This is a genomic window from Thalassotalea coralli (assembly GCF_055786205.1).
In genome coordinates this window covers 519,045-576,715 of sequence record NZ_JBVVBK010000003.1, presented here as the reverse complement: position 1 = coordinate 576,715, position 57,671 = coordinate 519,045, and the positions used below count along the sequence as shown (strand labels likewise).

The window sequence follows — 57,671 nt, the reverse complement described above, 5'->3', positions numbered from 1 at the left end:
TGCCAGGGCAACAACAACCGACGGATAGCGTAATGAAAAGAACATTTCAACCTAGCGTATTAAAGCGTAAGCGTAACCACGGATTCCGTGCTCGCATGGCAACAAAAAATGGTCGTGCAGTATTAGCACGCCGTCGTGCTAAAGGCCGTGCACGCCTAAGCGCTTAATCTCTTTTTACCTGTTAATTAGAGATTGGTAACCAACATGGTTACTTACGAATTTTCACGGGAGTCGAGGCTCTTGACTCCCGGACAATTCAAATCAGTATTTACTGACCCTCAACGTTTTAGTTCCTCACATTTCACCATACTCGTATCCATAAATCCTGAACGTGAAAACCGTCTTGGATTAGCGATTGCTAAAAAAAGAGTAAAACTCGCTGTGCAACGAAATCGAATCAAACGACTAGTTCGAGAAAGTTTTCGTTTAAATCGTCATAAACTTCCCCATATAGATATGGTAGTGTTAGTGCGATCAGGTATTGATGAGCTTGAAAATAAACAAATTAATAAGCAACTTGAAAAGTTATGGCGCAAAATAGATCGACGCCTAAGCAATTAGTTATATTGCCTATAAAAGCTTATCAACGTTGGCTTAGCCCGTTATTAGGGAACAATTGTCGTTTCTCTCCTACTTGTTCAAACTATGCCATTGAAGCAATAAATCGCTTCGGTGTAATAAAAGGTTGTTGGTTAGCGACTAAACGTATATTAAAATGCCACCCATTAAATGCGGGAGGTGAAGATCCCGTGCCACCAAAAAATAAAGAGAAATAGTTTACTATGGAATCACAACGCAGTTTTTTGCTTATTGCGCTATTGGTTGTTAGTTATTTTATGTATGTACAATGGCAAGAAGATTATGCCCCTGTACAACCTGCAGTAACTACACAACAAAACGCCAATAACAATGTTCCTTCATCGGCTAACACCGACGGCGAAGACTTTGTACCAGCTCCTTCAGCGAGTTCTGCTCCTAAAGCAACAACAGCTACTAAAGCAGACGCAAAGTTAATTTCAGTAAAAACAGACGTACTTGACGTAAAAATATCTTCTCAAGGTGGTGATATCGTCGAAGTTACTTTACTTGATTACGAAACCGAGCAAGGCAGTGGTATACCTTTTACCATTATGCAAAATGGTAATTTCCGCTATATAGCACAAAGTGGATTAATTGGTGCACAAGGCATTGATAAGTCTTCGGGTAGAGCAATTTTTTCAACGAGCGCATCAAACTACCAGTTAACTGATGGTCAACCATTAACAGTAGACCTACTGTACACTTCAGAGGCAGGTATTAGCTATACCAAGCGTTTCACCTTCCAACCTAGTAGCTACAAAGTTGACGTTGAATATATCATTAATAACGCAACATCTAGCGCTATCTCTGCGCAGTTGTATGCACAATTGAGACAATCTTCATTAGTAGACAAATCTAGTGCTCTCATCCCAACTTACCGAGGCGCGGCTTATTCAACCTCAGAAGAGCCTTATGAAAAGTACGACTTCGAAGACATCGCTGATGCCAGCCTAAACGAGACCACACAAGGTGGTTGGGTTGCCATGCTACAACATTACTTTGTATCTGCATGGGTGCCGAAAGCGGATGAAGCCAATAACCTTTACACAAACTTTTCGACTGGCAAGCAAGAAGCGATTATCGGCTTTAAAGCTCCTGCACTTGAAATTGCGCCTAATGCGACAGCAACCACTTCAGCAACGTTTTATGTTGGTCCTAAAATTAAAGACGACTTAGAAGCAATATCACCAGATCTTCGCTTAACAGTAGATTACGGCTGGTTGTTTATGATTTCAGAGCCATTATTCGCATTGCTTATATTCATTCAAAGTTTTGTGAGTAACTGGGGTGTAGCTATCATCATCATCACTATTATCGTGAAAGGTGTCATGTACCCGCTTACCAAAGCGCAATACACGTCTATGGCTCGTATGCGTGACCTGCAACCTAAACTAACGCAACTTAAAGAACGTTACGGTGAAGATCGCCAAAAAATGTCACAAGCCATGATGGAGCTTTACCGCAAAGAAAAGGTAAACCCTGCTGGTGGTTGTTTACCTCTTCTTATTCAAATGCCAATTTTCCTAGCGCTTTACTGGGTATTCCTAGAAAGTGTTGAGCTACGCCACGCCCCGTTTGGCTTATGGTTAACTGATTTATCAACGGAAGACCCATACTACATCTTACCTGTATTGATGGGTTTAAGTATGTTCATCATGCAAAAAATGCAACCGATGACCATACAAGATCCGATGCAACAGAAGATCATGCAATATATGCCTGTAGCATTTACCGTTTTCTTCTTCTGGTTCCCATCAGGACTAGTATTATATTGGTTAGTCAGTAATGTGATTTCAATTATTCAGATGAAGATGATCTTCGCCGCCTTGGAAAAGAAAAAGGCTGCAAAATAGCTATCTGAAAAATGATAAACAGATAAATTGGAAAAGCGGCCTTGTGGTCGCTTTTTTTTTCCTCTAAAACCCCCTTTACTTTATAATGCCGTTATTGAACTTATCTACAACATTGAAAAATTGGCCATGACTCAAATACCATTTGCTAGTAAAGATACTATCGCAGCACAAGCTACCCCTCCTGGACGAGGTGGTGTTGGCATCATTAGAGTATCAGGACCAAAAGCAGCAGATGTCGCCAAACTGGTTTTAGGAAAGCAGCCAGAAACAAGGAAAGCTGAATATTTAGCTTTCAAAAATCAAGAAAGTGAAACATTAGATCAAGGCATAGCCCTATTCTTTCAAGGGCCTAATTCATTTACGGGTGAAGATATTCTCGAGCTACAAGGCCATGGTGGTCCAGTTATTTTAGATATGCTGTTGAAAAGCATTTTATCTATCGATGGCATTAGAATGGCGAACCCGGGTGAATTTAGCGAGCAAGCCTTCCTCAACGACAAGTTAGATCTAACACAAGCAGAAGCTATCGCAGATCTGATTAACTCGACATCGGAACAGGCCGCTAAATGTGCTCTACACTCGCTACAAGGCGAATTCTCGACACAAGTTAAAAAGCTTGTTGATGATACTATTCACCTACGCATGTATGTAGAAGCAGCAATCGACTTCCCTGAAGAAGAAATAGACTTCCTAGCTGACGAAAAAGTGGTTAATGATCTAAAAGCGATCATTGAACAAGTGGAAGTTGTGCAAGCCAAAGCACAACAAGGGGCTATTATTCGCGAAGGTATGCGCGTTGTCATCGCCGGTCGACCTAACGCGGGGAAATCTAGTTTATTAAACGCGTTAAGCGGTAAAGAAAGCGCTATTGTTACCGACATCGAAGGGACCACCCGAGACGTGCTTTCTGAACAAATCCATATTGATGGTATGCCATTACATATTATTGATACCGCAGGTCTTCGAGATGCGGCAGATAAAGTCGAGCAAATTGGCATTGAACGAGCGTGGAAAGAGATAGAGCAAGCTGATCGTGTACTACTCATGGTAGATGCTTCTAAAGGCTCAGTTGCTGTAGAAGAAATTTGGCCAGAGTTTTTTGAAAAACTCCCAGAAAATATTGGATTAACGGTTATTCAAAACAAAGCAGATCTTGCTGGTTTGCCGATTGAAATAAATGAAAGTAACAACTTTCCTACCATCACTTTGTCAGCAAAGGAAAACCAGGGTATAGATCTACTTGCAGAGCACCTAAAATCAATCATGGGCTATGAAGGTAGTACTGAAGGGGGCTTTATGGCAAGACGTCGCCATTTAGCAGCGCTTGAGCAAGCCCATCACCACCTAATCATAGGGTTAGAGCAACTGGAAGCCTTTGTTGCCGGTGAAATTCTTGCTGAAGAGTTAAGGCTCTGCCAAGAATCTTTAAACCAGATCACAGGTGAATTTACTAACGATGATCTTTTAGGCGAGATCTTTTCTTCATTCTGTATTGGTAAGTAATCCCCTTTTTCCCTCCTCAACAAATACACGCTCTTAATATTCAAGGTGATTAAGAGCGTGCTAACATAGCGCTTTATTTAATAAATAGGTAGAGCAATATGTCTTCTTTTCAAATTATTGTTGGCAGTATGTTAGGCGCTAGCGAGTACATAGCAGAGGCCTGCCAAGAGACGTTAGAGTCATTAGGCCATGAAGTTACACTGCACTTTTCTCCTGATTTTTCCCAAATTCCGCACCAAGATCAGTTTTGGCTAGTTTGTACTTCAACCCATGGTGCAGGCGATTACCCTGACAATATCCAAAAATTTGTTGAAGATCTTACTAACAGTACGATCTCTTTAACTGATCTACCTTTTGCTGTGATCGGTTTAGGAGATACTAGCTATGATACTTTCTGTTTTGCCGCCAACAAAATAGAAAAACTACTATTATCAAAGGGTTGCACAAGAGTAATAGAAACTAAAACCTATGACGTGCAATCTGAAATAGATCCAGAGGAAGATGCCCAAACATGGATCGAACAACATAAAGATCTATTATAAACCGCTTATACATGAGTTATTCACAAAAGCCACAACAACAAACACATAATGTGGATAAAAATAAAATAACTCATGTATTAACCTTGATTATTCAGTAAATAGATCTCAGTCACTTTTAACTTGTGGATAAATAGCCGTTTTGATCAAAGGTTTTTTAGCTTTTGATCAAGGATTGATCACAGGATCTGATCTGCTTAAAGATACTGAAAATAAAAGAAATAATAGAGTTATTCACAGAAAACGCGATCTTTAATAAAGATCAATAATAAGATCTTTATATAGATCTTTATATATTATTTAGTTGATCCCCCGAAGATCTTTTTCATCATTTGATCGTTTCCTATCAGTTAAAAACAAGGTAAAATACGTGCCCTTTTTAACGACACAGATCTAAGGTTTAAAAAACTATGTGGTATCAAGAGTCCTTTGACGTGATAGTAGTAGGTGGTGGACATGCTGGCACTGAAGCAGCATTAGCCTCAGCACGTATGGGGTGTAAAACATTATTACTAACTCATAATATTGATACTCTAGGTCAGATGTCGTGTAACCCAGCTATAGGTGGTATTGGTAAAGGACATCTTGTAAAAGAGATTGATGCCTTAGGTGGATTAATGGCAACGGCTATTGATCACGCTGCGATCCAATTTAGAACACTTAATGCTAGTAAAGGTCCAGCAGTTCGAGCAACTAGAGCACAAGCAGATAGAGCCCTATACCGCGGATTTGTTAGAAATTTTCTTGAAAATCAAGAGAACTTAACGATATTCCAACAGCCTTGTGACGATCTTATTTTAGAAAATGATCAAGTGATCGGTGTTTCTACGCAAATGGGATTAAATTTTAAAGGTAAAACTGTTGTTCTAACGGTAGGAACTTTCCTTGCCGGCCAGATACACATTGGTTTAAACAATTACCAAGGTGGTAGAGCTGGTGATCCTGCGAGTACTAATCTTGCTGCGCGCTTACGTGATATGCCGTTTAGAATAGATCGTTTAAAAACAGGTACGCCGCCTCGTTTAGATGCAAGAACCCTTGATTTTTCTGTCATGGAAGAGCAACCCGGCGATGATCCTCGCCCTGTTTTTTCATTTATGGGATCGCGAGACGATCATCCGCAACAGATCTCTTGTTATATAACTCACACTAATGGTCAAACACATGACATTATTCGTGACGGTTTAGATAGATCGCCAATGTATACAGGTGTAATTGAAGGGGTGGGTCCACGTTATTGCCCTTCAATTGAAGATAAGATCATGCGTTTTGCCGATAAAGAAACGCATCAAATATTCGTAGAACCTGAAGGATTAACGACACATGAAGTTTATCCTAATGGTATTTCAACTAGCTTACCGTTCGATGTGCAAATGAACCTTGTAAGATCGATCCGTGGTTTCGAAAATGCTCACATTACTCGACCTGGCTATGCGATTGAGTATGACTTCTTTGATCCGCGTGACTTAAAACAAACCTTAGAAAGTAAATTTATTAATAATCTGTATTTTGCAGGGCAAATTAACGGTACGACAGGTTATGAAGAAGCCGGAGCACAAGGACTAATCGCTGCAGCCAATGCTGCGGCACGCGTTCAAGGTAAAGACGAATTGATTCTTGGTCGTGATCAAGCATACATGGGCGTTTTAGTTGATGATCTTGCGACCTTAGGAACGAAAGAACCTTATCGTATGTTTACCTCTCGCGCTGAATATCGCTTATTACTTCGTGAAGACAACGCAGACATTCGTCTAACAGAAACTGGCCGCAAACTAGGATTAGTTGATGATGCGCGTTGGGCACGATTCAGTGAGAAAATGGAAAATATTGAGCTTGAACGTCAACGTTTAAAATCAACTTGGATCCAGAAAGATCACGCTGCTACGCCTGAAATTAACAAATTAGTGAAAACGCCAATTAGCAGAGATGCTAGCTTGGAAGATTTAATCCGTCGACCTGAAGTGCGCTACAACGATTTAATGTCTATTGAAGGACTTGGCGAGCCTCTTGCTGATTCGCAAGCTGCTGAACAGGCTGAGATCCAAATTAAATATGCTGGCTATATCGAAAGGCAGCTTGAAGATATCGCAAAGAAAAAGCGACATGAAGACACATTGATCCCAACGGACTTCGATTACGGACAAATTTCTGGTTTGTCTAATGAAGTTGTTGCTAAGCTGACTGACGCTAAGCCAGAAACTATTGGAAAAGCTTCCAGAATTTCAGGTATTACACCTGCAGCAATCTCTCTACTCTTGGTATATTTGAAAAAACACGGTTTACTAAGAAAGTCTGCCTGAACTGAAGGAATATTATGAGTTTATATTCGCAATTAGTTTCGCTTGTAGAGCAAACTGATCTTTCTTTAAGTGAACATCAACTAGAGCAACTGGTTAAATACGTAGAATTACTCGATAAGTGGAATAAAGCGTATAATTTAACGTCGGTACGTGATCCGCAAGAAATGCTGATTAAGCATATTATGGATAGCTTGATGGTCGGTCAGTATATTCACGGCGACAACTTAATTGATGTTGGAACAGGTCCAGGTTTACCAGGTATTCCTTTAGCTATCATGTTTCCTGAAAAGCAATTTACCTTGCTTGATAGTTTGGGCAAGCGAATCACATTTCTAAAACAAGTGGTATTTCAATTAAAGTTGGAAAATGTCACACCTGTTTTAGCTCGCGTGGAAGAACATCAGCCTGAAAAAGCTTACGATGGTGTGTTAAGTCGCGCCTTTGCTTCTCTTTTAGACATGATTTCATGGTGTCATCACTTAATTGATGACCAATCTGGACGCTTTTTCGCCTTAAAAGGCCAATTACCTCAAGAAGAATTAACGCAATTACCTGAAGATGTTATATTAGTAAAATCTCATCAGGTATTTGTGCCAAAATTAACTGGTGAAAGACATTTAATTGAGTTAAAAAAGAACTAACAATAAAAACAATTTGAGGTTTTCGTGGGAAAAATAATTGCTGTAGCTAACCAAAAAGGTGGGGTTGGCAAAACGACAACTGCAGTCAATTTAGCAGCATCGCTTGCTGCGACAAAGCGACAAGTTTTACTTATTGATCTTGATCCTCAAGGTAATGCGACGATGGGAAGCGGCGTAGACAAATATGAAGTACATGCCACCTGCTACGAGTTACTCATCGACGAACAACCTTTTGATCAGGTTGTCTGTAAAGATACTACGGGTATTTATCACCTAATTGCGGCGAACACTGATGTTACGGCTGCTGAAATCAAATTGATGGAAGTTTTTGCGCGTGAGCAGCGATTAAAAAATGCTTTAGCGCCAGTCAAAGATCAGTACGAATATATTATTATCGACTGCCCTCCTTCTCTTAACATGCTAACTGTTAATGCCATGACTGCTGCTGACTCTGTGCTTGTTCCTATGCAATGTGAGTACTATGCCCTTGAAGGACTAACAGCCTTGATGGATACCATTTCTCAACTTCAAGCCGTCGTTAATGGTGATCTTGAGATTGAAGGAATTTTGCGTACCATGTACGATCCACGTAATCGGTTAGCAAACGATGTTTCTGAGCAATTAAAGCGTCATTTCGGCGAAAAAGTTTATCGTTCTGTTATTCCGAGAAACGTACGCTTAGCAGAAGCGCCAAGTTTTGGTGCACCTGCCATGTATTATGATAAGTCCTCTACAGGGGCAAAAGCTTACCTAGCACTTGCTGGTGAAATATTGCGAAAACACGAGCAAGAAAGAAAACAAGCATAGGTAAATCAGTAACACTGAAAGGATAATTATGAGCCCAACAAAACGTCGTGGTCTAGGTCGTGGTTTAGATGCACTACTGACAAATGCGCCAAGAAAATCTAAAGACGCTGAGCAGTCTCAGGCTTCTAGTACTGAACAAGTTTCAGATACAAGTGATTTATCTAACAGTGAATTACAAAAACTACCAATTGAGTCCTTACAACCTGGTAAATATCAGCCGCGTAAAGACATGTCTCCTGATGCCTTAGAAGAATTGTCTCATTCTATTAAAGCGCAAGGCATTATTCAGCCTATCGTGGTTCGCGCTGTTGGCGACAAACAATATGAAATTATTGCCGGTGAACGCAGATGGCGTGCCGCACAATTAGCCGAAATTGATCTTGTTCCTTGTTTGGTTAAGGATGTTCCTGATGAAGCGGCTGTTGCTATGGCGCTTATTGAGAATATTCAGCGTGAAGATCTCAACGCCATGGAAGAAGCTATCGCATTAGAACGATTGTTAACTGAGTTTGAATTAACCCACCAGGAAGTTGCCGATGCTGTAGGTAAATCTCGTGCTACGGTAACCAATCTACTTCGCTTAAATAAATTGAACGATGAAGTTAAAACATTATTGGAGCACGGTGATATCGAAATGGGCCACGCTCGCGCATTACTAGCTCTTGAAGGTGATGAGCAAACAACTGCAGGCAGAACGGTAGTGGCTAAAGAGCTTACTGTACGTGAAACCGAAGCACTCATTAAAAAGATTCAAGAACCGCAGCCTAAAAAAGCTCCGAAAGAAAAAGACGCCAATACCGCTTCGTTAGAACAAAATCTTTCTGAAAAACTAGGTTCACAAGTGAACATTTCTCACAATAAAAAAGGTAAAGGCAAATTAGTTATATCCTATAGCAATTTGGAAGAGCTAGACGGCATCGTTGCTCGATTTGGTTCTTTTTAAATCCCGCACAAAATTCTTTATCAAAATTAACGAAAAATCGCACAAATAGAGGGCAGTTAATGCCCTCTTTTGTTGCAATAACATTGGAATTAAGTATACTTGCGTCAACTTTTTCTGAGTGGACGAAAACCCTTAGAAAACGTAAGAGATTTACGAAGTATTTCGTTTGAGGAGCCAAGTGTTTAGCTGGCAAGAGAATGCATTAGCAAAAACCGGTAGAAAGTTAGCGCTTGTGCAAATAGCGGCGATGATAGTTGTCGCACTAACGTGTACTTTAACAGCATATTTTATCGGGGGTGAGACTTACGCAATATCAGCAGCAGCTGGTGCAGCGGCAGGTGTCATCCCTAATTGTGTGTTCGCAATAAAAGCATTTCGCTTTTCGGGAGCACAAGCGTCTAAAAAAGTGATGCAATCATTTAATAGTGGCGCGAAATTAAAATTGGGTTTGTCGGCGTTTTTCTGTGCTTTGGCGTTTAAATTTTTAGTCATCGTTCCGGCCCCTTTTTTTGGAAGTTTTTGTGTAGTACTGGTCGTACCGATACTGACACCAATTTTTTATAAAATTTAAATTTAAACTTTAATCATTAGGAACTTAGATATGGCTTCAAGTGCTGAAATTACCAGCCAAGAATATATTAGCCACCATTTAACTAATGCTAAAATGTGTATGGCTGACGGCGGCGTAGCATTTAACTATGCTTGTGCTGATGCTGGTTTTTGGACATTACACATAGATACATTAGGTTGGTCTGTATTCTTAGGTATGGTGTTTTTACTCATCTTCCGCTCTGTGGCGAAAAAAGCTGAAACGGGTGTACCAGGCAAGCTTCAATGTGCTGTTGAAATGATCGTAGAATTCGTTGACGACAGTGTAAAAAGCTCATTCCACGGTAAAAACCCTGTTATAGCGCCATTAGCATTAACAATATTCGTTTGGGTATTACTAATGAATGCGATGGACTGGGTACCAGTTGACTTGATCCCTACTCTAGCGGGTTTAATCGGTATTCATTACATTAAATCTGTACCTACAACTGATATCAACATGACTTTAGCATTAGCTTTAGGTGTGTTTTATCTTATCGTTTACTACTCAATTAAAGTCAAAGGTATTGGCGGCTTCATTAAAGAGTTAAGTACACAGCCATTTGGCCATTGGACACTATACCCAATGAACTTCATCTTAGAAGTAGTTACTTTACTAGCTCGCCCATTATCATTGGCACTACGTTTGTTCGGTAACTTATACGCTGGTGAGCTGATCTTCATCTTGATCGCGACTATGGGCGTATGGCAAATCTTTGGTCCGCACTTCTTATGGGCTGCGTTCCACTTGCTAGTAATACCATTACAAGCATTTATATTTATGACGCTAACTATCGTTTACCTTAGCTTAGCGCACGAAGATCACTAGTCTCTTGGTGATTAAGGATTTTGGTTTAACCAACCAAGAGACAGCGGGCAGGATGCCCCATTTAAAAAATTTAATTTTTAACTTTTAATTTACTTTAAATAATCGGAGATAAAAATGGAAAACTTAGGTTTACTATATGTAGCTGCAGCGTTACTAATCGGCTTAGGTGCACTTGGTACAGCGATCGGTTTCGGTCTTTTAGGTGGTAAGTTCCTAGAGTCTGCTGCTCGTCAACCAGAACTAGCACCACAGTTACAAGTAAAAATGTTCATCGTAGCTGGTCTAATCGATGCGATCGCGATCATCGGTGTTGCAATGGGTCTATATATCCTATTCGTGAAAATTGGCTAACCAATTAGCATTAGTCTTTTTTAATCACGAACTTAAATAGGAGGTACACCAAATGAACGTAAACGTCACTTTCATCTATGAAATGATTGCATTTGTTGTATTCGTACTTTTCTGTATGAAGTATGTATGGCCACCAATTATTGGTGCTATCGAAACTCGTCAGAAAACTATTGCAGACGGCTTAGCCGCTTCTGACCGTGCAGCTAAAGATCTTGCTCTAGCGCAAGAAAAAGCGACGGCACAATTAAAAGAAGCTAAAGCGCAAGCAGCTGAAATCATCGAAGCTGCGAAAAAGCGTGAAGCACAATTAATTGAAGAAGCTGCTGATAAAGCACAAGCGGAAAAAGAAAAGATCTTAGCCGCTGGTCATGCAGAAATTGAGTCTGAACGCAACCGTGCCAAAGAAGAGCTACGTCAGCAAGTTGCTGTATTAGCTGTTGCCGGTGCCGAGAAAATTCTTGAGCGTTCAATTGATGCCGCTGCGCATAGCGACATCTTAGATAAACTAGTAGCTGAACTTTAAGAGGGTATAGAGCATGTCTGAATTGACAACCATAGCTCGTCCCTACGCTAAAGCAGCGTTCGACTTTGCTGTCGAAGCTGGTGCAGTAGAGAGCTGGCAAGAAATGCTAGTGTTTGCTGCAGAAGTTGCACAAAACGAAACGATGACGACATTCCTATCGGGTGGCGCATCGGTTGAACAAGCACAAGACTTGTTCATTAAAGTGTGTGACGAACAGTTAAACAGTCAAGGCCAAAACTTAATTAAAGTAATGGCAGAAAACGAACGTTTGTTGGTGCTACCGCAAGTTTCTGAGCAATTTGGCGAATTAAAAGCTGAATACGAAAAAGAAATTACTGCGGACGTGACATCAGCGGTTGAATTAACTGCTGATCAACAAGCAAATATCAGCGCCGCGCTTGAAAAGCGCTTGGCTCGAAAAGTAAAGCTCAATTGTGTTGTAGACGCTAACGTTGTTTCTGGCTTAATTATTAAAGCTGGTGACATGGTAATTGATGGTTCAGTCAAAGGTAAATTGAGCCGTTTAGCAACAACAATGCAATCTTAACGGGGAACAGAGCATGCAACTGAATTCCACTGAAATCGCTGAACTGATCAAAAAACGTATTGAACAGTTTGACGTTGTCAGCGAAGCTCGTAACGAAGGTACTATCGTTTCTGTAACAGACGGTATTATCCGCATCCACGGTCTTGCAGACGTAATGCAAGGTGAGATGATCGAACTTCCTGGTAACCGCTACGCTATCGCGTTAAACCTTGACCGTGATTCGGTAGGTGCGGTAGTTATGGGTCCTTACGCGGACCTAGCTGAAGGCGTAAAAGTTAAAGGTACTGGCCGTATTTTGGAAGTACCAGTAGGTCGTGGCTTATTAGGCCGCGTAGTAAATACTCTTGGTGAGCCAATCGACGGTAAAGGTCCGATTGAAAATGACGGCTTCTCTCCTGTAGAAGTAGTTGCACCAGGTGTTATCGATCGTAAATCAGTTGACCAACCAGTACAAACTGGTATCAAGTCAATTGACTCAATGATTCCAATCGGTCGTGGTCAGCGTGAGCTTATCATTGGTGACCGTCAAATCGGTAAATCAGCGATCGCTCTTGATGCTATCATCAACCAAAAGAACACAGGTATTAAATCTATCTACGTAGCGATTGGCCAAAAAGCGTCAACTGTTGCTAACGTAGTACGTAACCTTGAAGAGCACGGTGCATTAGACAACACTATCGTTGTTGTAGCTTCTGCTTCTGAAGCAGCTGCACTTCAATACCTTGCTCCTTACTCTGGTTGTGCAATGGGTGAATACTTCCGTGACCGCGGTGAAGATGCGTTAATCGTATATGATGACTTATCTAAGCAAGCCGTTGCGTACCGTCAAATTTCATTGCTACTTCGTCGTCCACCAGGACGTGAAGCATACCCAGGTGACGTTTTCTACTTGCACTCACGCCTTCTTGAGCGTGCTGCACGTGTAAGTGAAGAGTACGTTGAGCGTTTCACTAACGGTGAAGTTAAAGGCCAAACTGGTTCATTAACTGCGTTACCTATTATCGAAACGCAAGCGGGTGACGTATCTGCATTCGTACCGACTAACGTAATTTCAATTACCGATGGTCAAATCTTCCTTGAGACTGATTTATTCAACTCAGGTATTCGTCCGGCGGTTAATGCTGGTCTTTCAGTATCTCGTGTTGGTGGTGCTGCACAAACGAAAATCATCAAGAAGCTTGGTGGTGGTATCCGTTTAGCACTTGCACAATATCGTGAACTTGCGGCATTCGCACAGTTCGCTTCTGACCTTGACGATGCTACTCGTGAGCAACTAGAGCACGGTCAACGCGTTACTGAATTGATGAAGCAAAAACAATACAGCCCACTATCTGTAGCTGAAACAGCGGTATCTTTATTCGCTGCTGAAAAAGGCTACCTAAATGACGTAGAGCTAAGCAAAATCAACGATTTTGAAGCAGCACTTTTAAGCTACGTAAATAGTGAGCACGCTGAATTGATGGCTACTATCAACGAAAGCGGTAACTACGATAAAGATATCGAAGCAGGTTTAGCGAAAGCACTTGACGCGTTCAAGTCTACGCAAACTTGGTAATTAGTTAACCTTTTCGGAGAGAATAGTCATGTCCGGCGCTAAAGAGATAAAATCGAAGATTGGAAGCGTACAAAATACGCAGAAAATCACCAGCGCAATGGAAATGGTAGCAGCCAGTAAAATGCGCCGCGCGCAAGATGCTATGGCTGCATCTCGTCCATACGCTGAAAATATGCGAAATGTGATCGGTCACATCGCGCTAGGTAACCTTGAATATCGCCATCCATATTTGGAAGAGCGCGAGGTTAAGCGTGTAGGCTATATCGTTGTCTCCACAGACCGTGGTCTGTGTGGTGGCTTGAATATTAACTTATTTAAGTCTGTATTAGCTGATGCTGCTAAGTGGCAGGAACAAGGTGCTGAAGTTGAATTTGGTGTAGTTGGCTCTAAAGCAACTGCATTCTTCAACAACATGGGCGCTAAAATTACTGCTCAAGTATCAGGTTTAGGCGATACTCCATCGGTAACAGACCTTATTGGCTCTGTTCGTGTGATGTTAGACGCTTACGACAACGGCGAAATAGACAAGCTTTATGTTGTTTACAACAAGTTCGTAAACACCATGACGCAAAAGCCGATTATCGATCAACTTTTACCTTTGCCAAAGTCAGACGATGACGCAATACAACATCGTTGGGACTACTTATACGAACCAGATGCTCAAGTATTACTTGATAAACTACTAGTTCGTTACATTGAGTCTCAGGTGTACCAAGGCGTGGTTGAAAACCTCGCATGTGAGCAAGCTGCTCGTATGATCGCGATGAAGTCCGCTACAGATAATGCTGGTGACTTAATCGATAACTTACAATTGGTATACAACAAAGCGCGTCAAGCAAGTATTACTCAAGAATTGGGTGAGATTGTTGCTGGTGCTGCAGCGGTGTAGGCAAAGATTAAATTTAAAGAGGAATAAACATGAGTGCAGGTAAAGTCGTCCAAATCATTGGCGCAGTTGTGGATGTAGAATTCCCACAAAATGCTGTACCTCAGGTATATGACGCACTAAATGTAACTGAAGGTGACTTAAACGGTCTAACACTAGAAGTACAACAACAGCTTGGTGGCGGTGTTGTACGTGCGATCGCTATGGGTTCATCAGACGGTTTGCGTCGTGGTCTGAACGTAGAAAACACAGGTAATCCTATCCAAGTTCCAGTAGGTACTGAGACACTTGGTCGTATCATGAACGTATTAGGTGACCCTATCGATGAAGCTGGTCCAGTTGGTGAGCAAGAGCGTTGGTCTATCCACCGTGAAGCGCCTTCTTACGAAGACCAAGCGGCATCAAATGAGTTATTAGAAACTGGTATCAAAGTAATCGACTTAGTATGTCCATTCGCTAAGGGTGGTAAAGTTGGTCTATTCGGTGGTGCTGGTGTTGGTAAAACCGTAAACATGATGGAACTTATCCGTAACATCGCGATCGAGCACAGTGGTTACTCTGTATTCGCTGGTGTTGGTGAGCGTACTCGTGAGGGTAACGATTTCTATCATGAAATGAACGATTCAAACGTACTTGATAAAGTAGCGCTTGTTTACGGTCAGATGAATGAGCCACCGGGTAACCGTTTACGTGTTGCCATGACTGGTTTGACAATGGCTGAGAAGTTCCGTGACGAAGGTCGTGACGTTCTTTTCTTCGTTGATAACATCTATCGTTACACGCTTGCAGGTACTGAGGTATCAGCACTTCTAGGTCGTATGCCATCAGCGGTAGGTTACCAACCTACTCTTGCTGAAGAAATGGGTATCCTTCAAGAGCGTATTACGTCAACGAAGAAAGGTTCAATCACTTCAATCCAAGCGGTATACGTACCTGCGGATGACTTGACTGACCCGTCTCCAGCGACAACCTTCGCTCACTTAGATGCTACTGTTGTACTTTCGCGTTCAATTGCTGAATTAGGTATTTACCCAGCGATTGACCCACTAGATTCAACTTCTCGCCAGCTTGACCCATTAGTGGTTGGTGCTGAGCACTATGAAGTAGCTCGTGGCGTACAATCTGTACTACAACGTTACAAAGAACTTAAAGATATCATCGCCATCTTAGGTATGGACGAATTATCTGAAGAAGATAAGCAAACTGTTGACCGTGCTCGTAAGATCCAACGTTTCTTATCTCAACCGTTCTTCGTTGCTGAGGTATTCACTGGTTCTCCTGGTAAGTACGTATCTCTTAAAGACACAATTTCTGGCTTTAAAGGTATTCTTGCTGGTGAGTATGATGATTTACCAGAGCAAGCTTTCTACATGGTTGGTTCTATTGAAGAAGCGGCTGAAAAAGCTAAAAACATGTAATGAAGGCTGGTGACCATGTTTTCATGGTCGCCTACTTAGGAGGTCAAAATGTCATTAACAACTGTAAATCTTGACGTAGTAAGCGCTGAAGAATCTCTATTCTCTGGTCGCATTGAATCGTTACAGATCACAGGTAGTGAAGGTGAATTAGGTATTATGCCTGGTCACGCGCCTTTACTGACCTCACTAAAACCTGGTATGGCTCGAATCGTTAAGTACGGTGGTGAAGAAGAAGTTCTTTACCTTTCTGGCGGTATGCTAGAAGTTCAGCCTAATCATGTCACTGTGCTTGCTGACGTGGCAACACGTGTTGATGACTTAGACGAGCAAGCAGCATTAGATGCAAAACAACGCGCTGAAGAGCATATTAATGCTCAAGGTGACGATGTTAACTATGCAGAAGCTGCAGCTGAATTAGCTCGAGCGGTAGCGCAACTTCGCGTTATTCAATCAGTTAAGAAGAAAGTCTAAATAGCTAACAACACTAAGTTTTAGTGATTAAAAAAGCGACCTGTTGGTCGCTTTTTTGTTATCTGAGCCGCGGTTTATAAATCACCACCACCGCGATTACATCTAATTCTTAACTCGTCATAATGTGCCGTTACCTGGCCATTAACATAGTAGCTGCCACTGCAGAAAAGCGTTGAGTCGCCAACTTCATATGTTTTGTTCGCGTCTGAATAGTAGATTCTTTCTACATAATAACTTGGTGCTAAAGCCATTGCTGAAGAAACGCTAGCGCCTACTAAAACTAATGCTGCTATAGCTTTTTTTGAAAAAGTCATGATAATTCCTTTATTTATTGTTGTTTGATTAAGTAACAGGGTGCGTTTACTGGTACCGCAACTACCTTTACCCAAATTAACTTTCCCTGTTAGTTCAAACTTTAACCAATGTGTTGTAATAAGTAAACAGCTTAAAATGCTGTTTTCTTACAACTAATCGGTAGCTCGAGTTGTATGATGCCCGACAATAGAGCAGAATTTATGGTTAAAAAAGCGGCTCTATGGCCGCTTTATTACTACCTTTAACCGGTTTTTAGTTACAGGTAATCTTTTCAAATAATGGGTAACATTGGTTTTTGCTACCAGTGCTTTTTGAAACCCAATCTTTTTGAGACCAGTTGTATTCAACGTAAGAGCTCTCGTCTTCACCACATTTCATTTCAGCATCTACCATGCGTGAATTACCCCCCTTCACTTCCTTACAGAATTGAGAACCGCTTGTTGCAGATACAAATATTGATTTTGAATAACCGTATTGGTTAGTTCTTTTAGGATTTGAATGTGTTGTTTCAGCAGCAATAGTGTTGCCAGTAAAGATCGCCATTGATAGTGCTACAGATAAAGCTAATTTATTCATGATATCTCCTTTTAAACATTAAAAAATTAAAGTGGTTACAGCGGTTATTACTATTTACTTTAAATGTTAAAGAAGTGTTAATTTGATATGATCGTGTTTTGACGCCTGAATGTCAGATTTATTAAACCGCTTTGATTTGTTGATAAGACTAAAGAAAACGGTGATAGAACGCGATTTTCATAGTAATTAACTATTTACTCTAGTAACCTTTCACCTATAACAATTAAGCACAAACAACGTCATTTAAGAGGGATTTATGGCACTCTCAGTAGTCATTCTTGCAGCGGGTAAAGGTACTCGCATGAAATCTGCCTTACCTAAGGTTTTACATACTGTTGCTGATAAACCAATGGTTGAACATGTAATAGACGCAGCTCGTTGTCTATCCGCACAAAATATTTATCTTGTTTATGGGTTTGGTGGCGAATTGCTTAAAGCAAAAGTCCAAGGTGAAGACCTTACTTTTGTTGAACAAGCAGAGCAACTTGGTACAGGTCATGCGGTAGATATGGCTTCTCCACATTTAAAGGATGAAGACGATGTGTTGGTACTTTATGGAGATGTGCCATTAACACGTGTCGAGACTTTACAACGCTTGATAGAAGCCAAACCTGAAAACGGTATGTCATTACTTACCGTTAAACTTGCAGACCCTACAGGTTACGGTCGTATCATTCGTGACAACGGTACTGTGGTAGGAATTGTTGAGCAAAAAGATGCCTCTCCTGCTCAACTAGAAGTTAACGAAGTTAATACCGGTATTTTGCTCGCTAATGGCGGTGATTTAAAACGTTGGCTGTCTAACCTTTCAAATGACAATGCTCAAGGCGAGTACTACTTAACCGACATTATCGCGGCATGCCATGGCGAAGGTAAAACTATTGCAACTGCCCATCCTGAAACTGAAGTGGAAGTCGAAGGCGCAAACAATAGAGTTCAGTTGGCAAACCTTGAGAGAGCTTTTCAGTTAAGAGAAGCAGAAACCTTGATGATACAAGGTGCAAGCTTACGAGATCCTAATCGAATCGATATCAGAGGAAAGCTTGTTATTGGCCAAGAAGTTAAGATCGATGTTAACTGTGTATTCGAAGGTGAAGTTGTTCTCGCTGACGGCGTAAAAGTTGGTGCAAACTGTATCCTCAAAGACTGCACTATCGGCGAGTTCTCTGAAATTAAGCCAAACTCTATTGTGGAAGGTGCAGTTATTGGTGATCAGTGTTCAGTTGGGCCATTTGCACGTATTCGCCCTGGCTCTGTGATGAACAATGATTCTCATATCGGTAATTTCGTGGAAATGAAGAAGACCACTCTAGGCGAAGGCAGTAAATCAGGTCACTTAACCTACCTTGGTGATGCTGATATTGGCAAAAACGTCAATATTGGTGCTGGTACTATTACGTGTAACTATGATGGCGCTAACAAGTTTCAAACTCGAATCGATGACGAAGCATTTATAGGCTCTAATTCATCTTTAGTTGCTCCAGTGTTTATAGGCCAAGGCGCTACGACTGGTGCAGGATCTGTTATAGTTAAAGATGTTGAGGAGAAGCAGTTAGCTGTTGCACGAGGAAAACAAAAAAACATCAAGCAATGGCAACGCCCTAAGAAGTCAACGTAAAGAGGCAAAAGTGAGACTGGTTGTATTTGGCCTATTGCTAGGTTTATTTTCTGTTATACAAGCAGAAGAAATAGATCTGGACAGGTTAACAATAGTAGCGGCGGAACATCGATTGCTTCAGTATAGGCATGAAGGTGAACTTGTTGGGCCTACCGCTGAAATACTAAAGTTACTATTAAAAACGAATGTCAAAAGTGACCAAGTGCAGTTTATGCCTTGGTCACGTGCATTTGCGCGCGCTAAAACAACGCCAAATACCTTGATAATGAGTATGGTTCGAACAAAAGAGCGTGAGCCATATTTTCATTGGATAACCAAAGTAAGCGAGTTACGCAGAGCTTTTATTTCATTAAAACAAACTCCTGAAAACCGCGTCACCGAAATTTCACATGCGAGAACTAAAGTATCCGCTGTCGTAAGAGGTACATACAGTCATAGTTCCCTTATTAAACAAGGGTTTTCTAACAACGAAAATTTATACCCTGTCGACTCTATTGATTCAGCAATAAAACTTTTCCTTAATGGCAAAGTTGATCTGATTTATACGGCGCCCACAGTTTTGCAAAACTATTATGCGAGCAAGGGGTTAATTGCTGAGGAATATATCGAGTATAACATTCTTCCTGAAACGCATAGAGAAGCCTATATAGCCGTTCAAATTGACTCTGACAAAGAGCTTGTAGAGGCGCTAACGCGAAACAATGCGATCATAGTGTCAACTGAAGAGTACAAGTATCACCTTGAGCATAAGCCTCTAATTTCCGATAAATAAACTTTAGCGTTGTTATTCGTTAAAAGTTTTGATTTAATAGCTAAGTTTTAAAACGAAACTTATGAAGTAAAAGTCGAAACTTATGACAAAAAGAAACACCAAACAACGCCGTCATATTATTATTACTGAATTAAATGAATGCGGCGAAGTCAGTGTAGAGCAGTTAGCTAAGAAGTTTGATACATCTGAGGTAACCATTCGCAAAGATCTAGCAGCCCTTGAAAATAGTGGTTTGCTGTTGCGTCGTTACGGTGGTGCAGTGCCTTTGCCCACTGAACTTATCGAACCCAAAAGCGAAAAAGTTTCAAAGCGAAAGATAACGATAGCAGAAAAAGCTGCTACGCTTATTCGCGACCACAACCGTATTATCCTCGATAGTGGCAGTACTACTTCAGCATTGGTTAAAGAGCTAGGCAAAAAACAAGGCCTTGTTGTAATGACCAATTCATTAAATATTGCTAATGACATTCACGCCCTAGAAAACGAACCAACGCTTTTAATGACGGGCGGTACTTGGGATCCACATTCAGAATCTTTTCAGGGAAAAGTTGCTGAAAGTGTGTTGCGATCCTATGATTTTGACCAACTATTTATCGGTGCTGATGGCATTGATATTACTCGCGGTACAACAACCTTTAACGAATTATTAGGTTTAAGCCAAGTGATGGCTGATGTCTCTCGTGAAGTTATTGTTATGGTTGAGTCCGAAAAATTTAATCGCAAAATCCCGAATTTAGAAATACCGTGGGGGAAAATCCACACACTAATTACTGATGGCGAACTGTCGCCATCAACGCAATCTCAACTTATAGAACAAGGCGTTAACGTAATAATCGCCGACTAACATTTTAAAAAGGAAAAGCTTATGTGCGGTATTGTTGGAGCAGTAGCACAGCGTGATGTATCAGATATTTTAGTTGAAGGGCTAAAGCGCCTAGAATATCGTGGTTATGATTCAGCAGGCGTTGCCATTATTGATAATGACAACCAACTTAAGCGTGCTCGTCGTTTAGGTAAAGTACAAGAACTGGCAGACGCGCTTTCATCTGAGCCATTATTTGGTGGCACAGGTATCGCTCATACGCGTTGGGCAACACATGGTGCACCTAGCGAATCTAATGCTCACCCCCATGTATCTAGCGAACATATTGCTGTGGTACACAACGGTATTATTGAAAATCACCAAGAGCTGCGCGAAAGATTAACGGGTCTTGGCTATGTGTTTACCTCTGAAACAGACACTGAAGTTATCGCCCATTTAGTGCATCATGAACTAAAGTCTGCTGCGTCGCTAAGAGAAGCTGTGCAGGTTACCGTTAAGCAACTAGAAGGTGCATACGGTACTGTAGTTATGGATAGTCGTGATAAAGAGCGCGTCGTGGTTGCTCGTTCTGGCAGTCCGCTTGTTGTTGGCTATGGTGTAGGTGAGAACTTTATCGCCTCTGATATGCTTGCCCTGTTACCTGTAACGCGCAAATTCGCATTTTTGGAAGAAGGCGATGTTGCAGAAGTCACTCGTTTTAATGTCGATATTTTTGATATTGATGGCAATGCTGTTACTCGTGAAGCGAAAGAGCGTGAAGTTGCTCAAGACAGTGGTGATAAGGGTGAATACCGTCATTACATGCTGAAAGAAATTTACGAACAACCTACGGCAATTCGCAATACTTTAGAAGGACGTTTGCTGGGTACAGGTATCGATATTAATGCTTTTGGTAATGGCGCAGATGATATCTTCAAAGAAATTGAGCACGTTCAGATTATTGCGTGTGGTACGAGTTATCATTCGGGCATGGTGGCTCGCTATTGGTTAGAAAGCTTAGCTGGCGTATCGTGTAATGTCGAAATAGCGAGTGAATTCCGCTACCGTAAATCACACGTACCTAAAAATGCGTTACTAGTAACTATTTCTCAATCGGGTGAAACTGCTGATACATTAGCAGCTCTTCGTTTAGCTAAAGAACTTGGCTATCGTGCGAGTATGACCATTTGCAACGTACCTGGCTCATCTTTAGTACGTGAATCTGATTTAGCCTTTATGACTAAAGCTGGTGCAGAAATTGGTGTAGCTTCTACTAAAGCATTCACGACACAGCTAGTTGGCTTACTAATGATGACACTCGCTATTGGTCAACACCATGGCATGAGCGAGCAAGTCCAACAAGACATTGCTAGCTCATTAATGAGCCTACCAAACAAGATAGATGAGATAATGTCTCTTGCTGGTTCTATCGAAGCCTTAGCTGAAGATTTTGCCGACAAACATCATGCACTATTCTTAGGCCGTGGTGATCAATACCCGATCGCAATGGAAGGCGCGTTAAAGCTGAAAGAAATTTCATACATTCACGCTGAAGCCTATGCCGCAGGTGAACTTAAACACGGCCCGTTAGCGCTTATCGATGCAGAAATGCCTGTTATCGTTGTTGCGCCGCAAAACGATTTGATTGAGAAGCTTAAATCAAACGTTGAAGAAGTACGTGCGCGTGGCGGCTTAATGTATGTATTTGCTGATACAGAAGCGACGTTTGATAGTGACGATACGATGAAAGTTATTAGCGTACCGCACTGTGACGATATTATCGCACCTATCATCTATACCTTGCCGTTACAGTTACTTTCTTACTACGTAGCTATTATTAAAGGGACTGATGTTGACCAACCTAGAAACTTGGCCAAGTCAGTAACGGTAGAGTAGTTAAACAAATAAAATCTACTAAAAAGAAAAGCAGCCAATAAGGCTGCTTTTTTTATGACTTACTATAAGGTTGCATGTGGGCCGAACACTTCATAATGAATTCTGTCTTCGTCTACTCCCTGGTTAATTAACTGGTCTTTAATAAATTTCATAAACCCAACAGGGCCACATAAATAAAAGTCACCATGGCTTAAAGGTAAGCTCACATGTTCAATAAACATGCTACCTGTAAATGTTGTACTCTCTGAAGACTCTTCATTTTGATACCAAGTATAGTTTAGCCAGTCGTGTTGCTGACAGACTTTAGCGGTATGCTCTTTAAAAGAGTGCTGGGCGGCGTTTTCACAAGCATGTAAATAGGTGACTGGATATTGGTAGTTTGAAGCAGCTAAAGTGTCTAACATCGCTTGCATAGGGGTAATCCCAACGCCAGCAGAGATAAGCACGACAGGTTTTTGTCTATCAACAAAATAAAAGTCTCCAGACGGTGCATGTAAATCAACTAAATCACCTATCTGGAAATTATCGTGAAGGTAGTGAGATACAATGCCATCGCGTTCACCCGTTTCCTTTTTAACGGATATGCGGTAATTCTCGCCATTAGCTTTTGTTGATAACGAGTATTGTCGAATTTCATTAAATTGAAACGATTCAGGTTTTAGTTCTATCGCTAGGTATTGCCCTGCTTGATAATCCATTACGGCTTGCTGATCGATTGGAGAAAAAATAAAACTGGTCACCAACTCTGATTCTTTGACTTTATCGGTTAGCGCGAAAGCACGTTTTCCTCGCCAACCACCTAGGTTAGATTCTCTTGTTTGATAGATTTCTTCTTCACGATCAATAAACAGTTTGGCCAGTACGCCATAAGCTGATAGCCATGCTTGTTCTATTAAGGGAGAAAACTTCTCTTCCAATAACTCTCTTAATGTTTCAATTAAGTGGTGCCCAACAATTTGATAATCCTCAGCTTTGATGTGCATGCTGACGTGCTTATTGGCAATTCTCTCAACGGCATGACTTAAGCTAGTGATGTTATCAAGGTTTTTTGCATAGCTAACAATAACGCTAAACAGGGCAAATTTTTGTGCCCCTGAGTGTTGGTTACTCAAGTTAAAAATGTCCATAGTTTCAGGGTTATGTTTAAACATACGTTGGTAAAAATGTTCGGTAACGTAAGATCCTGCTTGCTCAATTAAAGGAATGGTTGATTGAACAAGTTTAATATCTTGTGTAGATAGCATGAAAACTCCGTATTTATGACTGCCTAGGTGCTGTTAGCACAGGCCAGTATGTGAAAAAGAAAATAGAAAACGCCACAATCCATAGCGCTGCACTTAATAGCCAGCCGAAGTGTAAGTAGCCGAAAATAGGAACTACCACACGCGCTATTAATGTCAGAATCAATAGGATGAATGAAAAGCTTACAAGTGGCTTAGTGATTAATTGCCTACCGGTATGACCAAGCGATACGCGAGAAATCATCGCGAGAATCATTAGTCCGATGGCGCCGATAGTAATCACGTGTAGTGCGCTACTAAACGTTAACCATGGAACAAAGTAACTAGCGCCTGAGCAAATCAATCCTGCGCCCATGAAAAAATAAGAAAAATGTAATGACCACAACAGAGGAACGTTAGAGGTATGGAAGCTAGACCATCGACTCATACGAATTAGGTGAAGCGTACCCGCAAAGATCATAAAAAATGCTGGTGAAATAGGCGTGTCTACAAACTTGCTTAATAGAAATAAGGCGATACCTATAATTGATGTGGGTAGTAATATTTTCTCTAACCAAGCAATGGGGTCTTTTACTGTCGTGTTTGCCCCACGAACAGTAAAAAATGGGATCACCCTGCCACCGACTATTGCCATCAGCAAAGTAAAAAGCAAAACAGAAGTCTGAATAAAGTGTGATGCTACTTGATGATACTCGAGAAAAATCGTTGCCAATATAATAAGGTTAAAGCTAGCCAGAATGATAAGCAGTGGGATAAACAAGTAATTTCGCTTGTTTTGGCTGCTGTAAACTAAATCAAAAAAGACAGACACCACCGTAAGCCACCAAATGGCTTGCAAAGCAATGGCGAACAAGATGCTGTAGGTATTGTTGACATACATGAGTACTCTAATCACTAACCAAAGGCATAGCAGCAAAGCGACAGGTAGACCTTTAATGCTGGCGCGTCCTGTCCATGTTTGTACCGCAGTTAGAATGAAACCAACAGCGACAAGTACAGCAAAGCCAAAAATCATTTCATAGCTGTGCCATAATACTGAAGACATTAAGGTGTGGTTTAATATCTCTGCACCTAGCAAGGTAATAAGCCACAAAGACATGCTGATAACTGAAAACAGCGCCGCGGCGAGAAAAAAAGAACGAAAGGGTAATTCCCATACAGCATGGTTAAACAGCGTGTGGTTTTCTTTTTCTTTTGTTAATGGTTCTGAAATATTCATATCAGAACACCTTAAAACCTAGGCCGTGAACGCCAACGCACCTTATTACATAACCCACTTTAAAAAGCGCGGCAAAGATAATAGTTGAGATATGCGCTGCTATTTGTGCAACAATTGAAAAATGTTGCTCAAACTGAAAAGTAACTAATAAACAAAAGCTTGCCACCAAAAAAGATACAATCATTGCCCAGTTACCGCCGACGATGCACTTTTGAAAACTAAGTTGCTGCGCAGAATATTGGGTTTTGTTTTCTACTGTGAAGTTTGAATACATACTGACACCCTTTCAGTAAAGTTTCTTAAATCTACTTTGGATATATCAAATCTAATGCCAATGTTTTAATTGTTTGATTTTATTGTGTTTAGTTGGTTTTTTGTTTCGTTATGTGTCATTTTGACTGATTGCTTGTTGTAGTCATTATGACTACACTGTGTATTAATGACTTGCAGGGTGTCTTTTAGCTATGAACAACCTTTCCGATAATCAACTACTGGAGCTTTCTCTTGAGCTCGCCCAAAGTGTCGCGAGTGAGCATAGGTTTAATGATTTTCTCTCAGCGATCAGGAAAATAGTGTCGTGTGATGCGATAGTGTTGTTATCGTATAAAGGCGAATACTTAGAGCCACTGGCACTGCAAGGGCTAAGTAACGACACCATCGGCCGCCGATTCTTAATAAGCGAGCACCCACGCTTTGCCAGTATTTGCAGTTCTGACAAAGCGGTACGTTTTCCTGCTGACTCTCCCCTCCCTGATCCCTACGATGGGTTGGTTATAGCAACAGAGGGTGATCTGCCAGTTCATGCTTGTATGGGCATTCCTTTGTACTTTTCTCAACAGCTTATTGGGGTTTTAACCTTAGATAGCTTAACGCCGAATACTTTTGACCTGCTTTCTGAGCGGTCGTTATCGTTACTGGCTTCAATGGCGTCGGTTTGCTTACATACTTCGCTTGCGATAGGCGCTTTAGAGGCTAATGTCAGCCATTCTCGGGAGGTGCTACGGGCGATGAACGAAACCGTTGGCTCTGACGGTGTCGAAGATATGGTCGGTCAAAGTCCGGCAGTAAGTAAATTAAAGAATGAAATTTCTCTAGTTGCTCCTTCCAACTATTCAGTTCTTATCCAAGGGGAAAGTGGTACAGGTAAGGAGCTGGTGGCACAAAACCTACACCAACAATCTGGACGTTCAGGCGCTGCTTTCATTCATATCAACTGTGCGGCTCTCCCTGAAAACCTAATTGAGAGTGAATTATTTGGCCATGTAAAAGGAGCATTTACAGGCGCGTTAAACAACCGCTCTGGCAAGTTTCTTGTTGCGGATGGTGGTACTATTTTTCTTGATGAAATAGGTGAGTTGCCGTTAGCTGCACAAAGTAAATTACTTAGAGTACTGCAAAACAACGAAATTCAGCCTGTTGGCCAGGACGGTATTATTACTGTTGATGTCAGAGTAATCGCGGCAACCAATAGAGACTTAAAAGCAGAAGTGGAAAATGGTCGTTTTAGAGCAGACTTGTATCACAGGTTAAATGTCTATCCGATTCAAGTGCCTCCACTTCGAGACAGAGCTGGCGATGTATCACTTTTAGCTGGCTTTTTTATTGAAAGGGCGAAACGTAAGTTAGGGGTTGGGCAGCTTAAGCTTTCGATTGAGTTGATGGGGCTGTTAGATATTTATCACTGGCCCGGTAATATTCGAGAGTTAGAACATCTGCTTAGTCGAGCTGCTTTAAAGGCTTGTGCGTCTATTCCTGCAACGAATAGACACAATGAAATTGTTTCTATTCAAGTTTCAGACTGTGAAGAACTTATTCACTTAGATCAGACGATGTCCGCTAGCCAGCATCATCAACAAGACCCAGAACCATTATCACAATTGCAAGACACAAGCATTAATTTGAGAAAGAGCGTAGATGACTATCAACGCAAACTACTTAAAAATGCGTTAGAACTAAATCAAGGTAATTGGAGTAAAGCAGCGCAGTATTTAACGGTTGATAGAGCAAACCTTATGCGCTTAGCAAAACGCTTAGGCGTTAGCGTTGATAAAGTTGTTAATTGAAATTCGAATAAAAAGGCACTAGGCGTGCCTTTTCACAACTTACAAGCGCTGGATTCGTTACTTAGTGGTTCTAGCAATTCCCAATATTAAGAAAGATAGCAATAACCATAGCGGTACGCTTCCGCCGCCACTTGATGAATCTGAGGCTGTTAATGTAACCACTTTTTCCTCAACTACGGATAAAGTTAATTCGATACTAAATGCTTCCCCAGATGTATCAACAGCAGTTACTGTTCCTGTATAGTCACCCACAGCACTAGGACTTCCTGTTAACGAACCTTGTTCATTGATCACAATGGTTTCGTCAAAGCCTTCTGCACTAAATAGTAAGCTATCTCCTGCGTCAATATCTTCGATGTAGGTCGACATTTCGATAGCAAAGCTTTCTCCTAAAACGATTGATTTAATGGTATTTGGAATATCTGATGTCTGCATTGGCGCGTCATTAACATTGACAACTTCAATGTCAAAAGCAGGTAGTTCATCATCTTTCATTCCATTGCTGACAGAAATAAATATTTGCTGAAAGTTGCCTACATCAGAATTGTCGGGCGTACCATTTAGCTCTCCGGTTATTGAAGAAAATTCAGCCCAGTTAGGCTTGTTTTCAATAGAGAATGTCAGTTGTGATTGCTTTCCTGGATACGCTAAAGTAGGTGTAAAACTATATAATTCTCCCTGAGGCACTGAGCTTGTTGCCTCTCCTGACAAGGTTGGTTGTGAGTCCACAACCGTCGGGTTTTCATCAACACCGTCATCTATACCATCTTCGTCAGTGTCAGCCGACAGCGGATCAGTACCTAGGGTATATTCGGTCACATTAGACAAGCTATCGCTATCTGGGTCTGCGGTGGCATCATCAATTAAAGGGTTTAATCCTACTTCAACTTCGTAGCCATCAGGCATAGTATCGCCATCACTGTCAGGATTATTGGGATCAGTTCCTAATTCCTGCTCTTCGTTGTCGGTTAAACCGTCATTGTCAGCATCTTTAGACGTATATAACCGATAAACAAAGGTTGCTCCATTTAATTCACTGGTGCTAGATTCTGTAATTTGCGTATTATCACTGCCATCGATGTTAATTCTAAAAACTTTAAATCGATTATTGTAAATGAGGTGATTCTCACCATCTGCTTGCACACCTGCTGGTAAAAGGCTAGTTGCCAAGGTGCGCTTAAAAGCACCTGAATCGATATCATAAACTAATATTTCATTGGTTTTTTCTGACGTAACAAATAGTTCCTGACCAATGATAGCAATGCCTCGAGCTCTATCTAAGCCATTTGAGCCTTTTGCTATCCATTCACTAACAGATCGGTCAGCTAAATTTACCTTAATCACGTTATCGCTGTCGTAGCCGGGGGCATATAGCATATTATTTTCAATGACCATGCCAGCATCTAACCCGCGAATAATGCCGTTGTTACCAGGAAGAGTAACATCGGTTACTTGCCAGGTTTCAGGATCAATTTTAACGACTTTGTTTTCAGAGTAACTGCCTACATATAGTTGATTATTGGCATCTAGAGCTAACGCTAAAGGTGTATCAATAAAGCCTGAGGTATCACCACTTACAACAATTTCACCACCTGATAGTGATTCTGCGTCAAAAGTGACTAAACGGTCATTCTTTTCACTAGCGACAAGTATCTTGTTGTTGGGTAATTCAATGATAGCTTGAGCACCTGCAATTAGACCTTGATCATCGAGACTTTTGATAAAAGTACCATCGCAACCGTCAAATACCTGCACATTATCTTGATCATAGCTGCTGATTAATAAAACATTGTCACAATCTGTTGATTGTTGTTCTTTTGCTTGAATATTTGTTGATATACTGCCAACCAAAAATAGCGAGCTAGCGAGAATAGAAAATTTTTGAAAGAGCATAATTCACCTTGTTATCGTTTTTGAATGCTCTCAAACTAGCTAGCAACGAGTGATAAAGTCCTTTCCAAAGTGACTTAAAAAGCTCCTTTTTTCCTCCTTTTTACAAAAAGAAGAATTAATTATATTTAAATAACAATAATTTAGAGTTTTATTAGTGAAAAGTATTCATTTTTTACATTGGCAGTTCAATCCAGAAGATGGTCGTTTAACTAGCGAACATACACAACTTCGATTAACTAAACTTCAAGCCAAATTACTCGAATATTTGTTGAAAAATGATCAAAAACTTCTAACCAGAGAACAATTAATTTCGTATTTGTGGGAAAACAAAATCGTCAATGAAGACGCACTTTCACGAAATATCGCCCAATTGCGAAATAGTTTAGGTGACAATTCCAAAGCGCCTATCTTTATCGAAACGGTTCCCAAAAGGGGCTATCGCTTTATCGCTCCTGTGATAAAACAAACGAGTGAACATCAAGCCTCCACAGACAATATTGAGCCAAAAGAGACGGTTAGAACAAGCTCTGCTGTGAACAAAGTCAGTATTGTTTTAGGCGTAACCATACTAACTATCTGCTTTTTTTATTACTTGTCGTACTCAAATAAGGTTATTGATTGGCAAGACGCAATCAATAATGCCAGCCGACTTACTGCTGATGCTGAAGTTGAATTTCAACCCGAAATCTCTTCTGATGGCCGTTTTATCAGTTACAGTTTTGACGATAATGGCCAATATGCAGTCGTAATTAAAACACTCGATAAACAAGTTAAACATCATATTCGCGACAAATTAACGCATTTTATTTCTCCAGTATTATCTCCCGATAACAAGCAACTTTTAGTTGCAGCTTATAAAAGCAAAGACTGTGAAATACGTCTGTTCCAACTGCCGGAATTAGTTTCTCAGCCTATCAGTAGCTGTCAGGTGGCCAACTTATCTGGCATATTCGATTGGTCGTCTGACGGTACCAAATTTCTTTTTGTTGATGCGTCTGAAGAAAACAATCAACCTGCTATCTGGCAGTTTGATACAGTGACACAACAAAAAACACAAATCAGTTTCCCTGCTCAAGCAAGCGAATTTGACACCCGACCGCGTTATTTAAATGGTAATCAAGAAGTTAGCTTCACCCGAGGTACAGATTCAGTTCGCAACATATATTCTTTGAAAATAGGAGCTAAAAAGAGCGATATTCGTCAGCTAACCAACGAACACGCAATGATCTTGGGCTTTGACTGGTTTGCTGATGGTAAGCAGCTCATCTTTGATTCAAATAAGCGTGGCGACAAAAACTTGTGGTTATTAAATTTGTCGACCGATAAGTTAACCAACCTAGGCGCTAAGGATGGACAACTACCGTCTTTAAGCGACAATCAAGCACTCTTGTTTCAAGAAAAGCGTTATCAAGCCAATTTGTGGATGACAGACTTATCTGATAATTCGCAAGAAAAAATCATTTCATCAGCAAAATTTGATAATAATCCAAGTTTTTCGCCAGACGGCAAACAACTGGCATTTATTACTAATCGACACGGTATAAGCGAACTTTGGTTCTATGACACGACCAACAAAACCAGTCACTCCGTTTTATCTATTGAGAATGAGCATCTAATTGCCCCTCATTGGTCTAAGGATGGCGATTCACTTTTAATCACTAGCTTTAGCGAGCATGGCTATCAGTGTTTACTTTTTGACGTTAAGCAAAACATAACGCATAGAATTCCTACAACGAAGCCAGTTTCGCAGTGTAGTTATAAAAGTGACGGACAAATAGTGGCAATAAGCAAAGTATCTGGCGAACTTTCTCAGCTGGTTTCAGTGTCTACTCAAGGTGAAATCTCAGCAATTACGTCAGATGGCGCTGCCACTTTACGAACTTTAGACAATGGCAATGTGATATTTACCAAGCCCAATCAAAACGGACTTTTTCTAATAGATAATAAAAATAACGTCTCTAATATTATTCCCGAGATGTCAGACAATTACCAAAATCAACTTGCCACTGTTGGCAAATTTATCTATTACCTCGACAAGCAGAATAACCAATTGGCTATTTGGCGCTATAACGTGGACGCAAACACTAAAGATTACGTTACTGACTTCGTACCATCGGCGGTAGGTCGCTCACTCGCTGTGTCGCCTGATCACAAAAAAATCGTTGTTTCAAAACTCGATCGGGTTGATAGTGATCTGTACATCGGCGAAGCAGAAAATTAGCGTTAAGTTGAGTGATTAAGGTAAATGCTTCCGCGCTGAGCAATCGCACTGGCAAGTTCTTTTAATTACTAATCAAAGCTTTTTCATTACAGGCTAAGCATTTAACCGTGTTCACTTTCTGGGTTATACAGCCATAACCTTTGGCTATGTAGTCGAGCGGTTTTTCTATTCAACTTGGCGTGTTTAGTTTGATATAAGTAGCAGATTAGTCGTAATTTGACACCAACATTTGAATTGGTGGAATGCCATTGTTACCGAGGGGTTTATGAAAAGACGTATCAAGTCAGGAAAATTGAAAAATATCGCAGGCTTATTTACCACATCAGCACTATTTGCTTGTTTAATGTCTGTAACGGCCTCTTCGTCTGCAGTATCCTCGGCGGCAAGTCATGTTAAAGATACTAATGCTGTTATTCGTTATGACGCGATACATCACCCTGTGTTAGGCACAGGCGGTATGGTGTCGAGTCAACGTGAGTTGTCTAGTCAAATCGGTGCTGAAATCCTGCGAAAAGGCGGAAATGCTATCGATGCCGCAGTAGCAACAGCGATTTCGTTAGCGGTGACTTTGCCTCGTGCTGGTAACTTAGGCGGTGGTGGTTTTATGATTGTTTACTTAGCTGAACAAGATAAAACGATTGCTATCGACTATAGAGAAATGGCGCCAGCCTTGGCACATCGCGACATGTTTCTTGATGAAAATGGCAATGTTGATGAAAAAAAGGCGCGCTTTAGCCATTTATCATCCGGTGTTCCTGGCACCGTTGCTGGTTTAGCCCATGCTTTAGAAAAATACGGCACCATGAGTTGGAAGCAAGTGGTTGAGCCTTCAATAGCGTTAGCAGAAAAAGGTATTTTAGTGTCTTATGATTTGTCGGCTAATTTGAAAAGCCGTCAAGAGTGGCTAACGTCGAATAAAGCCACAGCTGAAGTCTTTTATAAAGATCAAGGTATCCCTTTTGAAGCTGGCGAACTCCTTGTGCAATCAGATTTAGCTTGGTCACTTAAGCAGCTGGCTGAAAAAGGTCCTAGTGCTTTTTATCAAGGATCAATTGCAAAGAAAATAGTCGCGGAAATGAAAGCGAACAGCGGCTTGATCACCATGGAAGATTTAGCTAACTACAAAGTAGCAGAACGTGAAGTAGTAAAAACGACTTATCGAGGCTATGACGTGGTTTCTATGCCGCCAAGCAGTTCTGGCGGTGTTCATATTGCGCAAATGCTTAATATATTAGAGCACTTCCCTATTGAACAAATGGGCTTTGGTAGTGCCGATAATATTCACTTACTTTCTGAAGTGATGAAACTTGCTTATGCCGATCGCAGCGAGTTTTTGGGTGATCCTGATCATTTCGATGTTCCAATTAAAGGGTTAACAAGTAAAGAATATGCCGCGAAATTGGCTAAAAAGATATCAATGGAAAAGGCAACGCCATCGGCACAAATAAAGCCGGGAAATCCTGCTCCTTATGAGAGCCCTGATACAACCCACTTCTCGGTAATGGACGCTAAAGGCAACGCGGTTTCTAATACCTATACACTAAACTTTTCATATGGCTCCGGAATCGTTATTCCTGGTACAGGCATGTTGATGAACAATGAAATGGATGATTTTTCTTCTAAGCCTGGTGCACCAAATGGTTTTGGTTTAATTGGTGGTGAAGCCAATGCGATAGCACCGACCAAGCGACCGTTAAGCTCTATGACACCAACCATGATTTTTAAAGACGGTCGCCCATTTGTTGTTACTGGCAGCCCTGGCGGAAGCCGCATTATTACCACTGTACTTCAAGTGTTGGTCAATGTGATGGATCACAACATGAACATGGCGGAAGCTGTTAACGCCCCGCGTATTCATCACCAATGGTTACCTGATCAATTGCAGTTAGAGCCAGGCTTTAGCCCAGACACTAGAGCATTACTAAAAGCCAAAGGTCAGAATGTACAGGACTCAAAATCTATGGGCAGCGTTCAGTCTATTATGTTCAAAGACGGCTTATTTCATGGCTCGTCTGATCCTCGAAGGCCAGGTGCTGGTACAGTCGCAGTAAAATAGCGGTGTTCCTGATAAGAAAAAGCAACGCTAACACGTTGCTTTTTTTGTTTTAAAGCGAAGTAAACAACACAGTGCAAGTTATCAACATTCTTACTTCTTAGCTTCTGAAATACCAACTTTCCCCTATATTCAGGAAAATGAGCAAATTGCGCATTTTTATCCTCTAAGCATTTTTACTCCGCAAGATAAATTGCTTAGCTGGCATATGGTTATGTAATTTGATACAAATACAGATAAGATGAAAGTGAGCAAGGCTGCGGTAGAAATATGCGCAATTTGCGCACTATTAAATTGTTATGTGTTTCTGAGGTATTGAGTGTCGAAGAGGTTAGAAGTAGTATCAAAATCTGACTTGGAAAAGATGCACACAGGCACTTTGATGAGTCGAAGAAATGCATTATTAAAATGCGAAGAGTCATTTGAGTTGTCAGATCAATATCAAGCGGCTAATAATGATGGAATTGAGTTTAAAAATACTCCGCAATGGAAGCAAGCATATCAAGATATCAAAGCTGTCCTATCAACTCGCGAGAATATTCCAAATAAACAAGAACGCAAGGCGTTGCGTCAAGCTAAAGCAAAAAAGTCATGGTAGGTGTGAAAACACATAACAAACGCATTAATGGAATGGACGCCTAAAGCTTGGCTGACGTTCGTTCCTCACTAAATTTTAGCCAAGCATTATTCGCCCATTATGCGGGCGTTATGTTTAAAGGGAGATCATGCGCCTTACTCTACTCATTTTTCTAATAGTCTCGTCAATGTGCTTTGCACAAAGCGATAGAGCTGAGTTATTCCATAGGGCCAATGCTGGGGATTCTTCAGCTCAAAGTGAGTTGGCTTTCAGTTATGGGCATTACTCTAGTCATAGATATAACAGCGACAAGGCAAATTTTTGGTACTGTTTAGCAGCTAAAAACAATAGCGAAGAGGCAAAAATTAATCTTGAGAACAGGCTTGGTAATTCTTGGAAGGATCAGTGTATCACTTTAACTAAATTAGGTTACGACAAAAAATTTAATGAATATTATGAATCAGGAACCAACCTTGGAGCTGTCGTTCTCAAAAAAGATAGAGAAGAAATATACGTCGTACCGTCTGAGCGTTTTTGGAAAGTTGAATGGTCTCAGCAACAATGCCCTAGGGTATGTAAATCCGACATCGTTGTAAAAGGTCAAATATACTCAGATGAACAAAAAAGTACCGCAATGTATGGTGAATTTGAGTTAAATGCCCAAGGAAACTCTTCCGTCATTTGGCTTTTTCCTGAAACAGAGATTCGTATAAATATCGAAGGCTCAAATGTATCTATTACTGAGTTCGTGCAATAAATATAGCAAGCCAATTAAGCGCGGGACTGCTAACGCTTGGCTCAGTTTCACTTCGTTCACAATTTTAGCCAAGCATTTATCAGCCCATTATGCGGGGATTAGGGGTAAAAGGAAGTATCGTGCCAATTGATTATTCAAATTATTCTTTGGATGAATTACTTGATGTTCATGAAAATATAGACAGGGATAATTATCCTGAAAGATATAAGCAATTGTGTGAAGAAATTCAACGTAGAAAAGATACGGGTGAATTTGAACAAAAAATGCAAGAAATCGAAGAAGCGGAAGATGACGATGATGAAAGTGAATTTATCATAGAGTTCTCTGCTGAAGGAAAGGGAACAAATCGTAAGCTCTTTATTGTCGCCTTTTTCTTGATAAATGTTATTGTTCTGGCCTTAGTCTTACCAAAATATATTGTTTCTGATCTAGCTAACATACACGAATATTCAACAGAAATTGACTTCATCGAATGCTATAAAGAAGTCGTCATTGATGATGAAACAGATAAGGTTTATACCTACTTTGATCTCAATATTGGCGCATTTCAAGATACTTTCTCAGCTGTTGGTATTGGCGAAAGAATATGTGAGAAATTAGCGAATAGTTTAAAGGTTGGAACAAATGTGTCCATTTGGCATGAAGCTGGGTTGATCCATCAATTGAAGTCACAAGAAAACATATTACTTCCATACATTTATATGGAACCTAGAGTGCGCGAATTTAGAACTGAAAATACTGGTTTTTATTGGTTTTTCTTAGTGTTTATATGGGTGTTGTTATTCAAGTCTGTAGTGAATGCTTTTTTTCCAGGGACGTTTACTTCTAACGAGTAGATAAAATGGAACTGCTAGTGCCTAGCTTATTCGGCGAGCGTTATAAGTCTTTCATATTTCGAGAAGTTTTAAATTATGAGAAGAGAATTAAGATCAAAAATCATCGAGGTTTGTGATCAAAAGATAGCAAAAAAGGGAGATGACGTTGGCTTGTCTTTCTATGCATTTTTTAAAAATAAAAATGACGATCCTGAACTGTTAATGGAAGCTGCAACTTGGTGGATTCAAACGCATAAATTAGATCACTTTGTTAAGGCTCATAAAATAAAAGAAATGGTTCAAAGTAACTTATAGGTGGCTTATAGCAGGCGTATTACACGGGCTACAAAAAAGTTGGCAAGGAAGACAAAATGGTAAAGTTTTATTTAGTTCTCACTGTGTTAGGGATATTGCTACCGTACGGCGCATTTATTCCTTGGCTCGTTAGCAATGGCTTAGATATAGGTTTGTTGTTCAGCGAAGCGATTGTAAACCCTATAAGCACAATGGCCTGGCTCGATGTTGTGGTTGCTGGTGTTGCGTTAATTGGCTTTATTCTTGTCGACGGGCAAAAGCATAAAGTGAATTATCGATACTTTGCTGTGTTTGGAACCTTAGCTGCTGGCGTTTCGTTTGGGCTGCCCCTTTATTTGTACTTCAAAGAAAAACAGTCTCTTACACCATCACATTAAGAAAAGATTACAGTTGTAAAAACGTTTGTCATTTTTGTTGCCCCGATGGCGCTTGCTATGACTGTCAGATTCAGCGTTATTATTAAATCCGAATCTGACAGCCCATGTCATCGCTGCTTCAGCAATTACTGATCAACAAGCGCATTATCCAATTTAGATAAATACGGCGTAATATCTTTATTTCTGCTGCTGGCGTTGGCTTGTTTAACCTGTTCTAACATCAAGTCTAAAGATTCTCGGGGAAGATAGTTACCGTTGGCGATAACAGCGTCAATGGTTGTAGTGTGGCGAATATCTTCTAGCGGGTTTTTATTGAGTAAAACTAAGTCCGCGCGATAGCCTTTGGCAATAACTCCCGTTTTTATTTCCATCCACTGTGCGGGCACTCGCGTCGCTGACTGCAACACTTGGGCATTGGTCAGCCCTACTCTGTTTAGCGCTTCGAGCTCACTGTGCAGAGAAAAACCGGGGATCATGCCGCAGGCACCTAATGCGTCTGTGCCAGCCATGATGGTAACGCCTTGTTCGATCAGCGCATTGGTGATTATTTTGTTTGCTTCGTTATATGCCCAGTAGTATTTGCGCCACGATTCAATATGTTCTGGTGCTGTGTTGTTTGGGTTTTCATACGAATTTCCACCAGGAAGACAGCCTTTAGATACTGTTGAGCCTTCTAACCAGCCAGGGTTTTGATATTCAATATCAATCGACTGGAAAAAGCCTGTTAAGTCAAAATCTTGTTTAGGTCTGGTTTGATGCAACCAAATAGTAGAAGCGAGCGCTATGTTGTGTTGTTTGAACTTTTTGGCGATATCTGTCGCTTGTTGATTAATATGATCGACAAATGCTTGGCTGTTTTCTCCTGTAAGCCCGCCAAAGTAATTCATTAAGTTATGAGTAATCGAGTCGATGTGAGCGAGTTGAGATTGGCCAGATTGGTATAAGTCATCTAAAGTTAAGCCCACAGGAAGATGCCCGATCACCTTAATACCTAATTGTTTTGCTTCATCGTTGATGGCGAAATAAATGTCGGCAGCAAGATCAGAGCTTAGCTTAATTGCTTGGTAGCCCATTTGTTGAAAGTCTCTAACGGCTTGCCGCCCAGCTTCTGGCGTTAAAAAGCTTTGGTGTCGTTTTTCAAAGCTGCTTCTTAACTTAGCATTAAAGCTTTTTTGACTAGTTACTTTAGGTGAGGCGATGTAAATGTTAGGGCCTAAAGCACCATTTTGTATCTTTTTCGCTAAGGCAAAGTGGTGTTTCATGCCGGTCATTTCACCTACTTGAGTTACACCGTTGGCAAGGTAAAGTAGTAGATCATTGTCACTTTTCTTGATGTGCACATGGGAGTCAATTAAGCCTGGAATAAGGTATTGTCCATTGCCATCAATAACAAGAAAGTGTTCTGGTACTTCAAGCTCAGTGCCTATTGCTTCAATTTTATTTCCGCTTATTAAAACCGTTTGGTTTTTTATCATTTCCGTTGCGTCAGGCGATAAAACATTAACATTTGTGAAGGCTATGTACTTTGCGTTAATGTGAAATTGTGACCGATCAACTTTATCGGTATTACCGCCTAGCATCTGGTCTATCTGCCATTGAAAATATAAGTACACGATAAAAAAGATTGTGGCTAAGGTGAGAGAAATTACTAAGGCTAACTTTTTAATGAATAGCATTGTTAATCAGTTCCAAGTTGTTGGTAAAAGTTAAGCGAATGCTATGGTTTTGCGATAAATTAGCCTCTCAAATGATGATTTGAGAGTAAAAAAAGCCGATTTTTAGTTATTTTTTATAAAAAACGTTGTTTGAATAGTTTTCAGGTAGGTGAAAAATTAGCGGCGATCGCTTTCTAAAGTCGCAAGATATTCTTTAGGAGACATACCTTCAGCTTTTTTAAATACGCGATAAAAACTTGCTTGTGAATTAAAGCCTGCCGCTAGTGCGATATCTAAAATCGAGCTGTTGTTATGGTGCTGATCGCTGAATAGCTGTTTGACGTGATTGATACGATAACGGTTAAGGAGATCGCGAAAGTTGATACCAAATTTTTGATTGACGATCATCGAGATACTTTCAGAGCTTACACCGAGTTGCTCGGCGAGTTGCTTCTGGGTAAGTTCGCCATCTAAGTATATGTTGTCTTGTTCAAACTTGGTTAATAATTGTGCCTCAAGCGCGTGGGTTTCTTCGGCATTTAATTTGTTGGAAAGAGAATTTAGGCTTTTCTTTGATGTGTGAATTTTCAAGCTGTCGTTCTTATAACCCATAAAGCCAATGTAGTATGTAGCAAAAGCGATCAGTAAATTAAAAAATCGCCACCGATACATAGGCTCTTCCATCGCCAGTGATAACGACGTTAGTATTTGGTTGATGGTAAGAACAACGCCAAGTAGCAGGCTCCATAGCACTAAACTTCTAAGCCACTTATAAATGGCTAATGAGCGATAATCTTTAAATTGCTTTAACCAATTCACATAGTGTTTGATTCGAACAAAACCGAGACTCACATAAACTAATGACAAGATCACGATGAGGTAGTCTTCGATGATATTCGATAGATCGAAATACAAGGCACTGGAGATGGTTAGTTTTGCTTGAAAATCAGGCTCACCAACCGTTGCTAAATATACTGTTGTGTCGTAGAGCGCATAAACAATGCCCGGTGCTAAATGCGCTAGGTGCTTTTTCTGAAAGGTAAATTGCGTCTCTGTTAGCGAGAGAATATACAGATACACTAACGGTGGAAGCAGTAATTCCATGCCGACAGGAAAATAACGAAACTCAGGTACATTCCATAGACCTGTGCTATGTAGCAGGACTTTGCCATTCACAATACAAAACACTAAAACGGTTAACCCGAGAAATTGCTTACTGGTGCTGTCGCTTGATTCTTTTTCCTTGTTCACTAGCAATAAGCAACTGGTGACTAGCCCTTGGCTAATACCAATAATGAGTAATATGTCGAAGAAAGAAAAAGATATGGGCACGGTTCTTAGTCTAAAATTACTGAGTTAGTTCTTTGTCTTATATCTATGAGTTAACACATTGTCTTAAATCAGGCATTTAACTCAACAAATAGTGTCGTTGAGCATCTTGATAATAAGAATAAAACTGGCTAATTGTTAGTAGCATATTATTATCATGTCACTAATTGAAGACAAAATGTTCATTCGTCTTTAGTTTAATGGCGATCAACCAGTTGTTATTAAAATGAATTAGCGAGAACACGAATAAGTAAAAACATAGTGATGAGGTATTTATGGCTGACGCAACCCCAAAACCCCCATATTATGCGGTGATCTTTACCTCTGTTAGAACGGATATTGATGCTGGCTACGGTGAAACAGCGGAGCATATGTTACACCTTGCTGAAAAACAGCCGGGCTTTCTTGGTGTTGAATCAGCAAGAGAGGATGTTGGCATTACTGTTTCTTATTGGCGCGATATCGATTCGATAAAACAATGGAAGAGAAATAGTGAACACCAACTTGCGCAGCAACAAGGTAAAGCGCAATGGTATCAATCGTACACAGTGCGAATTGCCAAAGTAGAGCATGTCTACGGTAGCGAAATTTTTTAACTATTTAATAAGTTGCTGAATAGTTTGAAGGAACAATATGTTGTTTCTCATTGGTTCATGCCTGTTGCTTGATTGTATTGAGAAACATCGACTAGCTTACCATCATTTAATGCGATAACTTTATCAGACTTTTCAATGGTTTCTGGTCGGTGTGCGATGACAATTCTGGTCATATTCAGTGCTTTTACTTGGTTGCTAATTTTTTGCTCGTTTGCTTCATCTAAATGACTAGTAGCCTCATCTAACACCAGTATCTTCGGGTCTGTATATAAAGCTCTAGCGAGCAATAAACGTTGTTTTTGCCCACCAGAAAGTGAAGAGCCCATATCGCCAACCAAGGCGTTGTAGCCCATGGTCATATGACATATATCATGGTGAATAGCAGCCAGTTGCGCGCACTTTTCAATTTTTAAAAAATTAGGCTCTGGTGTGAAAAAACTAATGTTATCGGCAATAGATCCCGCAAACAGCACATCGTCTTGCATAACAGCGGCGATAAGCTGGCGATAGTTTTTCAACCCCAGCTGGTGAATATCTTTGCCGTTAAATAGAATTCTGCCACTAGTAGGCTGAATAAGGCCGAGTAGTAGTTTTGCCAAGGTTGTTTTACCGCAGCCAGAGCTTCCCGTAATGGCAATGTTATCGCCAGAATGAAAAGTATAATTGGCGTTGTCGATAATTAGAGGCTGTTCTTCACTGTAACGAAAGCAAACGTTTTTTAAGCGAATTTCGGCGTTTACTATTGAGTCGCTAGAGCACGCCGTAGGTAAAGAGCCTTCTCGGTGCTGCTCTTGTGGGGTAAGAGCAATATCTGCAATGCGGTCTAAATGTAGGCGCATCATTTTAAACTGGATCATTTGCTCAATAAAACTCGCAATACTCTGGGTAAATTGATTTTTGTAGGCAACGAAAGCCAAGACCATGCCGATAGACAAGCTATTTTCTAGCACTAACATAGCAGCTAGGTAGATCACAATTACGTTTTCTAAACCAAACACCACTTTATTGAAGCTGGAGAAGCCAATATTTAGCTTGCCGATGCGAATTTCGGCATTAATGACTTCGGCATAACGATTTTGCCAAATACTTTGCCGCTGAGGTTCGTGACCAAACAATTTAATGGTTTGAATGCCCCTAATGTTTTCGAGAAAGTTACTTTCTTCTTTTGCCGAGTTTTGAATCACTTCTTCAGTGGCTTGGTGCAATGGTGTGTACATGACGAAGCGAACAATGGCGTATAGCGATATTGCTGCTAGCACGCAGAAAGTAAGCTTAACACTGTACATTAGCATCATGGCTAATATGGCAATAGACATTAAGCCATCAACAATTGATTCTACTAATCCCGTTGTTAATCGCTCTCGTATATCTGATAAAGAACCAAAGCGGGAAACAATGTCGCCAACGTGTCGAGTTTCAAAATAGCTCATCGGTAAGCGCAGTAAATGCCACAACAAGTTACCGCCCATCTGCATACTCATGACACTCGATAATCGCAGAACTAACCAGCTACGAGCGACGGTGGTTATCATGGAGATTATGGTAAGTAGCGCGAAGCCTAATGCGAGAACCGTGAGAAGTGCTTGATCATGGCTTACTAATACTTCATCGACTATCCATTGCATATAATATGGGCTGGCTAACGCGAATACTTGTAAAGTTATGGTGAGCAGAAGTAGTTTCAAAAGTGCCGATTTTAAGCCCACTATTTTGGTCCAAAGCTGCGATAGCTTCATGCTCTGTTTTTCGACTTTCTTTTCAAAGCGCTTGGTAGGAGAAAGCTCAAGGGCAATACCGGTAAAGTGCTGACTAAATTCTTCTAGCGATAACACCTTTTTTCCAAAAGCCGGGTCATTGATATGTATTTTGTTTTTAGTGGCTTTGGTTAGGACAACGAAATGGTTCATGTCCCAATGAAGAATGCATGGCGTAGCTAGCTTGGTGACTTCGTCCAGAGGACACTTTAGCGGTCGACTCGACAAACCTAAGCTATCGCCTAGTTCGATAAGGTGTTGTAAATTCATGCCTTTTAAATTGGCTGAAAAGCGTTTTCGCATTGCTGGCATATCCAGCTGATGTCCAAAAAAAGATGCGATCATCGCCATTGATGCTAAACCGCACTCTGCAACTTCTGCTTGCAGAATTAGAGGAACGCGACGACTGCCTGAAAATTCTAAAAGCTGGGTGGAGTTTTCGATAAGGTTCATAATATTTTTCCTTGAAAGCTATTATTAGCAAAGCAGTAAGGTGCTAATTTAGACGACCTTGTAAACTTAAAATCGGATCGAACATCCAGTCGATTAAAGAGCGCTGCTCCAGCATAATATCTGCGGTAAAAAGCATGCCGCTTTTTAAATTGAATTCTCGCCCATACCCTTTAATGGCTTGTTGATCGAGTTTGGCCTGAATTCGATAAACTGGCTCATGAAAGGCAATAGGAAAGTTGACGTCACCTTGATTGATCAGCGTTTTATCTATGCGATTTACCTTACTATTAACAAAGCCAAAACGTTGATGTGGAAACGCATCAAAACGCAGCTTGGCTATATCACCTTGTTCAACAAAGCCTGCAGATCTGGTAGGTAGTAGTAATTCAGCAACTAAAATCGATTCTTTTGGGATTATTGTTAACAGCGGGCGCACGTTATTCAGTGTTTCTCCTTCAACCACTTGAATATCGGTAATCGTGCCTGAATGCGCAGCTACAACCGTGGTACTAAAGTTGTTCATCAATTCTGTTTTTTGGCGTGCTAGGTCTGTTAGCTGCTGTTGTAGTTCTCTTTTCTGGCTTTTGTATTGTTGTGGTAAGTGAGCGTATTTAAAACGTAACCTTAAGAGCTCATCGTGTTGAGTATTAACCGCTTTGGCAAGGATTTGAACTTCTTGTTTTGCGTTGATATGGCGCTCTTGTTGCTGCTGATATTCGAGCACAGAAAGGTGCTTTTTTTGCAGTAGCTTGTCGTATTGAGCTTGTTGTTCCTTGATAAGATTAACTTTCTGTTGAGCAAGATACTGCTGAGCTTTGGATAGTTCGATAGCGTTGTAGATAACCTCTTCCTGCTGGCGAAGCTGTTTAAGTTCTGCTTCCTCTAGCAAAGAAAGTTGTTCAAGCTCTTCTTTGAGCAGTTGTTGCTTTTGTTGCACTGTTTTAAGAAGTTCTTGGCTAAAAACTTGCCCGTTTTCTGTTAACTGTTGGCTGATAATACTCACTAAAGGCGCACCCTTTCTAACGTATTGACCATTTTCTACGAATAACTTTTTAACGGTGCCAGAGCGATTTGAGTAAGCTTTAATGACACCTTTGTCGGGGCGCAAAAAGCCCTGCACGGTTTCTTTTCTAACGTACTGCGCTTGAAACAGGTAGGTTAATACGAGCAGCACAATAATCACTAGCGTTGCCGTAACAACTTTTAATGATAACGGTTGCGCCAATGATATGGTGCCGGTTAATCGTTGTGATTGAGCTTCGAGAGCTTGTTTTCTAAATAATTGAGTCATTTAACGAACTCCTTTCCGTGGATCATGACTTTAGCGCTAGCGCAACTGACGCTGAGTATATTAACTCTAACAAGTGCGGCTGGATTCTAAAGTAAGCGGAATTCGACTGAAGGGGACAATCAACGTAACTATATGAAAGTAAGTTGTTTTTCTTTTTGTTGTATTTTTATTGTGAAAATATTGGGCTTAGCGATAAAATGTTTTCTTGTCGATATAGGCAGAATATAAAACCAAAAAAAGGCCAATTAGGCCCTTTGTTAGTCGTTGGAAGAAAAAGCTTACTTGATTAACTCTTTAATGGCGTCAACTAATTCTCGGCACTTATCTTTATCTAAAGCGTCAGCATGAGGATTGGCAAATTTTCCAGAGTCATTATCAAAATACTTGCCAGAAGCTTCGGAAAATTGCTCGCTAAGGGCTGCTCTATATAAAATATCTGCGCCTATTGCTATATCTCCGCCAGCTATACCATAGGCTTCTTTTACCATTTTACTTCCTAGCAAAGAACCCGGATTAACTGCAACATAGACTTGCTTCGTGTCAGCGTGAAGAAGCGCTAAATGATTGGTCCACATCGTAATCGCCAACTTGCTTTGCGCGTACGCTTCTCCATCCGATAGACGGCTATTGCCAGCCATGGCATATAGATTAACGGGCGCTTGTGCAGCTGATGACAGGTTTACAACACGGGTGTTGTTGTTAAATAGTGCTGATAAAGATTGAGTGAGCAAATACGGCGCAAAGGTGTTAACAACAAAACGAATATCTAATCCAGTTTCTGTTTGTGTATTCGGTGTTTTAAAAACACCAGCATTGTTAATAACCACATCGAGATTATCGTGGTTCGATTTTATGGCTTCAGCCATGCCTTTCACGTCTGACAAATTTGATAAATCAGCTTGATAGGTATGAATTAACTCTCGGTTTTTGCTATTGATTAATTGGTTTTTTAGCTCAGTTAATTTCTGAGGATTTCTTCCATGCAGTAAGAGTAGATGTCCTTTTGTAGACAGAATTTTTGCCGTTTCTAACCCTATTCCATCTGTCGCGCCGGTAAGCAAAATAGTTTTACTCATTGAATGACTCGTTTATCCGAAAAGTATCTGTGTTTGCTTTGAGTCTAGAAGCTGACAAGTAAAGTGCAAAAAATTAACGTTAATAAGCCTTTAATAACGATAATTTTGACAGTTTTATGAAGATTAACGCTTCGCCTTGTTTCACACATGGTTAATTCATACAATCTGGTCTAGACCAGTTTAAAGAGTAATTCTTGGAGAAGTAAAATTCATGGAACACTATAAGTTATTAACCCCAGGACCACTAACCACTTCCGCGACAGTGAAAGAAGCCATGTTAAAAGATTGGTGTACATGGGATGACGACTACAACCTCCACGTGGTGCAAAGTATTCGCCAACGTTTAGTGGCTTTAGCGACTGAGCGTGAAGGTTACAGTAGCGTTTTAATGCAAGGAAGTGGCACAGCCAGTGTTGAATCTGTTCTTGGCAGCGCTATTGGCGATCAACACAAAATTTTGGTGATTAATAATGGTGCATATGGCAAACGCATGGCGGAGATCTGTCAGGTATTATCGCTAAATCATCAGGTGTTAAATTATGCGGAAACGCAATTACCGAACAAAGAAGAGATCTTAGCAACACTTACAGCAGATCAATCGATTACACACTTGGCCATGGTTCACTGTGAAACCACCACAGGTATGTTAAATCCTATTGCTGATGTTGCACAAATCTGCCAACAAACCTCGACTAAATTCATTCTAGATGCCATGTCTAGCTTTGGGGGTATTGAATTTGATATTGGTGAGCTTGATATCGATTTTATGATCAGCTCTGCTAATAAGTGTATTCAAGGTGTTCCCGGTTTTGGTTTTATAATTGGTAAAGTTGAATCGATCCAAGCCTGTGCAGGACAAGCGAAATCTTTGAGCTTAGATTTACATGATCAATGGCAAGTGATGGAAGCAAACCAAGGAAAATGGCGATTTACCTCACCAACTCATGTGGTGAGAGCGTTTGATCAAGCGTTACAAGAGCTTGAACATGAAGGCGGCATAAGTGCGAGAGCTGCACGTTACCAGCAAAATCAATTAATGCTCACCATAGGAATGCGAGAGTTAGGGTTTAAACCTTTGTTAGATGCACATTTGCACTCACCAATTATTACTTCTTTCTATTCGCCAGATGCACGCGACTATCAATTTGTTGAGTTTTATCAACGGTTAAAGGAACAAGGGTTTGTTATATATCCTGGTAAAGTCTCTACCGCAGATTGTTTCAGAATTGGCAATATCGGTGAGATTTACCCAGAAGATATCGATAGATTACTGTCGGCTATTGCTAGTGCGAAATATTGGGAGCAGTAGGGGTTAAGTAAAAGTGTTGAAAGTAGCTAATTAACTACTTTCAACATGTATTTCGATGGCGCCATGTACCCAATACTCTAGGTTGTAATCAACAAGTTGTTGGTTGGTATTGAAACGTAGTCTAACAATCTTTAGGCATGAAGCGCCGCTGTTTAAATGTAGGGTGTCAGCAATATTTTCTGGTACGGCTGTTACGTATATTTGGCTACGTTCATGGGTTACGTCTACACCGTAATCTTGCTGAAAAATTGTGGTTATCGAGCCTTCTAAAGGCTTTTCAACTAGCCCTGAGAATTGTTCTGCACGACAATAAATCTCCTCTACCATGACTGGCCGTTCATCAAGAGAACGAACACGCTTAATGCTGTGGTAGTTTTGAGTATCTTGTGCGTTAAAGGCCAAGTTTATTTCTTTGTTTACCTTGCCCTCAGCTATTGTCTCGAAGGAAATCAACTGAGTAAGTGCCGAGAAATTTTGCTCTTGCGCTAATTGATAAAAATTGACTTTTTTTACCGGATCCCAACGTAAACGTGGTGGACAGATGAACCAGCCTTTGCGTTTTTGACGATAAATAATGCCTTCTGCTTCTAAGCGCACCAAGGCCTCGCGCACGGTAATACGGGTCGATTGAAATTTGTCTTGTAGCTCTCGTTCCGAAGGTAGTTTTTTTAGAGCAGGTTGCTGATCAATCAGCGCAAATAAATACTGTCTAATTTCTTGATAAAGCATCATTAGTTTTGTTGTTCTCCAAGAACAGATTCTACATAAGGTAGCCAATAGCTAATAGAACCGCTAACTTTTTCTGTTGGTTTGCCTAGATCGTCAAACTGTCTCAATGCTACAGCGTCTTTAAAGTAAGGCTGTGACTCAAAGTTTGCTTGTTCACGCTTTGTCATTACGCCACCTTGTTGCGCGAGTGTATTAGCGCTTGCACTTGAAAGTGCCTTACTCAATTGTCTCTGGCTGGCCAAGTATCTTTTCGCCTGAACATGATAGCGAATTGGTAAATAAACGCTAGCAGGAAAACCTTGTTGCTCGAGCCAGTTAGCACCAATTTCAGCGTGCTCGAAATGACCAAATTCATCAAACCCCGGAGTATCATCCCGATCGGCGATAAAGTGGCCAATATCGTGAAGTAAAGCTGCAACAATGAGTGCTGAGCTCGCCTGTTGTTGTTTAGCATGCCAGGCACAACTGATTGCGTGAATGGTTTGGTTACACTCTTCTTGATAGTGTTTATGGCCATATTGGGCGAAAAGCTGCTGTATGGCCTGAATACTTACGTGGGTCATTTATCTGATTTTCCTGCGGCAGCGGCGAATTTAGCCAATTGAATGTCGAGCCAATTGGGCGACTTGTTACCATCTTCCGCATTTTCCTTGCGATTTACCGCGTGCTTGACGATATTAGCACCTATGTAGCGAATAGGCTCAGGTGGAAACCTACCTAATGGCCCTTTTGCTAATGGGGAACGCGTCCATGCGTTGTCGATGTTTAGGGCAAGGCTGGCGAGGATCTCGCCGCCTAAGAAGCTTTGAACAACGCCATTGCCGGAGTAGCCTAAGCCGTAACTAACATTTTCTTGGTTTGCTAAAGTGCCAAAAAACGGTAATCCTGTTACTGAACGATCAGAGGCTCCAGTCCAGCTAGGTTCGAAAGCGCTATCATCATTCGGTAACGAAGGGAAAAAGTCGCTGAAGCTTGCTTTGAGTTTCTGCTCGACACTACTCGGCTGATTAAACGCAGGTAACACCTTGTTAGCGAAAGCAAACAAATTGCCGCCCTTGCCTAACATTAATCGGCCATCTTTGGTTGTGCGATAGTAATGAACAAAAATTCTCGAATCTGCAATAGCTTTGCCGTGTGCTAAGCCTATGTTTTTAAGTTGCTCAGGCATGGGCTTAGTGATCAACATATCTGACGATACCAGCACATAATGTCGATTAAACCAAGGTAAATGCTTTCCTGTCCATGCATTAATAGCAAAGACCAGCTTCTTTGCGGTAATAGCGCCAGTAGCTGTGTTGATTGAGCACTGCTGACCCGATTTGTAGTCGAGCAATGCAGTATTTTCAAAGATTTTTACCCCGAGTGATAACGCGACTTGCTTTAAGCCAAGCACTAACTTTCCTGGGTGCAAGCTACCCGCTGCGTCGGTTGTAATGGCGGCAAGTGTTTTTTCAGTGCCAGATAATGTGACCCCATCAGTTTTCGACATAGATTGCCAGCGGTTGATATCGTGCGAGTTGAGCAAATCGAGTGGCTGTGATAACTGCTGTTTTTGTGCTTCATTCGTGGCTGAATAGATAGCACCATCAGTACGAACTTCTGCGTCAATACTGTGTTTGCGGCAAAAGGCATCGATATCGAAAACAGCCTGCTCTGACGCTTTCACTAATCGAATCGCTTCATCTTCACCGAATAAGCGCAACAGGGTTGAAAACTTGGTGGCGAAGGTTAACATGCAGCCACCATTTCTGCCTGAAGCGCCTTGACCACATCGACCTTTTTCTAAAATAACCACCTGACAATCAGGCTGTTTTTGTTTGATCTTTATTGCTGTCCACAAACCGGTGTATCCGCCACCTACGATACAAATATCGGCTTTTTGTTGCCCTATAAGGGGAGCGCATAATGTGTCTTGGGTGGACGCTATTGCGTCGCGAAACCAAAAAGGCTGATGGTGTTCCGTCGTCATATCTATACTTTTGCTTTGCGTTTATATATGTTTTTTAACCTTAGATCCTAAGTTAAAGGACTTAATCTAAGGCCTTAAACCTCGGGCACGATTCGCCATTATTTCTTGGATCACAGGTATCGCTTGTTCGAGTGAGTCAACAACATAATGGGCACCCGCTTGATATAGCTCTGAGTACGCTTGTTGTTTTAGCTGAGACTGTTGTTCTGGTGTTAATGCAAGCCATTCTGGCTCGGTTAAGCCGATAGCGTTTCCAGTTACCGCTAAGCCAATAGTCCACATGCCTGCTGTCAGTCCTTCAGTGATACCTGGCGCTGAATCATCTAACTTAATGCAGTTAGCAACATCCTTAACGGCAAGCTTTTGTACATTTTCTAGTGCCATCCAAGGGCCCGGTCTTGAACCTGCGCTAAGATCGTCACTCGCGACCCAACAGTCAGGCGAATAGCCTTGTGCTTCCGCTGCAGGTACTAGTTTTTCCATCACTTCTCGAGGGTAACCCGAGCAAGAGCCGACTTTAATGTGTTGGTCGCGTAACCAACTAATACAAGATAACGCACCTTTGATTGGCGTAGCGTGGGCTTCTACTTTGGCTATCTGCAGTGGCATGAAGGTACGATAGATTTCATCTACCGTTTCGTCTGTCATCGGCGCGCCAAACTTCGCTGTCCAGCGCTCATTGATTTGGGGTAGTTGCCCTAAGGTTTTGATGTGATCCCATTTACCCATACCCATTGGAATACGTGCCTCGGCTAGGCTAATGTCGAAATCGTAAGCCTGTTTAAATGCTTCAACAAAAATGGTGGTAGGCGCGACTGAGCCAAAGTCGACGACTGTGCCAGCCCAATCTAATACTACTGCTTCAATTTTATTCATAATGTCCTCGTTGAAAAAGCTAGGGGGTTTTGGCTTGTTGCCACGATAGCGTATCTGTTTTTGCGACATTGCTCGGTTCGGGAGATGCGTGCCGACCAAGTACTAAACGCACAGTAAAATAAGCCATAGAGGCAATAACCAAAGCACCCCCTAAAAAAGCCACCAGGTAACAAAGCTGAATAAAAAAGGTGAGCCAACTGATGTCTGGTGATGCGAAAGTGCGATATAGCAGCATGCTAACGCTACCTAGGTAGCCAGCGGAGTCTGCTAAATAGATTAGGAAGCCGGCGTTGGCAGTAGAGCCAACAGCGGAGATCATGCGATCAAATAAAAAACAGTTATAAGGGATATAGGCAATGTAAAGGCCGGCACCTAGCCAAACCATCCATGCTTTACCACCCCACCAAGCTTGTTCAAAGCCATAGGTAGCAACAGCCATCAGCGCACAACCGAGTAAAATAAAGCCATGATTGGCGAGAAAAGCAGCGGTGTTGTTTTTTATCATCACCATGGCTGCAAGCACCACTAAAACAAGCGCTGCGATGCGAATTCCGGCGTAGGCAAAAATTGCTGGCTCTTCACCATGACCAAGGGCTTGCCAGATTTCTGCGGAGAAGTTGTCTCTAAAGTCCCTTAATCCAGTGAATAACAAAAAGCTCGTAATTAACAGTAAAATACCCGGTGCAAAGCGCATAAAAAAAGCCATGCGTTGTTTAGCATTCATAGGGGCTCTAGGCTGGCGAGCTAGTTTGTCACTCGGTTTAGGTGGTGGTGTTTGCGCTAAAAAATAAACCGATAAAAACAGTGGAATGGTAAAAATTGCGCCGGTGGCCGCTGGCATCCAAAATTCCGATATTTGCCAATCTAATAGTAACCACTGCCCTACTGTTCTTACTAAACCAGAAGCAACGATAAAGGTAACGCTCAAGAACGCGCCTAATATTTCGGAGGTTTTTCGACCCTCAAGAAAGCTAAATACTATGCCCCAAATCATGCCCAGTGGTAGGCCATTTAACAGCATCATTAAAGGTTTATATTGCTCGGGCACGAGAGCGAATAAAACCAAAGCTACTTGAGCTGCCATCACTAGTGATAGAAGCACTAATGCGCGTCTATTTGCGGTGAGCTCTGAAACTACTTTGATGCCAATAAATTTAGACAGTAGATAGCCAATGACCTGAGCCAGCACCAAGGCTACTTTAAAGTCGAGGAAATCAAGAAAACTATCGATTTGTTCGAATTTTCCAACTGAGAAAGGTTTGCGAAAAGCATACATACAGAAGTAGGTCATAAATGCCGCCGAAGAAGCATAAACAACAAACAAAACGGAATGGCAACGGTTAAGGTATTGCTGAATCGCCGACATTTATCACCTACCTAAAAACTACATTTTTATCTAGTGTTAGTAACTAGATCGAACTTAGAAAATAAAGTGGGAAGGATAGCCTTCCCACTTGACGCTTTAATTAAAAGAAGTCGTACTTAAAGCCGATTTGCCCGCGAATACCGTAGTATTCGATTTGATTAGGGCGATCTTCTGAGCCGGTGTAATACTGTAGTGGTTCGTCAGTTAAGTTGTTTAGCTCTAAGTAGATCATGGCGTTGTCGTTAATGTAGTATGACGCTGTCATATCGACACTGGTGTAGTCGCCGTAGTAGGTGTCTAACATTGCGCTAGTGCCGTGATGATCTTCGATGTAATCGCCTTTATGGTTTACTGCGATTCGAGCAGCAAAGTTACCGTCATCGTAGTAAAGAGCGAAGTTGTAAAGCTCATCTGCTTGGCGAGAAATGTTCACCTTGTCTTCACGACCAGGGATATCCATTTCTGAATCCATCAGCGTTAAGTTAAAGCTTGCGCCAAAGTTATCTAATGATGGGGCGATAAAGCCTAAACTTGAGTTAGCGGTAAACTCCACGCCATGCAACCAAGCATCATCACCATTTAATGGGCTTTTCACCGTAACTGATTGGTCTCGGTAAGTGCCTTGATAAGTTTGTGAAAATACAGGATCGATTATTTGCTTATAGAAGTAACCAACCGAGATAATGCCTGCGTCATCAAAGAAGTGCTCGTACATTAAATCGAAGTTATTGCTATACGTAGGATCTAGTTCTGGGTTTCCTGATCTTAGTTGGTTCTCCATTTCCAAGTAAGTAGCACCTGGCGATAGTTGGCCAAAGTCTGGGCGAGCAAATGTGCGCGTTAAGGCTAAGCGTACATTGGTCATGTCATCTTGATGATAAGTAACGTGTAGAGACGGTAATACTGACCAATAGTCTTTACCGCCATTTGCAGGCTCAACGCTGGTGCCTTCGTCGTTTTCAACAGCAACGTAACCATAGACATCCGTTTTGGTTTGGGTTGCACGAACACCACCAAGTACCGTCCATTTGTTTGACGGCTGGTAAGTTGCCATACCGTAGAAAGAGGTGTGCTTTTCTTCTAAGTCGAAGTTACGGCTCAAACCACCGCCATTGCCGACATACTCTGAATCGTCAGGTAAAAACTCTAGCTTGTGTTTGTTAGTGTCCCACCAACGTTTTAAATCGTTAACCGGGATCACTTGGCTAAAATGCTGGCTGTAATCAATGGCAAAATTATTTAAGTAATCGTTGCGACCTGGCTGGTCTACTAAGCTAACGCCAAGATCTTGTGCTACTTGTGCCAACGTAGGTGTTGGACCGTATTCTTCTTCATTCCAACCATAGAACTTGTCGTAGAAGCTAGCATTACGCTCTTTGTCGCGGTATTTAAAGCCTGCTTTTAATTCTAACTGTTCTGAATATGCGTGAGTTACGTCAAACTGTGCAACGATCTTGTCGCGTTCTTTAATATCGATGCCGTATAACTCAACATCTGCTAAAACGGCTTGGTTTGGATCCATTACCCAATCATTTGGTAGATGCATACCAATTTCACGTGCCGGATCGGTACCGCCATCGACTGTGTTGTAAACGAGCTTAGTGCCTTGATCTTCGCCATCTCGATCGCCCACTTGCTCATCAAAATCAACGCTTTGCTTAAACTTAACGACGTAGTAAGCATTATCTTCACCGTTAGGAATATCACCATATTCGAATTGGTTGACGTAAGTACTTACTTTCCATTCCATTCTTGTATTGAAGTTAAAGTCATACTCACCGCCAAACTCAAAGCCTTTCATTTCGGTGATCAGTTCATCGTAAATGTGCTGCAGTTCAACACGGCCTTTGTTGTAACGTACACGGTGTTTGTAATGAGTTTCTTCATCAGACAAAGTACCGTACATGGCTTTTGCGTAAACTAAACCGTGATCAAGTAAATACTCCCCTGCTAGGTTTAAGCCGTAAGTTGTGCGCGTTCCTGTGTAATCGCGAAGTTCTAAACGATGAACACCAGCGTAACCTTCGTCATCTATAGCACGGCGTGGCTCGTAGTTATCGGTGGCCCAACCGCGTTCCCACGCTGATGCGTTAATTAAAAAGCCAAACTTATTATCTGCTGAACGATCACCATAAAGCACATTGAATGAATAGCTACCATCTTCGGCAAGCTCAGAGTCACCTACGCCAACATTTACTGAAAAAACACGCTCATCTGGTGCTCTGCGCGTGATAAAGTTAATGTTACCACCGATTGCATCGCCTTCCATGTCAGGGGTAATAGCTTTCGATACTTCTACTAGCTCGATCATGTCTGTTGGAAAGAAATCGAAAGCAACGGCACGGCTGGTAGTTTCTTCTTCAGCTGTTGGTAGACGATCGCCGTTCATCGATGTTGAATTCCATTGTGACGGTAAACCACGAACAGCAACAAAACGCCCTTCACCTTGGTCACGTTCAATAGAAACACCTGGCATACGTTGTACAGCTTCCGCTGCGTTACGGTCAGGTAATTTACCAATACCATCGGCAGAAAGAACGTTTTTGATGTTGTCTGATTCTTTTTGCATGTTGCTTGCCATCATGGCACCGCGACGCATGTAACCAACAGCAACGACTTCTTCCATGGCTTGGTTAGTATTTAAAGTAAACGTACCAAGATTTACCACTTGGTTGTCGACAACGTTTATGTCAAATTCTTTACTTGGGTAGCCAACGTATTCTACTTTAATCGTGTGCTTGCCAGCAGGTAGACGAGCTAAGTTGAATTGACCTTGATAATCTGACGATGTTTGTGCTTTTGTACCAATGACTGAAACTTTGGCACCAGATAACACACCAGACGCGTCTGATACTACACCTGTTACTGAGCCATCAGCCATGGTATAAAAACTTGTCATTGCAAGAATACCAGCAGCGATAGGAGTGAGTTTATTCATATTATCCTCAAGCTAAATGTTATTGTTTTCTGGTCTAGACCAGATTGATTGAGGAGTATTCTAGGCAGGCTTTATGACACAAATATGTCACAAATTTTAAACTGGTGTTAACCAGCTGGAAAGAAAACGAGGCGAATTAAGATATACTCTGGCCTGAGAGCCAATTGAAAATTTTATGAAAAAATGAAAATAGAAGTTCAGTAAAAATCTTTGATATTGACGGCAACGTTAGGAAAATTGCCGTCAAATGTAGAAAAAATGGATGACGCCCATTTTTAGGCAATAAGTGAAAGTGAATTGTCGAGATCGCGCTGTAAATCATCAGCATCTTCCAATCCGATGGAAATTCGAATGTTTCCTAACGAAATCCCCATCTTTTCAAATTGTTCAGGACTTTGCTCTTTTAAACCACTTATCGCAGGCGCATAAACCAAACTTTCATGACCGCCCCAGCTCACGCCAATCTGAAACAGATTTAATCGGTTAAAAAACGCTTTTATTTGCTCTATATCTTGCGTGACCAGTTGAAAGCTTAATAAGCCGGAACAACCTGAGAGTTGCTTCTGAGCGAGTTGGTGCTGAGGGTTAGAGGTCAGCCCCGGATAATAGACGTGTTGCACTTTAGGGTGTTGTTCTAAAAAGCTTGCAATCTGCATTGCACTCTCTTGGTGTCTTGCCATGCGCAAGTGCAGTGTTCGCAGCGACCTCAGTAGCAACCAAGCTTCGATGGGCGCCATTTTGGCGCCAATTAACTCATATTCTTTACTGTGAATCGCATTAATCACTGCTTCGTTACCAATGAGCAGCCCTGCGACAATATCGCTATGACCACCTAAATACTTTGAACAAGAATGAATCTCCAGATCTATGCCCATGGTTAGCGGCTTTTGGAAAACAGGCGTTGCCCAAGTATTATCGAGTGCTGTGGCGATGTTTTTTGATTTAGCAAAATCAGCAATTGCTGCGATATCTTGTAGGGTAAATACCACAGAAGTCGGACTTTCTAAGTAAATAAGTTGAGTATTTTCTTTAGTCGCTTGTCTAATTTCTTCCAGACAGGTCCCTGACACATAGCTAACTTCGATGTTCATTTTGGGGATCAAAAAGTCATTGATAAAGCTAATTGCAGGTCCATAGGCATTTTTTAAGGTAATAATATGGTCGCCAGCCTTTAAAAAGTGAAGCATAGCAGCTGATACAGCGGCCATGCCTGACGCTAACAGTTTGGCTTTTTCTCCGCCTGCTAATTGCGCCAGTTTTTGCTCGACCAGCGCAACTGTAGGGTTTTTCCCGCGAGTATAGATGGCATTGTCTATCTTATTATCAAAGGCTTTCTCTATATCTTGCCAAGAGTCGAAAGTAAATAATGAATTTTGATATATAGCGGGCACAACTGGGCTGTAAGGGTCTTTACCTTCTTCCTGCTCTCGAATTAAGAGTGTGTCTTGGTGCAAATCCTGCTGCGGGTTAAACTTGCTCATTAAATGCTGATTTCCTATGAAGTGTTTTCTCGTTGAACCAACCAATGCCTAATTGGGCAAAGACCAGTGCGAGTAATATGTTAATGAGGGACAACAGTTGCCATGGTCCGTAGTCGAAAACCGACACGCCAAGTGTCGCGTAAATGAAGACTGCTGTGGTACTCCATGGCACTAAGCTTTCTATCATGGTGCCGGTATCTTCTAATGAGCGCGAAAGCACTTTTCTCGGTAAACCTAGTTCGTCATATTTTCTTGAAAAAGCTTCGCCAGTAAAAAAGCTATTGGCATACTGACTTGACGTTAAGGCATTGGTTATAGCTGATGAAAAAAGTGTGGCAGTAACCAGAGTCGATTTACTGTGGACGTGCTTCAATATGCTTTCTATAGCTGTTGGAATCGCATTCACTGTATCTAGAGCACCTACGTAAACAAACACCAGTAACGTAATGGTTATTGGGCCAATAAGCGCATATAAACCCCCTCGGTTTAGCAAATTACTGACGCTTTCTGAGATAGAAACCTGCGCTTGGCTAGCACCGAGTAAATCTACATGAAAACCATGATGAAGAGTGGTCACTATGTCATTAAAAGAAATGCCTTGAAAAGCTATAGCGAGCAAACACGCGGTTGTTGTTGAAACAATGAGCATAGGGAGTGCTGCAATGCCTTTGTATGCGCCAATTAGCACGACTACAGGCGGGAGGAGTAACAGCCAGTGAAAGTTAAAAAGTTCTGCTAGAGCGTGCTTTGTTTCAACTAGGTTATTGGCTTCTTGTAGGTTTAAATTTGAAGCGCTTAAGGTAAAGAAATCGAGAAAAATAAAGCCGATAGCAGCTAAAAAGGCGCTTGGCAATGTCGTCACTAATAAAGAGTGAATATGATCTTTTAGAGGAACATCAACCGCGATAGCGGCAATATTTGTTGTATCAGACAGCGGTGACAATTTATCACCGAAATACGCACCACCTACAATAGCCCCTGCTGTTATCGCTGGATCTGCGCCCATCAAGGTCGCACTAGTAAATAGGACTAAGCCGACGGTAGCAATTGAGCCCCACGAAGTACCTGTACATAGAGAAAAAAAGATAGGCACAACAAAAGCTGAAATATAAAGGTGCTCTGGCGATAACCATGCCAAGCCGTAATAAACTAACATGGGAATAGTGCCGCTGATCATCCAACTAGCGATGATCAAGCCGATGGCAAATAGAATAAACAATGTTGGTAGGGCTTTGCTGATACGCGACATGATAGCTCGTTCAATGTTTTGCCAGCTTATGCCTTGAATAACTAAATAACTGATGGCCAATGTCGCAGAAAACAAAAACACAATTTCTAACGACCAGGCCTCTTGTGAAAAAGCCAATGGTCTCACGATTAATCCATAGGTAACCATGAGTAAAATGATGCTAATACATAGCAAGCATTTACTTAATGGTAATCTAGGTTGTTGTGTCATGTTTTCTGCGTTGTTTGTCATGTTGTTATTTTTTGGGGTTAGGATTTGGAGTTAAAATGCCAACCCAACCACCGTTTTCAGCCAAGGTAATAGTTAATGGCTGTTTGCTATTTATCGCCTTGAGCATATGTGTGGTATCGCTTGCAAAGTTGTTGGCATTTACACCGTCTGCTAAAACACTCAATTGATATTTCTTTTGCTTTAAGAAGCTCAGGTCTATCGTTAATTGGCGCTGGTTGGCATTGTTCATCGCACCAATATACCATGTTTCACCTAGTCGTCTTGCCATGACAATATGTTCGCCCAAACGCGCTGATATCACTTGTGTTTCGTCCCAAACCGTTGGAATTTTACTGATAAATTCTGTTGTCAGTGGCGCGCTTCTATACTGTGAAGGACTGTCAGCGAGCATTTGTAATGGACTTTCATAGATGACATACATCGCCACTTGATGAGCGCGGGTGGTTTGACTCATTGGGCGCTCAAAAGAAATGTGGAAGTTCTTCGGTTGCATGTTGGTGATAGCGCCCGGCGTGTAATCCATTGGACCTGCCAACATGCGAATAAATGGAATCGTTAGGTTATGTTCACTGGTAATATAGTCAGCCCATTTATTGTGCTCTAACCCTCGTACACCTTCTCGGGTAATAACATTAGGATAAGTGCGTCTTAACCCCGCTGGTTTGTATGAACCATGGAAATTGACCAGCAGCTTGTGCTTCGCTGCAACTTTAGCAACACGCCAGTAGTAGTCGACCATGGTTTGATCGTCGCGCTGCATAAAGTCTACTTTAATGCCTACTGCACCCCACTTTGCATAGGTCGCTAATGCTTGTTCAAGTTTCTGATCTAAGGTTTCCCATATCACCCACAGAATAACGCCGACACCTTTTTCCTTGCCGTAATCGATTATCTTACGGACATCAATATCAGGAGCTATATCGAGTACGTCACCCAAGGTGTACCAACCTTCATCTAAAATAACGTACTCAATGTTATTTTCTGCTGCAAAATCAATGTAATGTAGGTAAGTTTCAGTATTGATTCCTGCTTTGAAGTCAACACCATAAAGGTTGTTAGCATTCCACCAATCCCAAGCAACTTTGCCGGGCTTTATCCAACTGGTATCAGCTATTGCTACCGGTTCAGCCAAAATAAAACTTAGCTGATTAGTTAGTAATTCGGCATCTTGACGACTGACTGCAAAAATTCGCCATGGAAACGTTCGGTTTGCTGAGTCGCCTTGGTAGCGAGCTAAATAGTGTGCGCGACGGTCGATGATTTCGTTGCGATCGGATTTTGCTTTAAGTTGGCTTTTTAACACAAACTTTGGCAGCGTACCTTGTAAGGTGTTTTGGCTTGAGCCGGTTAACCAAAGCCCCGGGTAGCTTTGTAAATCTGTTTCAGTAAATACCAGTTTTTTGCTACCTGTATCGATAAGCAAAGGCAAGCTTGCCAATTGTTCTTTGTTTATATCTTGCAGATTTAACGGCAAGTAACTGCGCTCATTGTGAGAAATAAAGCCCTTTTCTTGCGGGTACAAGGTT

The 57,671-nt window shown here is 41.3% G+C and carries 53 protein-coding genes (1 of these 53 only partly in view); 33 read left to right on the top strand and 20 right to left on the bottom strand.

Features of this window, described 5'->3' with window-relative positions:
- Positions 1–32 precede the first annotated feature (32 nt).
- From rpmH to ACOB80_RS10710, 19 genes are all read left to right on the top strand, one after another.
- Positions 33–167: a 50S ribosomal protein L34 gene (rpmH, locus tag ACOB80_RS10800; RefSeq protein ID WP_074496262.1), complete on the top strand. Its 135-nt coding sequence runs from the start codon at positions 33–35 to the stop codon at positions 165–167.
- A 37-nt stretch (positions 168–204) separates the two neighbouring features.
- Positions 205–561 carry a ribonuclease P protein component gene (gene rnpA / locus ACOB80_RS10795; RefSeq protein WP_473165829.1) on the top strand — a complete coding sequence of 119 codons (357 nt, stop codon included), beginning with the start codon at positions 205–207 and terminating at the stop codon, positions 559–561.
- Entirely contained in the window at positions 528–776 is a 249-nt protein-coding gene (gene yidD / locus ACOB80_RS10790) for a membrane protein insertion efficiency factor YidD (RefSeq protein ID WP_473165828.1), read from the top strand. Before rnpA ends, yidD begins: the two co-directional genes overlap by 34 nt.
- Positions 777–782: 6 nt before the next feature.
- Complete coding sequence (gene yidC / locus ACOB80_RS10785; protein ID WP_473165827.1) at positions 783–2,432, top strand: membrane protein insertase YidC; 1,650 nt, start codon at positions 783–785, stop codon at positions 2,430–2,432.
- Between the two features lie 126 nt (positions 2,433–2,558).
- Positions 2,559–3,935 (top strand): tRNA uridine-5-carboxymethylaminomethyl(34) synthesis GTPase MnmE, encoded by a 1,377-nt coding sequence (gene mnmE, locus ACOB80_RS10780; protein WP_473165826.1) that lies wholly within the window; start codon positions 2,559–2,561, stop codon positions 3,933–3,935.
- A 98-nt stretch (positions 3,936–4,033) separates the two neighbouring features.
- Complete coding sequence (gene mioC / locus ACOB80_RS10775; RefSeq protein ID WP_473165825.1) at positions 4,034–4,477, top strand: FMN-binding protein MioC; 444 nt, start codon at positions 4,034–4,036, stop codon at positions 4,475–4,477.
- A gap of 407 nt (positions 4,478–4,884) precedes the next feature.
- On the top strand, positions 4,885–6,774 hold the full coding sequence (gene mnmG / locus ACOB80_RS10770) for a tRNA uridine-5-carboxymethylaminomethyl(34) synthesis enzyme MnmG (RefSeq protein WP_473165824.1): 1,890 nt from the start codon (positions 4,885–4,887) through the stop codon (positions 6,772–6,774).
- Positions 6,775–6,788: 14 nt separating this feature from the next.
- Entirely contained in the window at positions 6,789–7,415 is a 627-nt protein-coding gene (gene rsmG / locus ACOB80_RS10765) for a 16S rRNA (guanine(527)-N(7))-methyltransferase RsmG (RefSeq protein ID WP_473165823.1), read from the top strand.
- 24 nt (positions 7,416–7,439) lie between these two features.
- Entirely contained in the window at positions 7,440–8,222 is a 783-nt protein-coding gene (locus ACOB80_RS10760; protein ID WP_473165822.1) for a ParA family protein, read from the top strand.
- Positions 8,223–8,250: 28 nt separating this feature from the next.
- The gene (locus ACOB80_RS10755; RefSeq protein ID WP_473165821.1) at positions 8,251–9,165 is read left to right on the top strand and encodes a ParB/RepB/Spo0J family partition protein; all 915 of its coding nucleotides are present in this window, start codon (positions 8,251–8,253) and stop codon (positions 9,163–9,165) included.
- A gap of 178 nt (positions 9,166–9,343) precedes the next feature.
- Positions 9,344–9,736, top strand: a complete 393-nt coding sequence (locus ACOB80_RS10750) for an ATP synthase subunit I (RefSeq protein WP_473165820.1) — start codon at positions 9,344–9,346, stop codon at positions 9,734–9,736.
- Between the two features lie 30 nt (positions 9,737–9,766).
- Entirely contained in the window at positions 9,767–10,582 is an 816-nt protein-coding gene (atpB, locus tag ACOB80_RS10745; RefSeq protein WP_473165819.1) for a F0F1 ATP synthase subunit A, read from the top strand.
- A gap of 114 nt (positions 10,583–10,696) precedes the next feature.
- Positions 10,697–10,933 (top strand): F0F1 ATP synthase subunit C, encoded by a 237-nt coding sequence (atpE, locus tag ACOB80_RS10740; RefSeq protein ID WP_074496250.1) that lies wholly within the window; start codon positions 10,697–10,699, stop codon positions 10,931–10,933.
- 52 nt (positions 10,934–10,985) lie between these two features.
- Complete coding sequence (atpF, locus tag ACOB80_RS10735) at positions 10,986–11,456, top strand: F0F1 ATP synthase subunit B (protein WP_473165818.1); 471 nt, start codon at positions 10,986–10,988, stop codon at positions 11,454–11,456.
- Between the two features lie 13 nt (positions 11,457–11,469).
- Positions 11,470–12,003 carry a F0F1 ATP synthase subunit delta gene (gene atpH / locus ACOB80_RS10730; RefSeq protein ID WP_473165817.1) on the top strand — a complete coding sequence of 178 codons (534 nt, stop codon included), beginning with the start codon at positions 11,470–11,472 and terminating at the stop codon, positions 12,001–12,003.
- A gap of 13 nt (positions 12,004–12,016) precedes the next feature.
- Entirely contained in the window at positions 12,017–13,558 is a 1,542-nt protein-coding gene (atpA, locus tag ACOB80_RS10725; protein ID WP_473165816.1) for a F0F1 ATP synthase subunit alpha, read from the top strand.
- Between the two features lie 28 nt (positions 13,559–13,586).
- Complete coding sequence (gene atpG / locus ACOB80_RS10720) at positions 13,587–14,447, top strand: F0F1 ATP synthase subunit gamma (protein WP_473165815.1); 861 nt, start codon at positions 13,587–13,589, stop codon at positions 14,445–14,447.
- A gap of 29 nt (positions 14,448–14,476) precedes the next feature.
- Positions 14,477–15,862, top strand: a complete 1,386-nt coding sequence (atpD, locus tag ACOB80_RS10715) for a F0F1 ATP synthase subunit beta (RefSeq protein WP_473165814.1) — start codon at positions 14,477–14,479, stop codon at positions 15,860–15,862.
- Positions 15,863–15,910: 48 nt separating this feature from the next.
- Complete coding sequence (locus ACOB80_RS10710) at positions 15,911–16,333, top strand: F0F1 ATP synthase subunit epsilon (RefSeq protein ID WP_473165813.1); 423 nt, start codon at positions 15,911–15,913, stop codon at positions 16,331–16,333.
- A gap of 74 nt (positions 16,334–16,407) precedes the next feature.
- On the opposite strand, the gene ACOB80_RS10705 is transcribed toward ACOB80_RS10710, so the two are convergent.
- Both ACOB80_RS10705 and ACOB80_RS10700 read right to left on the bottom strand, forming a co-directional pair.
- Positions 16,408–16,647, bottom strand: coding sequence for a DUF6289 family protein (locus tag ACOB80_RS10705; protein ID WP_473165812.1), 240 nt, complete (start codon positions 16,645–16,647; stop codon positions 16,408–16,410).
- Between the two features lie 253 nt (positions 16,648–16,900).
- On the bottom strand, positions 16,901–17,224 hold the full coding sequence (locus tag ACOB80_RS10700) for a hypothetical protein (protein ID WP_473165811.1): 324 nt from the start codon (positions 17,222–17,224) through the stop codon (positions 16,901–16,903).
- Positions 17,225–17,480: 256 nt separating this feature from the next.
- Here ACOB80_RS10700 and glmU point away from each other — a divergent pair, with 256 nt between their 5' ends.
- The 4 genes from glmU (at position 17,481) to glmS (ending at position 22,312) form a co-directional block, all read left to right on the top strand.
- Entirely contained in the window at positions 17,481–18,842 is a 1,362-nt protein-coding gene (gene glmU / locus ACOB80_RS10695; protein WP_473165810.1) for a bifunctional UDP-N-acetylglucosamine diphosphorylase/glucosamine-1-phosphate N-acetyltransferase GlmU, read from the top strand.
- Positions 18,843–18,852: 10 nt separating this feature from the next.
- Positions 18,853–19,614 (top strand): substrate-binding periplasmic protein, encoded by a 762-nt coding sequence (locus tag ACOB80_RS10690; RefSeq protein ID WP_473165809.1) that lies wholly within the window; start codon positions 18,853–18,855, stop codon positions 19,612–19,614.
- Between the two features lie 82 nt (positions 19,615–19,696).
- Positions 19,697–20,458: a DeoR/GlpR family DNA-binding transcription regulator gene (locus ACOB80_RS10685; protein WP_473165808.1), complete on the top strand. Its 762-nt coding sequence runs from the start codon at positions 19,697–19,699 to the stop codon at positions 20,456–20,458.
- A 21-nt stretch (positions 20,459–20,479) separates the two neighbouring features.
- Positions 20,480–22,312: a glutamine--fructose-6-phosphate transaminase (isomerizing) gene (glmS, locus tag ACOB80_RS10680; RefSeq protein WP_473165807.1), complete on the top strand. Its 1,833-nt coding sequence runs from the start codon at positions 20,480–20,482 to the stop codon at positions 22,310–22,312.
- A gap of 62 nt (positions 22,313–22,374) precedes the next feature.
- Here the strand turns inward: glmS and hmpA are convergent, their stop codons facing one another.
- Genes hmpA through ACOB80_RS10665 form a run of 3 tightly spaced genes read right to left on the bottom strand, consistent with a single transcriptional unit; the run spans position 22,375 to position 25,046 of the window.
- The gene (hmpA, locus tag ACOB80_RS10675; protein ID WP_473165806.1) at positions 22,375–23,556 is read right to left on the bottom strand and encodes an NO-inducible flavohemoprotein; all 1,182 of its coding nucleotides are present in this window, start codon (positions 23,554–23,556) and stop codon (positions 22,375–22,377) included.
- 13 nt (positions 23,557–23,569) lie between these two features.
- Complete coding sequence (locus ACOB80_RS10670; RefSeq protein WP_473165805.1) at positions 23,570–24,772, bottom strand: NnrS family protein; 1,203 nt, start codon at positions 24,770–24,772, stop codon at positions 23,570–23,572.
- Position 24,773: 1 nt separating this feature from the next.
- Complete coding sequence (locus ACOB80_RS10665) at positions 24,774–25,046, bottom strand: hypothetical protein (RefSeq protein WP_473165804.1); 273 nt, start codon at positions 25,044–25,046, stop codon at positions 24,774–24,776.
- 190 nt (positions 25,047–25,236) lie between these two features.
- Between ACOB80_RS10665 and norR the strand changes: the two genes are divergently transcribed.
- Positions 25,237–26,835, top strand: coding sequence for a nitric oxide reductase transcriptional regulator NorR (gene norR / locus ACOB80_RS10660; RefSeq protein ID WP_473165803.1), 1,599 nt, complete (start codon positions 25,237–25,239; stop codon positions 26,833–26,835).
- 57 nt (positions 26,836–26,892) lie between these two features.
- Here the strand turns inward: norR and ACOB80_RS10655 are convergent, their stop codons facing one another.
- On the bottom strand, positions 26,893–28,728 hold the full coding sequence (locus ACOB80_RS10655; RefSeq protein ID WP_473165802.1) for a hypothetical protein: 1,836 nt from the start codon (positions 28,726–28,728) through the stop codon (positions 26,893–26,895).
- A 154-nt stretch (positions 28,729–28,882) separates the two neighbouring features.
- Here ACOB80_RS10655 and ACOB80_RS10650 point away from each other — a divergent pair, with 154 nt between their 5' ends.
- The 7 genes from ACOB80_RS10650 (at position 28,883) to ACOB80_RS10620 (ending at position 35,843) form a co-directional block, all read left to right on the top strand.
- Positions 28,883–30,949 (top strand): winged helix-turn-helix domain-containing protein, encoded by a 2,067-nt coding sequence (locus tag ACOB80_RS10650; protein WP_473165801.1) that lies wholly within the window; start codon positions 28,883–28,885, stop codon positions 30,947–30,949.
- Between the two features lie 343 nt (positions 30,950–31,292).
- The gene (gene ggt / locus ACOB80_RS10645; protein ID WP_473165881.1) at positions 31,293–33,005 is read left to right on the top strand and encodes a gamma-glutamyltransferase; all 1,713 of its coding nucleotides are present in this window, start codon (positions 31,293–31,295) and stop codon (positions 33,003–33,005) included.
- A gap of 316 nt (positions 33,006–33,321) precedes the next feature.
- Complete coding sequence (locus ACOB80_RS10640; RefSeq protein WP_473165800.1) at positions 33,322–33,600, top strand: hypothetical protein; 279 nt, start codon at positions 33,322–33,324, stop codon at positions 33,598–33,600.
- A 127-nt stretch (positions 33,601–33,727) separates the two neighbouring features.
- A complete protein-coding gene (locus ACOB80_RS10635; RefSeq protein WP_473165799.1) occupies positions 33,728–34,336 on the top strand; it encodes an SEL1-like repeat protein in 609 nt (202 codons plus the stop codon).
- A 119-nt stretch (positions 34,337–34,455) separates the two neighbouring features.
- Positions 34,456–35,172 carry a hypothetical protein gene (locus ACOB80_RS10630; protein ID WP_473165798.1) on the top strand — a complete coding sequence of 239 codons (717 nt, stop codon included), beginning with the start codon at positions 34,456–34,458 and terminating at the stop codon, positions 35,170–35,172.
- Between the two features lie 75 nt (positions 35,173–35,247).
- On the top strand, positions 35,248–35,466 hold the full coding sequence (locus tag ACOB80_RS10625; protein ID WP_473165797.1) for a DUF6500 family protein: 219 nt from the start codon (positions 35,248–35,250) through the stop codon (positions 35,464–35,466).
- Positions 35,467–35,522: 56 nt separating this feature from the next.
- Positions 35,523–35,843, top strand: coding sequence for a DUF2834 domain-containing protein (locus ACOB80_RS10620; RefSeq protein ID WP_473165796.1), 321 nt, complete (start codon positions 35,523–35,525; stop codon positions 35,841–35,843).
- Between the two features lie 125 nt (positions 35,844–35,968).
- Here the strand turns inward: ACOB80_RS10620 and ACOB80_RS10615 are convergent, their stop codons facing one another.
- Entirely contained in the window at positions 35,969–37,519 is a 1,551-nt protein-coding gene (locus ACOB80_RS10615; RefSeq protein ID WP_473165795.1) for an amidohydrolase family protein, read from the bottom strand.
- A 156-nt stretch (positions 37,520–37,675) separates the two neighbouring features.
- Positions 37,676–38,830: a helix-turn-helix domain-containing protein gene (locus tag ACOB80_RS10610; RefSeq protein ID WP_473165794.1), complete on the bottom strand. Its 1,155-nt coding sequence runs from the start codon at positions 38,828–38,830 to the stop codon at positions 37,676–37,678.
- Positions 38,831–39,102: 272 nt separating this feature from the next.
- On the opposite strand from ACOB80_RS10610, the gene ACOB80_RS10605 reads away from it, so the two are divergent.
- Entirely contained in the window at positions 39,103–39,423 is a 321-nt protein-coding gene (locus ACOB80_RS10605; protein WP_473165793.1) for an antibiotic biosynthesis monooxygenase family protein, read from the top strand.
- A 47-nt stretch (positions 39,424–39,470) separates the two neighbouring features.
- On the opposite strand, the gene ACOB80_RS10600 is transcribed toward ACOB80_RS10605, so the two are convergent.
- The 3 genes from ACOB80_RS10600 to ACOB80_RS10590 form a co-directional block, all read right to left on the bottom strand.
- Positions 39,471–41,630 carry a peptidase domain-containing ABC transporter gene (locus tag ACOB80_RS10600; protein WP_473165792.1) on the bottom strand — a complete coding sequence of 720 codons (2,160 nt, stop codon included), beginning with the start codon at positions 41,628–41,630 and terminating at the stop codon, positions 39,471–39,473.
- A gap of 43 nt (positions 41,631–41,673) precedes the next feature.
- Positions 41,674–42,921 carry an HlyD family secretion protein gene (locus tag ACOB80_RS10595; protein ID WP_473165791.1) on the bottom strand — a complete coding sequence of 416 codons (1,248 nt, stop codon included), beginning with the start codon at positions 42,919–42,921 and terminating at the stop codon, positions 41,674–41,676.
- A 278-nt stretch (positions 42,922–43,199) separates the two neighbouring features.
- Positions 43,200–43,997 carry an SDR family NAD(P)-dependent oxidoreductase gene (locus ACOB80_RS10590; RefSeq protein WP_473165790.1) on the bottom strand — a complete coding sequence of 266 codons (798 nt, stop codon included), beginning with the start codon at positions 43,995–43,997 and terminating at the stop codon, positions 43,200–43,202.
- Positions 43,998–44,208: 211 nt separating this feature from the next.
- Between ACOB80_RS10590 and phnW the strand changes: the two genes are divergently transcribed.
- A complete protein-coding gene (gene phnW / locus ACOB80_RS10585; protein ID WP_473165789.1) occupies positions 44,209–45,306 on the top strand; it encodes a 2-aminoethylphosphonate--pyruvate transaminase in 1,098 nt (365 codons plus the stop codon).
- Between the two features lie 30 nt (positions 45,307–45,336).
- Here the strand turns inward: phnW and ACOB80_RS10580 are convergent, their stop codons facing one another.
- The 9 genes from ACOB80_RS10580 to ACOB80_RS10540 all read right to left on the bottom strand — a co-directional run.
- Positions 45,337–46,038, bottom strand: coding sequence for a UTRA domain-containing protein (locus ACOB80_RS10580; protein WP_473165788.1), 702 nt, complete (start codon positions 46,036–46,038; stop codon positions 45,337–45,339).
- A complete protein-coding gene (locus tag ACOB80_RS10575; RefSeq protein WP_473165787.1) occupies positions 46,038–46,598 on the bottom strand; it encodes an HDIG domain-containing metalloprotein in 561 nt (186 codons plus the stop codon). The genes ACOB80_RS10580 and ACOB80_RS10575 overlap by 1 nt, the downstream gene beginning before the upstream one ends.
- On the bottom strand, positions 46,595–48,004 hold the full coding sequence (locus ACOB80_RS10570) for an FAD-dependent oxidoreductase (protein WP_473165786.1): 1,410 nt from the start codon (positions 48,002–48,004) through the stop codon (positions 46,595–46,597). Before ACOB80_RS10570 ends, ACOB80_RS10575 begins: the two co-directional genes overlap by 4 nt.
- 66 nt (positions 48,005–48,070) lie before the next feature.
- Positions 48,071–48,880, bottom strand: a complete 810-nt coding sequence (phnX, locus tag ACOB80_RS10565; RefSeq protein ID WP_473165785.1) for a phosphonoacetaldehyde hydrolase — start codon at positions 48,878–48,880, stop codon at positions 48,071–48,073.
- 19 nt (positions 48,881–48,899) lie between these two features.
- Positions 48,900–50,246, bottom strand: coding sequence for a DUF5690 family protein (locus ACOB80_RS10560; protein ID WP_473165784.1), 1,347 nt, complete (start codon positions 50,244–50,246; stop codon positions 48,900–48,902).
- A 100-nt stretch (positions 50,247–50,346) separates the two neighbouring features.
- Complete coding sequence (locus tag ACOB80_RS10555) at positions 50,347–53,184, bottom strand: TonB-dependent receptor (RefSeq protein WP_473165783.1); 2,838 nt, start codon at positions 53,182–53,184, stop codon at positions 50,347–50,349.
- 275 nt (positions 53,185–53,459) lie between these two features.
- On the bottom strand, positions 53,460–54,665 hold the full coding sequence (locus ACOB80_RS10550) for a trans-sulfuration enzyme family protein (RefSeq protein ID WP_473165782.1): 1,206 nt from the start codon (positions 54,663–54,665) through the stop codon (positions 53,460–53,462).
- Entirely contained in the window at positions 54,652–56,145 is a 1,494-nt protein-coding gene (locus tag ACOB80_RS10545) for a Na+/H+ antiporter NhaC family protein (protein WP_473165781.1), read from the bottom strand. Before ACOB80_RS10545 ends, ACOB80_RS10550 begins: the two co-directional genes overlap by 14 nt.
- A 4-nt stretch (positions 56,146–56,149) precedes the next feature.
- Positions 56,150–57,671: the 3' portion of a glycoside hydrolase family 97 protein gene (locus tag ACOB80_RS10540; RefSeq protein WP_473165780.1), read on the bottom strand. The gene runs 500 nt beyond the window's last position; only the last 1,522 of its 2,022 coding nucleotides appear in the window; its start codon lies beyond the right edge, outside the window — the gene reads right to left on this strand; it ends in the stop codon at positions 56,150–56,152.

Excerpts from the sequence above, each read along its gene's own strand:
- rpmH (WP_074496262.1), top strand. The coding sequence starts at position 33 with ATGAAAAGAACATTTCAACCTAGCGTATTAAAGCGTAAGCGTAACCAC.
- rnpA (WP_473165829.1), top strand. The coding sequence starts at position 205 with ATGGTTACTTACGAATTTTCACGGGAGTCGAGGCTCTTGACTCCCGGA.
- yidD (WP_473165828.1), top strand. The coding sequence starts at position 528 with ATGGCGCAAAATAGATCGACGCCTAAGCAATTAGTTATATTGCCTATA.
- yidC (WP_473165827.1), top strand. The coding sequence starts at position 783 with ATGGAATCACAACGCAGTTTTTTGCTTATTGCGCTATTGGTTGTTAGT.
- mnmE (WP_473165826.1), top strand. The coding sequence starts at position 2,559 with ATGACTCAAATACCATTTGCTAGTAAAGATACTATCGCAGCACAAGCT.
- mioC (WP_473165825.1), top strand. The coding sequence starts at position 4,034 with ATGTCTTCTTTTCAAATTATTGTTGGCAGTATGTTAGGCGCTAGCGAG.
- mnmG (WP_473165824.1), top strand. The coding sequence starts at position 4,885 with ATGTGGTATCAAGAGTCCTTTGACGTGATAGTAGTAGGTGGTGGACAT.
- rsmG (WP_473165823.1), top strand. The coding sequence starts at position 6,789 with ATGAGTTTATATTCGCAATTAGTTTCGCTTGTAGAGCAAACTGATCTT.
- ACOB80_RS10755 (WP_473165821.1), top strand. The coding sequence starts at position 8,251 with ATGAGCCCAACAAAACGTCGTGGTCTAGGTCGTGGTTTAGATGCACTA.
- atpB (WP_473165819.1), top strand. The coding sequence starts at position 9,767 with ATGGCTTCAAGTGCTGAAATTACCAGCCAAGAATATATTAGCCACCAT.
- atpE (WP_074496250.1), top strand. The coding sequence starts at position 10,697 with ATGGAAAACTTAGGTTTACTATATGTAGCTGCAGCGTTACTAATCGGC.
- atpF (WP_473165818.1), top strand. The coding sequence starts at position 10,986 with ATGAACGTAAACGTCACTTTCATCTATGAAATGATTGCATTTGTTGTA.
- atpH (WP_473165817.1), top strand. The coding sequence starts at position 11,470 with ATGTCTGAATTGACAACCATAGCTCGTCCCTACGCTAAAGCAGCGTTC.
- atpA (WP_473165816.1), top strand. The coding sequence starts at position 12,017 with ATGCAACTGAATTCCACTGAAATCGCTGAACTGATCAAAAAACGTATT.
- atpG (WP_473165815.1), top strand. The coding sequence starts at position 13,587 with ATGTCCGGCGCTAAAGAGATAAAATCGAAGATTGGAAGCGTACAAAAT.
- atpD (WP_473165814.1), top strand. The coding sequence starts at position 14,477 with ATGAGTGCAGGTAAAGTCGTCCAAATCATTGGCGCAGTTGTGGATGTA.
- ACOB80_RS10710 (WP_473165813.1), top strand. The coding sequence starts at position 15,911 with ATGTCATTAACAACTGTAAATCTTGACGTAGTAAGCGCTGAAGAATCT.
- ACOB80_RS10705 (WP_473165812.1), bottom strand. The coding sequence starts at position 16,647 with ATGACTTTTTCAAAAAAAGCTATAGCAGCATTAGTTTTAGTAGGCGCT.
- ACOB80_RS10700 (WP_473165811.1), bottom strand. The coding sequence starts at position 17,224 with ATGAATAAATTAGCTTTATCTGTAGCACTATCAATGGCGATCTTTACT.
- glmU (WP_473165810.1), top strand. The coding sequence starts at position 17,481 with ATGGCACTCTCAGTAGTCATTCTTGCAGCGGGTAAAGGTACTCGCATG.
- ACOB80_RS10685 (WP_473165808.1), top strand. The coding sequence starts at position 19,697 with ATGACAAAAAGAAACACCAAACAACGCCGTCATATTATTATTACTGAA.
- glmS (WP_473165807.1), top strand. The coding sequence starts at position 20,480 with ATGTGCGGTATTGTTGGAGCAGTAGCACAGCGTGATGTATCAGATATT.
- hmpA (WP_473165806.1), bottom strand. The coding sequence starts at position 23,556 with ATGCTATCTACACAAGATATTAAACTTGTTCAATCAACCATTCCTTTA.
- ACOB80_RS10670 (WP_473165805.1), bottom strand. The coding sequence starts at position 24,772 with ATGAATATTTCAGAACCATTAACAAAAGAAAAAGAAAACCACACGCTG.
- ACOB80_RS10665 (WP_473165804.1), bottom strand. The coding sequence starts at position 25,046 with ATGTATTCAAACTTCACAGTAGAAAACAAAACCCAATATTCTGCGCAG.
- norR (WP_473165803.1), top strand. The coding sequence starts at position 25,237 with ATGAACAACCTTTCCGATAATCAACTACTGGAGCTTTCTCTTGAGCTC.
- ACOB80_RS10655 (WP_473165802.1), bottom strand. The coding sequence starts at position 28,728 with ATGCTCTTTCAAAAATTTTCTATTCTCGCTAGCTCGCTATTTTTGGTT.
- ggt (WP_473165881.1), top strand. The coding sequence starts at position 31,293 with ATGTCTGTAACGGCCTCTTCGTCTGCAGTATCCTCGGCGGCAAGTCAT.
- ACOB80_RS10635 (WP_473165799.1), top strand. The coding sequence starts at position 33,728 with ATGCGCCTTACTCTACTCATTTTTCTAATAGTCTCGTCAATGTGCTTT.
- ACOB80_RS10625 (WP_473165797.1), top strand. The coding sequence starts at position 35,248 with ATGAGAAGAGAATTAAGATCAAAAATCATCGAGGTTTGTGATCAAAAG.
- ACOB80_RS10620 (WP_473165796.1), top strand. The coding sequence starts at position 35,523 with ATGGTAAAGTTTTATTTAGTTCTCACTGTGTTAGGGATATTGCTACCG.
- ACOB80_RS10615 (WP_473165795.1), bottom strand. The coding sequence starts at position 37,519 with ATGCTATTCATTAAAAAGTTAGCCTTAGTAATTTCTCTCACCTTAGCC.
- ACOB80_RS10605 (WP_473165793.1), top strand. The coding sequence starts at position 39,103 with ATGGCTGACGCAACCCCAAAACCCCCATATTATGCGGTGATCTTTACC.
- ACOB80_RS10600 (WP_473165792.1), bottom strand. The coding sequence starts at position 41,630 with ATGAACCTTATCGAAAACTCCACCCAGCTTTTAGAATTTTCAGGCAGT.
- ACOB80_RS10595 (WP_473165791.1), bottom strand. The coding sequence starts at position 42,921 with ATGACTCAATTATTTAGAAAACAAGCTCTCGAAGCTCAATCACAACGA.
- ACOB80_RS10590 (WP_473165790.1), bottom strand. The coding sequence starts at position 43,997 with ATGAGTAAAACTATTTTGCTTACCGGCGCGACAGATGGAATAGGGTTA.
- phnW (WP_473165789.1), top strand. The coding sequence starts at position 44,209 with ATGGAACACTATAAGTTATTAACCCCAGGACCACTAACCACTTCCGCG.
- ACOB80_RS10580 (WP_473165788.1), bottom strand. The coding sequence starts at position 46,038 with ATGATGCTTTATCAAGAAATTAGACAGTATTTATTTGCGCTGATTGAT.
- ACOB80_RS10575 (WP_473165787.1), bottom strand. The coding sequence starts at position 46,598 with ATGACCCACGTAAGTATTCAGGCCATACAGCAGCTTTTCGCCCAATAT.
- ACOB80_RS10570 (WP_473165786.1), bottom strand. The coding sequence starts at position 48,004 with ATGACGACGGAACACCATCAGCCTTTTTGGTTTCGCGACGCAATAGCG.
- phnX (WP_473165785.1), bottom strand. The coding sequence starts at position 48,880 with ATGAATAAAATTGAAGCAGTAGTATTAGATTGGGCTGGCACAGTCGTC.
- ACOB80_RS10560 (WP_473165784.1), bottom strand. The coding sequence starts at position 50,246 with ATGTCGGCGATTCAGCAATACCTTAACCGTTGCCATTCCGTTTTGTTT.
- ACOB80_RS10555 (WP_473165783.1), bottom strand. The coding sequence starts at position 53,184 with ATGAATAAACTCACTCCTATCGCTGCTGGTATTCTTGCAATGACAAGT.
- ACOB80_RS10550 (WP_473165782.1), bottom strand. The coding sequence starts at position 54,665 with ATGAGCAAGTTTAACCCGCAGCAGGATTTGCACCAAGACACACTCTTA.
- ACOB80_RS10545 (WP_473165781.1), bottom strand. The coding sequence starts at position 56,145 with ATGACAAACAACGCAGAAAACATGACACAACAACCTAGATTACCATTA.